The sequence below is a fragment of the Arthrobacter sp. 2MCAF15 genome (genome assembly GCF_052115605.1).
Classification (GTDB): Bacteria; Actinomycetota; Actinomycetes; order Actinomycetales; family Micrococcaceae; genus Arthrobacter.
The window spans coordinates 1-57,671 of record NZ_JBFRGZ010000015.1 but is presented as its reverse complement, the minus strand read 5'-3'; the positions used below and the strand labels follow the sequence as shown (position 1 = coordinate 57,671).

Annotated in this window: 49 protein-coding genes and 2 pseudogenes (1 of these 51 running past the window's edge); 36 read left to right on the top strand and 15 right to left on the bottom strand. The window is 67.0% G+C overall.

The features are described from left to right. Window positions 1-782, top strand: the 3' portion of a protein-coding gene (locus AB4089_RS16670) for a lysophospholipid acyltransferase family protein (RefSeq protein WP_441410383.1). 34 nt of this gene lie to the left of the window's left edge; the window shows 782 of its 816 coding nt (coding positions 35-816); its start codon lies off the left edge, out of view; it ends in the stop codon at window positions 780-782. A gap of 88 nt (window positions 783-870) precedes the next feature. Continuing rightward, window positions 871-2,262 carry a class II 3-deoxy-7-phosphoheptulonate synthase gene (locus AB4089_RS16665; RefSeq protein WP_441410382.1) on the top strand — a complete coding sequence of 464 codons (1,392 nt, stop codon included), beginning with the start codon at window positions 871-873 and terminating at the stop codon, window positions 2,260-2,262. A gap of 157 nt (window positions 2,263-2,419) precedes the next feature. Here AB4089_RS16665 and AB4089_RS16660 read toward each other — a convergent pair whose 3' ends face one another. Then, on the bottom strand, window positions 2,420-4,585 hold the full coding sequence (locus AB4089_RS16660) for a protein kinase domain-containing protein (RefSeq protein ID WP_441410381.1): 2,166 nt from the start codon (window positions 4,583-4,585) through the stop codon (window positions 2,420-2,422). Window positions 4,586-4,687: 102 nt separating this feature from the next. Continuing rightward, window positions 4,688-6,076 (bottom strand): LysM peptidoglycan-binding domain-containing protein, encoded by a 1,389-nt coding sequence (locus tag AB4089_RS16655; protein ID WP_441410380.1) that lies wholly within the window; start codon window positions 6,074-6,076, stop codon window positions 4,688-4,690. Between the two features lie 306 nt (window positions 6,077-6,382). On the opposite strand from AB4089_RS16655, the gene AB4089_RS16650 reads away from it, so the two are divergent. Continuing rightward, window positions 6,383-6,736: an Rv2175c family DNA-binding protein gene (locus AB4089_RS16650; protein ID WP_441410379.1), complete on the top strand. Its 354-nt coding sequence runs from the start codon at window positions 6,383-6,385 to the stop codon at window positions 6,734-6,736. Between the two features lie 155 nt (window positions 6,737-6,891). Here AB4089_RS16650 and AB4089_RS16645 read toward each other — a convergent pair whose 3' ends face one another. Together AB4089_RS16645 and AB4089_RS16640 are read right to left on the bottom strand one after the other, a co-directional pair. Continuing rightward, window positions 6,892-7,986 (bottom strand): polyprenyl synthetase family protein, encoded by a 1,095-nt coding sequence (locus AB4089_RS16645; RefSeq protein ID WP_441410378.1) that lies wholly within the window; start codon window positions 7,984-7,986, stop codon window positions 6,892-6,894. Beyond that, window positions 7,983-8,507 carry a hypothetical protein gene (locus AB4089_RS16640; protein ID WP_441410377.1) on the bottom strand — a complete coding sequence of 175 codons (525 nt, stop codon included), beginning with the start codon at window positions 8,505-8,507 and terminating at the stop codon, window positions 7,983-7,985. The genes AB4089_RS16645 and AB4089_RS16640 overlap by 4 nt, the downstream gene beginning before the upstream one ends. Window positions 8,508-8,810: 303 nt before the next feature. On the opposite strand from AB4089_RS16640, the gene dinB reads away from it, so the two are divergent. From dinB to dnaE, 23 genes and pseudogenes are all read left to right on the top strand, one after another. Next, window positions 8,811-9,980, top strand: a complete 1,170-nt coding sequence (gene dinB, locus AB4089_RS16635; protein WP_441410376.1) for a DNA polymerase IV — start codon at window positions 8,811-8,813, stop codon at window positions 9,978-9,980. A gap of 279 nt (window positions 9,981-10,259) precedes the next feature. Then, the gene (locus AB4089_RS16630) at window positions 10,260-10,631 is read left to right on the top strand and encodes a DUF3040 domain-containing protein (protein WP_441410375.1); all 372 of its coding nucleotides are present in this window, start codon (window positions 10,260-10,262) and stop codon (window positions 10,629-10,631) included. 415 nt (window positions 10,632-11,046) lie between these two features. After that, window positions 11,047-11,475, top strand: a complete 429-nt coding sequence (gene mraZ / locus AB4089_RS16625; RefSeq protein ID WP_090956633.1) for a division/cell wall cluster transcriptional repressor MraZ — start codon at window positions 11,047-11,049, stop codon at window positions 11,473-11,475. Window positions 11,476-11,684: 209 nt separating this feature from the next. After that, the gene (gene rsmH, locus AB4089_RS16620; RefSeq protein ID WP_091564374.1) at window positions 11,685-12,683 is read left to right on the top strand and encodes a 16S rRNA (cytosine(1402)-N(4))-methyltransferase RsmH; all 999 of its coding nucleotides are present in this window, start codon (window positions 11,685-11,687) and stop codon (window positions 12,681-12,683) included. Then, on the top strand, window positions 12,680-13,345 hold the full coding sequence (locus AB4089_RS16615) for a hypothetical protein (RefSeq protein ID WP_441410374.1): 666 nt from the start codon (window positions 12,680-12,682) through the stop codon (window positions 13,343-13,345). Before rsmH ends, AB4089_RS16615 begins: the two co-directional genes overlap by 4 nt. A gap of 41 nt (window positions 13,346-13,386) precedes the next feature. After that, entirely contained in the window at window positions 13,387-15,189 is a 1,803-nt protein-coding gene (locus AB4089_RS16610) for a peptidoglycan D,D-transpeptidase FtsI family protein (protein ID WP_441410373.1), read from the top strand. A 128-nt stretch (window positions 15,190-15,317) separates the two neighbouring features. Continuing rightward, window positions 15,318-16,979, top strand: coding sequence for a UDP-N-acetylmuramoyl-L-alanyl-D-glutamate--2,6-diaminopimelate ligase (locus tag AB4089_RS16605; protein ID WP_441410372.1), 1,662 nt, complete (start codon window positions 15,318-15,320; stop codon window positions 16,977-16,979). A gap of 6 nt (window positions 16,980-16,985) precedes the next feature. Then, complete coding sequence (locus AB4089_RS16600) at window positions 16,986-18,551, top strand: UDP-N-acetylmuramoyl-tripeptide--D-alanyl-D-alanine ligase (RefSeq protein WP_441410371.1); 1,566 nt, start codon at window positions 16,986-16,988, stop codon at window positions 18,549-18,551. Then, window positions 18,548-19,657, top strand: coding sequence for a phospho-N-acetylmuramoyl-pentapeptide-transferase (gene mraY / locus AB4089_RS16595; protein ID WP_441410370.1), 1,110 nt, complete (start codon window positions 18,548-18,550; stop codon window positions 19,655-19,657). Before AB4089_RS16600 ends, mraY begins: the two co-directional genes overlap by 4 nt. Continuing rightward, window positions 19,639-21,240 (top strand): UDP-N-acetylmuramoyl-L-alanine--D-glutamate ligase, encoded by a 1,602-nt coding sequence (gene murD / locus AB4089_RS16590; RefSeq protein WP_441410369.1) that lies wholly within the window; start codon window positions 19,639-19,641, stop codon window positions 21,238-21,240. Before mraY ends, murD begins: the two co-directional genes overlap by 19 nt. Before the next feature lie 2 nt (window positions 21,241-21,242). Further along, on the top strand, window positions 21,243-22,817 hold the full coding sequence (ftsW, locus tag AB4089_RS16585) for a putative lipid II flippase FtsW (protein ID WP_441410368.1): 1,575 nt from the start codon (window positions 21,243-21,245) through the stop codon (window positions 22,815-22,817). Window positions 22,818-22,827: 10 nt separating this feature from the next. Beyond that, window positions 22,828-23,925: pseudogene (gene murG / locus AB4089_RS16580) on the top strand (undecaprenyldiphospho-muramoylpentapeptide beta-N-acetylglucosaminyltransferase); the annotation flags it as partial. A gap of 57 nt (window positions 23,926-23,982) precedes the next feature. Further along, window positions 23,983-25,383: a UDP-N-acetylmuramate--L-alanine ligase gene (gene murC, locus AB4089_RS16575; protein ID WP_441410426.1), complete on the top strand. Its 1,401-nt coding sequence runs from the start codon at window positions 23,983-23,985 to the stop codon at window positions 25,381-25,383. Further along, window positions 25,376-26,317: a cell division protein FtsQ/DivIB gene (locus AB4089_RS16570; RefSeq protein WP_441410367.1), complete on the top strand. Its 942-nt coding sequence runs from the start codon at window positions 25,376-25,378 to the stop codon at window positions 26,315-26,317. Before murC ends, AB4089_RS16570 begins: the two co-directional genes overlap by 8 nt. Window positions 26,318-26,535: 218 nt before the next feature. Continuing rightward, window positions 26,536-27,753: a cell division protein FtsZ gene (gene ftsZ / locus AB4089_RS16565; protein WP_441410366.1), complete on the top strand. Its 1,218-nt coding sequence runs from the start codon at window positions 26,536-26,538 to the stop codon at window positions 27,751-27,753. Window positions 27,754-27,868: 115 nt separating this feature from the next. After that, window positions 27,869-28,681 carry a laccase domain-containing protein gene (locus AB4089_RS16560; RefSeq protein WP_441410365.1) on the top strand — a complete coding sequence of 271 codons (813 nt, stop codon included), beginning with the start codon at window positions 27,869-27,871 and terminating at the stop codon, window positions 28,679-28,681. After that, complete coding sequence (locus tag AB4089_RS16555) at window positions 28,674-29,435, top strand: YggS family pyridoxal phosphate-dependent enzyme (RefSeq protein ID WP_441410425.1); 762 nt, start codon at window positions 28,674-28,676, stop codon at window positions 29,433-29,435. The genes AB4089_RS16560 and AB4089_RS16555 overlap by 8 nt, the downstream gene beginning before the upstream one ends. Before the next feature lie 87 nt (window positions 29,436-29,522). Beyond that, on the top strand, window positions 29,523-30,053 hold the full coding sequence (locus AB4089_RS16550; RefSeq protein WP_441410364.1) for a cell division protein SepF: 531 nt from the start codon (window positions 29,523-29,525) through the stop codon (window positions 30,051-30,053). 137 nt (window positions 30,054-30,190) lie between these two features. Further along, complete coding sequence (locus tag AB4089_RS16545; protein WP_390202917.1) at window positions 30,191-30,499, top strand: YggT family protein; 309 nt, start codon at window positions 30,191-30,193, stop codon at window positions 30,497-30,499. 160 nt (window positions 30,500-30,659) lie between these two features. Next, on the top strand, window positions 30,660-31,364 hold the full coding sequence (locus AB4089_RS16540; RefSeq protein WP_390202918.1) for a DivIVA domain-containing protein: 705 nt from the start codon (window positions 30,660-30,662) through the stop codon (window positions 31,362-31,364). Between the two features lie 168 nt (window positions 31,365-31,532). Continuing rightward, the gene (lspA, locus tag AB4089_RS16535) at window positions 31,533-32,111 is read left to right on the top strand and encodes a signal peptidase II (protein WP_441410363.1); all 579 of its coding nucleotides are present in this window, start codon (window positions 31,533-31,535) and stop codon (window positions 32,109-32,111) included. After that, on the top strand, window positions 32,104-33,078 hold the full coding sequence (locus tag AB4089_RS16530; protein ID WP_441410362.1) for an RluA family pseudouridine synthase: 975 nt from the start codon (window positions 32,104-32,106) through the stop codon (window positions 33,076-33,078). The genes lspA and AB4089_RS16530 overlap by 8 nt, the downstream gene beginning before the upstream one ends. Before the next feature lie 43 nt (window positions 33,079-33,121). After that, window positions 33,122-36,679, top strand: coding sequence for a DNA polymerase III subunit alpha (gene dnaE / locus AB4089_RS16525; protein WP_441410361.1), 3,558 nt, complete (start codon window positions 33,122-33,124; stop codon window positions 36,677-36,679). A gap of 45 nt (window positions 36,680-36,724) precedes the next feature. Here dnaE and AB4089_RS16520 read toward each other — a convergent pair whose 3' ends face one another. Beyond that, window positions 36,725-37,183, bottom strand: a complete 459-nt coding sequence (locus tag AB4089_RS16520) for a flavin reductase family protein (RefSeq protein WP_441410424.1) — start codon at window positions 37,181-37,183, stop codon at window positions 36,725-36,727. 196 nt (window positions 37,184-37,379) lie between these two features. Here AB4089_RS16520 and AB4089_RS16515 point away from each other — a divergent pair, with 196 nt between their 5' ends. The 3 genes from AB4089_RS16515 to nrdR all read left to right on the top strand — a co-directional run bounded on the left by AB4089_RS16515 (window position 37,380) and on the right by nrdR (window position 40,137). Further along, a complete protein-coding gene (locus AB4089_RS16515) occupies window positions 37,380-37,943 on the top strand; it encodes a hypothetical protein (RefSeq protein ID WP_441410360.1) in 564 nt (187 codons plus the stop codon). Between the two features lie 150 nt (window positions 37,944-38,093). After that, on the top strand, window positions 38,094-39,440 hold the full coding sequence (gene hisD / locus AB4089_RS16510; protein WP_441410423.1) for a histidinol dehydrogenase: 1,347 nt from the start codon (window positions 38,094-38,096) through the stop codon (window positions 39,438-39,440). Window positions 39,441-39,633: 193 nt separating this feature from the next. After that, window positions 39,634-40,137, top strand: a complete 504-nt coding sequence (gene nrdR / locus AB4089_RS16505; RefSeq protein ID WP_441410359.1) for a transcriptional regulator NrdR — start codon at window positions 39,634-39,636, stop codon at window positions 40,135-40,137. Window positions 40,138-40,277: 140 nt separating this feature from the next. Here nrdR and AB4089_RS16500 read toward each other — a convergent pair whose 3' ends face one another. The 3 genes from AB4089_RS16500 to map all read right to left on the bottom strand — a co-directional run bounded on the left by AB4089_RS16500 (window position 40,278) and on the right by map (window position 42,820). Then, window positions 40,278-41,036 carry an SDR family oxidoreductase gene (locus AB4089_RS16500; RefSeq protein ID WP_441410358.1) on the bottom strand — a complete coding sequence of 253 codons (759 nt, stop codon included), beginning with the start codon at window positions 41,034-41,036 and terminating at the stop codon, window positions 40,278-40,280. Window positions 41,037-41,040: 4 nt separating this feature from the next. After that, window positions 41,041-41,844: a polyphosphate--glucose phosphotransferase gene (gene ppgK / locus AB4089_RS16495; RefSeq protein ID WP_441410357.1), complete on the bottom strand. Its 804-nt coding sequence runs from the start codon at window positions 41,842-41,844 to the stop codon at window positions 41,041-41,043. 97 nt (window positions 41,845-41,941) lie between these two features. Continuing rightward, on the bottom strand, window positions 41,942-42,820 hold the full coding sequence (gene map, locus AB4089_RS16490) for a type I methionyl aminopeptidase (RefSeq protein ID WP_441410356.1): 879 nt from the start codon (window positions 42,818-42,820) through the stop codon (window positions 41,942-41,944). 150 nt (window positions 42,821-42,970) lie between these two features. Here map and AB4089_RS16485 point away from each other — a divergent pair, with 150 nt between their 5' ends. Together AB4089_RS16485 and AB4089_RS16480 are read left to right on the top strand one after the other, a co-directional pair. Then, complete coding sequence (locus AB4089_RS16485) at window positions 42,971-43,135, top strand: SPOR domain-containing protein (protein ID WP_018772367.1); 165 nt, start codon at window positions 42,971-42,973, stop codon at window positions 43,133-43,135. 131 nt (window positions 43,136-43,266) lie between these two features. Next, window positions 43,267-45,405 (top strand): alkaline phosphatase family protein, encoded by a 2,139-nt coding sequence (locus AB4089_RS16480; protein WP_441410355.1) that lies wholly within the window; start codon window positions 43,267-43,269, stop codon window positions 45,403-45,405. Between the two features lie 82 nt (window positions 45,406-45,487). On the opposite strand, the gene AB4089_RS16475 is transcribed toward AB4089_RS16480, so the two are convergent. The 3 genes from AB4089_RS16475 to panB all read right to left on the bottom strand — a co-directional run bounded on the left by AB4089_RS16475 (window position 45,488) and on the right by panB (window position 47,960). Continuing rightward, window positions 45,488-46,258 carry an MBL fold metallo-hydrolase gene (locus tag AB4089_RS16475; RefSeq protein WP_441410354.1) on the bottom strand — a complete coding sequence of 257 codons (771 nt, stop codon included), beginning with the start codon at window positions 46,256-46,258 and terminating at the stop codon, window positions 45,488-45,490. Between the two features lie 102 nt (window positions 46,259-46,360). Next, the gene (locus AB4089_RS16470) at window positions 46,361-46,750 is read right to left on the bottom strand and encodes an SHOCT domain-containing protein (RefSeq protein WP_441410353.1); all 390 of its coding nucleotides are present in this window, start codon (window positions 46,748-46,750) and stop codon (window positions 46,361-46,363) included. A 235-nt stretch (window positions 46,751-46,985) separates the two neighbouring features. Continuing rightward, window positions 46,986-47,960 (bottom strand): 3-methyl-2-oxobutanoate hydroxymethyltransferase, encoded by a 975-nt coding sequence (panB, locus tag AB4089_RS16465; RefSeq protein WP_441410352.1) that lies wholly within the window; start codon window positions 47,958-47,960, stop codon window positions 46,986-46,988. A gap of 267 nt (window positions 47,961-48,227) precedes the next feature. On the opposite strand from panB, the gene glnA (AB4089_RS16460) reads away from it, so the two are divergent. The 4 genes from glnA (AB4089_RS16460) (at window position 48,228) to AB4089_RS16445 (ending at window position 53,654) form a co-directional block, all read left to right on the top strand. Further along, complete coding sequence (glnA, locus tag AB4089_RS16460) at window positions 48,228-49,568, top strand: type I glutamate--ammonia ligase (RefSeq protein ID WP_120954845.1); 1,341 nt, start codon at window positions 48,228-48,230, stop codon at window positions 49,566-49,568. Window positions 49,569-49,577: 9 nt separating this feature from the next. Then, window positions 49,578-52,589, top strand: a complete 3,012-nt coding sequence (locus tag AB4089_RS16455) for a bifunctional [glutamine synthetase] adenylyltransferase/[glutamine synthetase]-adenylyl-L-tyrosine phosphorylase (protein WP_441410351.1) — start codon at window positions 49,578-49,580, stop codon at window positions 52,587-52,589. A 75-nt stretch (window positions 52,590-52,664) separates the two neighbouring features. Next, window positions 52,665-53,081 (top strand): VOC family protein, encoded by a 417-nt coding sequence (locus AB4089_RS16450; RefSeq protein ID WP_441410350.1) that lies wholly within the window; start codon window positions 52,665-52,667, stop codon window positions 53,079-53,081. Window positions 53,082-53,138: 57 nt separating this feature from the next. Continuing rightward, a complete protein-coding gene (locus AB4089_RS16445; protein WP_441410349.1) occupies window positions 53,139-53,654 on the top strand; it encodes a GNAT family N-acetyltransferase in 516 nt (171 codons plus the stop codon). A 147-nt stretch (window positions 53,655-53,801) separates the two neighbouring features. Here the strand turns inward: AB4089_RS16445 and glnA (AB4089_RS16440) are convergent, their stop codons facing one another. Next, window positions 53,802-55,226, bottom strand: coding sequence for a type I glutamate--ammonia ligase (gene glnA / locus AB4089_RS16440; protein WP_441410348.1), 1,425 nt, complete (start codon window positions 55,224-55,226; stop codon window positions 53,802-53,804). 284 nt (window positions 55,227-55,510) lie between these two features. Here glnA (AB4089_RS16440) and AB4089_RS16435 point away from each other — a divergent pair, with 284 nt between their 5' ends. Next, window positions 55,511-55,948 (top strand): RDD family protein, encoded by a 438-nt coding sequence (locus AB4089_RS16435; protein WP_441410347.1) that lies wholly within the window; start codon window positions 55,511-55,513, stop codon window positions 55,946-55,948. 147 nt (window positions 55,949-56,095) lie between these two features. Here AB4089_RS16435 and AB4089_RS16430 read toward each other — a convergent pair whose 3' ends face one another. The 3 genes and pseudogenes from AB4089_RS16430 to AB4089_RS16420 form a co-directional block, all read right to left on the bottom strand. Next, window positions 56,096-56,494 (bottom strand): DUF3817 domain-containing protein, encoded by a 399-nt coding sequence (locus tag AB4089_RS16430; RefSeq protein ID WP_441410346.1) that lies wholly within the window; start codon window positions 56,492-56,494, stop codon window positions 56,096-56,098. Between the two features lie 166 nt (window positions 56,495-56,660). Continuing rightward, window positions 56,661-57,422 carry a DUF4191 domain-containing protein gene (locus AB4089_RS16425; RefSeq protein ID WP_441410345.1) on the bottom strand — a complete coding sequence of 254 codons (762 nt, stop codon included), beginning with the start codon at window positions 57,420-57,422 and terminating at the stop codon, window positions 56,661-56,663. Window positions 57,423-57,512: 90 nt separating this feature from the next. Beyond that, window positions 57,513-57,671 (bottom strand): annotated as a pseudogene (locus tag AB4089_RS16420) (lipoyl synthase); the annotation flags it as partial.

The window sequence follows — 57,671 nt, the reverse complement described above, 5'->3', positions numbered from 1 at the left end:
GACCAGTGCTGAAGCTGCTGTTCCGGCCCTGGGTCAAGGGCCTGGACAACGTCCCGGCCCAGGGTGCCGCGATCCTGGCCTCGAACCACCTCTCCTTTTCGGATTCCATCTTCATGCCGGTCATGGTGCCGCGGCCGGTGGTCTTCCTGGCGAAATCCGAATATTTCACCGGCACGGGGATCAAGGGCAGGCTGACCGCTGCCTTCTTCCGGCTCACCAACCAGCTCCCCATGGACAGGTCCGGGGGAGCCGCGTCCGCGCAGTCCCTGAACGCCGGCATGGAGGTGCTTAAGAACGGCTCGCTCATGGGCATCTATCCCGAGGGGACACGCAGCCCCGACGCGCGCCTCTACCGCGGCAAGGTGGGCGTTGCCCGCCTTGCGCTGCAGGCCCGGGTACCGGTCATCCCGGTGGCAATGATCGGAACGGACAAAGTCCAGCCGATCGGCAAGCGAGTGCCCAACATCCGCCGCATCGGCATGATCTTCGGCGAACCACTCGACTTCAGCCGCTACTACGGGATGGAGGATGACCGGATGGTCCAGCGTTCGGTGACGGACGAGATCATGTATGAACTGATGCGGCTCTCCAGCCAGGAATACGTGGACGAGTACGCCGCCGTCGTGAAGCTCCGCATGGCCGGCAAGGCGCAGGACGCCGCCCCGGACACGGCCCCCGCTGGCCCCGATGCTGCGCAGGAATCAGCTCCCGACACAACGCCCGACACAAGGCCCGACACAAGGCCCGGCGAGGACAGCCCGGAGGTTCCCGGGACCGCGTGAGGGGCGCCACAGCTTCCATATGACGGCAACGGAGCTGTCAATGACAGGCCGGGCCGCTGAACTTCCGCGGGGCAACTATCCTTAGAAGGTGACCGAGCTATCTGAGAAACCAGTTTCCCCGCTGACCAGCACCGCCCAGAGCGGAGCCGCCAACTATCCCGGACTGGACAACTGGCGGGAACTCCAGGCCTCGCAGCAGCCCACATGGACGGACCCGGCAGTGTTCGAGGCCTCCGTCAAGGAACTTTCCGTCCTCCCGCCCCTCGTGTTCGCCGGCGAAGTGGACATCCTGCGCGAACGGCTGGCCGCCGCCGCGCAGGGCAAGGCGTTCCTGCTCCAGGGCGGCGACTGCGCCGAGACCTTCGAGGCCGCGACGGCGGACAAGATCAGCGCCCGCGTCCGAACCATCCTGCAGATGGCCGTCGTCCTCACCTACGGTGCGGCCATGCCCGTCATCAAGATGGGCCGCATGGCCGGCCAGTTCGCCAAGCCACGGTCCTCCAACGATGAAACGCGCGACGGCGTCACCCTGCCGGCCTACCGCGGCGACATCGTCAACGGCTACGACTTCACCCCCGAATCCCGCGCCCACGACGCCGGCCGGATGCTGAAGGCGTACCACACCTCCGCCTCGACCCTGAACCTGATCCGCGCCTTCACGCAGGGCGGCTTCGCTGACCTGCGCCTCGTACACCAGTGGAACAAGGGCTTCACCGAGAACCCGGCCCACGCCCGCTACGAGTCCCTGGCCCGGGACATCGACCGCGCCATCAAGTTCATGTCCTCCTGCGGCGCCGACTTCGAGGCACTCAAGCGCGTCGAGTTCTACGCGAGCCACGAAGCCCTGCTGCTCGACTACGAGCGCGCGCTGACCCGCATCGACTCGCGCACCGGGCTGCCCTACGACACCTCGGCGCACTTCCTGTGGATCGGGGAGCGCACCCGCGAACTGGACCACGCACACGTTGATTTCCTTTCCCGCGTCCGCAACCCGATCGGCGTGAAGCTCGGCCCCTCGACCAGCGGCGACGACGCCCTGCGCCTGATCGACAAGCTGGATCCGGAGCGGGAACCGGGCCGGCTCACCTTCATCACCCGCATGGGCGCCAGCAACATCCGCGAGAAGCTGCCCGCGATCGTCGAGCGCGTCACCGCCTCCGGGGCACAGGTCCTGTGGGTCACCGACCCCATGCACGGCAACACGGTCACCTCGCCCAACGGCTACAAGACCCGCAACTTCGACGACGTCATCGACGAGGTCCGCGGATTCTTCGAAGTCCACCACGCGCTGGGGACCGTTCCCGGCGGCCTGCACGTGGAGATGACGGGCGACGACGTCGCCGAGTGCCTCGGCGGGGCAGACCCGATCGACCAGGAAGCCTTCCTGGACCGCTACGAGTCGGTCTGCGATCCACGCCTGAACCACATGCAGTCGCTCGAAATGGCGTTCCTTGTGGCCGGCGCCCTCGCCAAGCGCTAGGGAACAGCACCCCGGCAACGTAAAAAGCTCCGCCCGGCTGGATCCAGCCGGGCGGAGCTTTTCTGTGTGGTGGACTTGTGTGGTGGGCCTGTGCGGTCGGGTTGGCCAGATCGGGTTGGCCTGCTCGGGGCAGGCTGTCGACGGCTGGCGCCTCCGGTCAGACGACAGTCAGCGTGATCAGTGAGCCTTCCGGCACGCTCGTGTTGACCGGATCCTGGGCGCGGACTGTTCCGAAGAATCCGCCCAGAATCTCATCGATCTTGACCTCGAAGCCGAGCTGTTCGAGGGCTTGCTTGGCTTCCTTGGCCTGTTTCCCGATGAAACTGGGTACCTCGACGAGCTTGGGGCCCTTCGAGATGGTCAGCGTGACTGCACCGCCCTTGGTCAGGTTGCCGGAGGCCGGGTCCTGTGCCAGCACGGCTCCCTTGGGCACGTTCTTGTCGTTGACGGGCTCGGGGGCCACCACGGCCTTCAGCCCGGCAGCCTCGAGGGCCTTGACGGCGGCACCCTGCTCCTGGCCCCGGACGTCCGGAACCGGAATGGGCTGCGGGCCCTTGGAGACCGTGAGGCCCACGGGCGTCCCGTGCTTGACCGGGTTGCCGCTGCGCGGCGCCTGGGCCAGGACGGTGCCGGCAGGTGCCGATTCATCGAACGTCTCGGTAACCGGTCCCAGCGCCATCTGGGCGCCGTTGAGGGCTGTCTTGGCCTCGTCCAGGGTCTTGCCGGTGAGCTCCGGGAGCGGGAACAGCTCTGGCCCCTTGGATACGGCAAGGGACACCGGCTGGAACTTGCGGATGACTTCGCCGGCGTTCGGTTCCGAGCCGACCACCAGGCCCGGCGAGACGTCGTCGTCGTAGACATCCTTGACGGTGGATTGGAATCCGGCGGTGCGGAGCAAATCCTGGGCCTCGGCAACGGTCTTGTTGGCTACCGGGGGAATCGTGCCGGGCGAGCCCGGACCCATGCCAAAGAACCAGCCGGCGACGGCGGCGAGCAGCGCCGCGACGACCAGCAGGACAATCCACAGCAGTCCGCGGCGCCGCGGGTTCCCCTCGTGCAGGGTCTTGGTGGGCGTGGCCGCAGCGCGCTGGCGGGCCTTCTCCTCGTCGCGGTCCAGCTTGCGCTGGGTGCGCTTGCTGGGCGGAACTGCGACTTCCGCCGGATCCTCATACCCGGCGGCGCCGTCGTAGGCCGCCTCGTCCGGGGTGGACAAGGGCCCGTACGCCGGCCGCCGCGGGGCATTGGACATCACGGTGGTCGGGTTGCCGCCGGCGCGGGAGATCATCTCCGTGGGCTGGGCGAAGCTGCCGTACATCTCGGTGGGCATTTCCGTGGGCGGCTGCACATAGGCAGTGTCCTGGGCAGTGTCCTGCGCGTCCGACGCCGGGACGGCAACGCCGGGCGTACGGTCCGGCGGGGCTGCCGCCACCGCGGGCAGCGGGCTGCGGACAGCTGCCGGAGGCTGGAGGTCGAGTTCGGCGTCGCTGAGGTTGGTCCTGATGTGCCGAAGCTCGGATAGCAGGGCGCTTCCGTCCACGGGGCGCTTGTCCGGGTCCCTGTCAGTGCACCACTGGACAAGTTCGTCGATCTCCGCGGCCAGCCCGGGTACGGCAACGGAGGGAGCCTCCACGGTGCCATTGACGTGCTGGTAGGCCACCTGGATGGGCACCTCGCCGTCGAACGGCTGCCGGCCGGTGATCATTTCGTAGAGCATGATGCCCACCGAATAGATGTCGCTACGGGCGTCCGCCTGCTTGCCCAGGACCAGTTCGGGGGAGAGGTAGGCGACAGTCCCGATCAAGGCTCCGGTGCTTGTGGACGTCGAGATGGCGCGGGCCAGGCCGAAGTCGCCGAGCTTGATCCGCCCGTCGTCGGCGATCAGGACGTTCTCCGGTTTGATGTCGCGGTGGATCATGCCGGCGGCGTGTGCGGCGCCCAGTCCTTCGACCACCGGATCGATCAGCGCCAGGGCCAGCCGCGGCGACAGGGCACCCTTGTCATTGAGGACGTCCCGGAGCGTGTGGCCCTTGATGAATTCCATGACCAGATAGGCGAGCCGGCCGTCCTCGCCCTGGTCCAGGACACCCACCACATGGGGGTGGGAGAGGCGGGCGGCAGCTTTGGCCTCGCGCCCCAGCCGGTCGAGGAACTGCGGGTCGTCGGCCAGGTGGGGATGGAGCACCTTCAGCGCGACATCGCGCTCAAGGCGCTGGTCCGTGGCAAGGTACACGGTGGACATCCCACCGCGGGCGAGCCTGGATTGAACCCGGTAGCGGTTGTCCACCAGGTTCCCGACGAGAGCGTCCGACACGTATTCTTGCACCTTACAATCGTAGTCGCTGAACGGAACGGGCCCGGATCACCATGCGATCCGGGCCCGAAGCGTCACGCTCCGACCTGCTGGAGCGTGGGGTGGCTATGCAATTTAGCGGAACAGCGTCCGGTTGGCATTGATGGCAGCGACATAGCCCTTGGTGTCCTCAAACATGCCATTCTGGCTGACCGAGTACTGGCCCTGGTAGTAGCCGGCGATCGCCGAATCCAGGTCGGGGCTGGTGCGGACCAGTTGGCGGATGATCGCGATGCCTGCCGTGGCGTTGTCGTACGGGTCCAGCAGATTCAGCTTGCGGCCAACGAGGTCCGAGGCCCACTCGCCGGAGGACGGGATGACCTGCATGGTGCCGATCGCATTGGCCGGCGACACCGCGCGCTGGTCGAAGCCGGACTCCTGGAAGGCAAATGCCAGCGCGAGGCTGGCGTCCACGCCCATGCGGCGCGCCGTGTCCGCCACGATCGACTTCATCTGTTGGCGGCTGGGGACCGGAGAGGCGTTGAGCAGCGCCTTGTTCTGGTTGGCCGAGCTGACCACCGCGGCCGGGTAGCTGAACCCGAGGAACGTGCTGGGCACCAGGGGTGCGGTTGCAGTCGGGGTGCTCGACGCCGGTGCGATCGTCGACGCGCCGGGAATGGCAAGCTTCTGGCCCGGGTAGATGATGCTCGACATCGTCAGCCGGTTGGCCGAGAGCACATCCGAGAGCCTGACGTTGTTGCGGGCCGCGATGCCGGAGAGGGTGTCGCCCGCCTTGATCGTGTACGAGGCAGAGCTTGCCGGCTTGGGCGCCGACGTCGCCGGTGCTGTCGCAACCGGAGCGGAGGGCGCCGGGGCGCTGGAACCGCCGCCGACCTTGACCTTCTGGCCGGGATAGATCACCGAACCCATGCCAAGCCCGTTCCACTTGAAGACCTCGGACAGCCCGACGCCGTGGCGGGCGGCGATGCCGCTCAGCGTGTCGCCCGGCTTCACGACGTAGACCGTGCCGCCACCGGAGGCGGCCGTAACGGGGGCGGACGTGGCCGGGGCGGCCGGAGTGACTGCCGGCGCCGGTGCCGAACCCGTGAGCCTGATGTTCTGCCCCGGGTAGATGATGGTGTTCGCCTGCAGATTGTTCAGCTTCAGCACGGCAAAGGTGTCCAGGCCGTAGCGGCCGGCGACAGCACTGATGGTGTCGCCGCGGGCAATCGTGTACACGGCGGGAACGGCAGACTGAGCGGGCCGCATGGCGCTTGGCAGTGTTGCCGGGACGGAGGCCGCGGGGATCACCGCCGCCTTCAGGGCCGTTGCCGTGTCTGCCTTCGCCTGGGCACGCATGGCGGCCGCGAGGGTGGCCGGCACCGTACGAATGCGCGATTCGGCCGCGGCAGGCTGGGCGATCGCCAGGGAGGAAAGCACGACGGCGGGAAGCGCCGCCGTCGTCGCCGCGATCAGCGGCAGGCTGCGCCCCGGACGGAGCTGTGGCGAACGTGAGGTTGTCATTGGAAAGATCCTCTTCTCAGCGGCAACGCTGCGGTCAGGCCGGTAGAACTGGTGTTACCAGTGTGACAAAAGTTATTTCTGTTACAAATGTGATCTATGTGAATCTCTCATGAATTGGCAATTAGCACAAGAACCCTTTGACATTCCGTAAACCAGCCTCCGGCGGAGTGTCGGCAAAAAGACGGCCCGCGGAGTCCCGTTTGGACCCGGGCGGCATTCCAGCAGGCGGGGTGAAGCACGGCCGCGGCCATCATTACCGCGGCTGCCGACTAGGCGGCGGGGCACCGGCCGTGGCAATCTTTATCCGTGAGTAATGTAGAAAGCCTCGTGGGCGAATGGCTGCCCCTGCCCGATGTCGCACAGCTTATGAATGTATCTATTACCAAAGTCCATGCACTTCTGGACGAGCGTGCGCTGGCGGCTGTGAGAATCGGCGACCGGCGCATCCGGTCCGTGCCTGCGGCTTTCATCCAGGACGGGCACGCAGTGGAAAGCCTGAAGGGCACCATCGTTGTCCTCTCGGACGCCGGATACTCGGACGAAGAACTGATCAGTTGGCTCTTTACCCCGGACGAGTCCCTCCGCGGCCGGCCGATTGACGCCCTCCGGGAAGGGCGCAAGACCGAAATCCGCCGCAGGGCGCAGTCACTGGCCTGGTAGGGGCAGGCCGGCGCCTTCAATAAACCGGCAGCATCCCTGCAGGGTGCCATTGCGGGCCGTGTACAGCTCATATCGCTGTGCACGGCCCGCTGCGTTTTAAGCTGGTGTTTGGCCGGTTTCGTCCCTGGTTTTTTGTCCTGGTTTTTTGCCCTGGGCTAGGCGGCGCGGCTCACCGTTGCCTCGGCCAGCCTGCGGAGCGCGGTCTTGGGCAGCTCCTCCAGTGGCAGGAGGTCCAGGGCGGCGAAGGCCGCCTTGCCGAACTCCTCGATCAGTACTTCCGTGGCGTTGAGCGCGCCGCAGTCCACGATGATCCGCCGGATCTCCTCGATGTCCGCATCGCTGAGATCGGGGCTGCCCAGCTTGGCGTCGATGAATTCCGATTCGTCCGCCGAGGCCTGGTCCAGGGCGAAGGCCACCAGGACGGTGCGCTTGCCCTCACGGAGATCGTCACCGGCAGGCTTGCCGGTAGTGACAGGATCGCCGAACACGCCAAGGACATCGTCCCGCAGCTGGAACGCCTCGCCGAGCGGCAGCGCAAAGGCGGAATAGCCGCGCAGCAGTTCGTCGCCGGCGCCGGCCAGGGCGCCGCCCAGTGCGAGTGGATGCTCGGTGGAGTACTTGGCCGACTTGAACCGGATGATGGACTGGGCCCGGCTGACCGCACCCGCACGGTCCCGCCTGGGCCCGGCGACCTCTTCCAGGATGTCCAGGTACTGCCCGGCCATCACTTCGGCGCGCATGAGGTTGAAGATGAGCCGGGCCGGGCTGCCGGAGGCGGCGCGGTGTCCGATCTCGGTGAAGGATTCCTCGCTGAAGGACAGGCACAGATCGCCGGTCAGGATAGCCGCCGCATGCCCGAACCGCTCGCTGTCCAGCGCCCAGCCCTGGGCCTCGTGCAGTTCGATGAACCGGCGGTGGACGCTGGGGCCGCCCCGCCGGGTATCCGAGCGGTCAATGATGTCATCGTGGATCAGGGCCGCGGCCTGGAACAGCTCCAGGGCCGAGCCTGCCGTGACCACCTCAGCCGCGCCGGCCTCGCCGCCGGCGCCACGCCAGCCCCAATAGCACATGAGTGCCCGCAGGCGCTTTCCGCCCGTGACCAGGTTTGAGATCGAGCCCATGAGCGGATCAATGTCCTGGGAGATCGAGGACATGACGGCCTGGCGGCTGGTCAGGAAATCCGTGAGCTTGCCGGCGACGGCGGCCACGAACTCCGCCTGCTCGAGCCGCAGCTGTTCAGCGAGACTCACTTGACGGACTCGGCAGCCACGTTCGCGCCAATGGTGAAGGTGGACACACCCGATTTCTCCATGACGGAGATGTTCACGGTCTCGTTGTCCCCGCGAAGGAAGTCCTTGGAGGGCACCGCGCCTACGGATTCACCGGGCACCGCCTTGAATCCCTGTGCCTCCAGCCCCTTGGTATAGAAGGCCAGGACGTCGGCGGCAGGGGCCGTGATGCTGCCGACCAGTGCCACGGTTGCCGGCACAGTGGTCTTGTCAAAGCTGCTGGACACCACCTTGGCTCCGGGCATGAGCGGCAGGAGCGCCTGCGGGAAGCCGGGAACCAGGGCGCCGACCGTGGCCGAGGTGCCGGGCTCCGCGGAGGGGCTGGGAGGAGCCGTGGTGGAGGACTGCGGAGATGCGGAGGAGCCCGACGCCGACGTCGCCGGGCTCCCGCTGCCGGCTGGCGTGCATGCCGCCAAGGCCAATAACGTGCCCGCCGCCGCGAGGGCCGCTGCGGCACGTTTGCGCTGTCCAAATACCTTCACAGGGATTTTCCTCCTGGTGTTGACACGGTGTTGACGCGGAATCAGCCTCCAGTTTAGTCAGTCCCCGGGCATAGGATTGAAGACGTGGGGCCGGACGCAGACAATCAGCAGGGAGCGCAGGGGAATGTGCGCCACTATCCGTCGTCGAATCCGGTGCCGAATCCGCAGTCGAATCCGGTGTCGAAGCCAGTGTCGGCAGCGTCGAATTCGAAGCCACGGATCCAGCTCAAAGATCAGCAAGCTGTCCAGCCGGCTGCGCGCCTCAGCGGGGAATCCCTGCTCGAACTCCGGCGCAGCAGCATCATGCACGTTGACATGGACGCCTTCTTTGTCTCGGTGGAGTTGCGCAGCCGTCCCGAGCTGAAGGGCAGGCCGGTGATTGTGGGCTATCCCGCGGACCGCTCTGTAGTGCTCTCCGCCTCCTACGAGGCCCGGGCCTTTGGCGTCAGATCGGCCATGCCCATGGTGGTTGCGGCACGCATGTGCCCACAGGCGGTCATCATCGAGCCCCGGCACAAGCTCTACTACGAAGTGTCCGGCCAGATCATGGAAATCTTTGGTTCCATCACCGATCTCGTCGAGCCGCTCAGCGTGGACGAGGCGTTCCTGGACGTCGGGGGAGCCATCCGCCGGCTCGGTCCGCCCCGTGAGATCGGCGAACTCATCCGGGCCCGCGTCGTCCGGGAATTGGGAATCACGGCGTCGGTGGGCATTGCCGCCAGCAAGTTTGTGGCCAAGATCGCCTCCACCCGGTGCAAGCCGGACGGGCTGCTGCTGATCACGCCAGAGGAAACTGTTCCGTACCTGCACAGCCTCCCCGTCAGTGCGCTGTGGGGAGTGGGCGGCAAGACCGTGGAAGTGCTCGCCCGGCGGGGCATCCGGACGGTGGCGGACGTCGCCGCCTCGCCGCTGCCCTCGCTGCGGAAACTGCTGGGTGCCTCGGGAGAGCACGTATACCGGCTCTCGTGGGGCATCGATCCGCGCCCGGTGACGCCGGCCCGGCTGGAAAAGAGCATTGGAGCCGAGGAGACATTCGCCACTGACACCGCGGATGACACCCTGCTGCACCGTGAACTGCTTCGCCTTTCACACCGGACGGCGGAACGCCTCCGCAGCGCCGGCCTGCATGCCCGCACCGTGGCGCTCAAGCTGCGCTACGCCGATTTTTCCACCATCACCCGCAGCCGCACCGTGAGCACACCGATCGACAGCGCCCAGCTCCTCTACGCGGTGGCCGTCCAGCTCCTGGAATCGGTGGGCGACCGGCCCATGACGGTCCGGCTCGTGGGCATCCGGGCCGAACAGCTCGAAGAGGCTGCCGACGCCCCTCTTCAGCTCAGTCTGGACCGCCGCGACGACAACTGGCGCGCCGCCGAACAGGCCCTCGACGCGGTCACCCGGAAATTCGGCAATAAGTCGGTTCTCCCGGCCCGGCTCCTGGATCCGGGGTCGCCCACGGACGAGCCCGGATAAGGATTTGGTGCGTCCGTCACGCCGCGGTCATCCGCGCACGCGACAGGGCCTTAAGACTGTCTTTCAGAACAGGCCGCGACAATCTATCCTTATTAATACCTAGGTTTAGGACAGCTGGGTCGTGCGGACGGCCCAGCCAGCTGAGGACCGGCACGGAACTTTTGAATTGCCCCTTTCACCAACGGCGGTGAATGGGAACCACTTCGGAAGCCCGGGCGTTAGGGGATTAGGGCAATGGCCACGTCACGCCCGGACGTTGGCGGATATGAGGAGGTCGTGATGCCGCTCTCGGAGCACGAACAGAAGTTGCTGGAGCAACTAGAGAAGCAGCTGCATGAGGACGACCCGAAGTTTGCAAACTCGATGGGATCGGTCCCAGGGCGATCTTGGTCCACCCGCCACCTCGTCATCGGTGTGCTCGCGACACTTGCGGGCGTGCTGTTGTTGTTAATCGGGGTTTCGATGCAAAACATCTTCGTTGGAGTCCTCGGCTTTGTGGTGATGGGCGCTGGTGTCTATTTCGCTACAATGCGCAGTTCCGCCGTCGGCAAGGCCAGGGCAGCTGGCGGCCGCAAGCAGGGCAAACCCCGGAGCTCGTTCATGAGCAACCTGGAGCAGCGCTGGGACGAGCGGCACGGGGGCGAATCCTGAACCGCTCCGTCACGGCCCCGTAGGCCCTCCACTTCCCGCCACCGGTTCGCCGGGGGACGGCGAAAGACCCGCTTCGGCGGGTCTTTCGCCATTTAAGGCGGCATTTTCCGGATGGTCGGGACCACCAAACAGCACAAAACGGGACACGCCGCCAAATTCCATCACGCCGGCGCCGGCCCCGCGGCGTCGATCGGCGACGGCGGCCGAGGCAAGCAGGCAAAATCGCTCCACTTTCCCCCACCAATCCCGTTTGCCTGCAAATGCAGGGAAGAAAGGGGATAAACATCCGCAGATTTGTCTAAACTTCCCGGGCGTGTCGTTGACTGTGGAGCGATGTGGAGTAATGTGGAGGGCGTAAGAGGGTAGTGGCAACACAGGGGACGTTGGGCTAACTAGAACAGACAGGCGGTGGGCCGTGTTTCTCGGCACACATTCGCCACGTCTGGACGAAAAAGGTCGAATTATCCTCCCCGCAAAGTTCCGCGAGGAACTTGCCAGCGGGCTGGTTCTCACAAGGGGCCAGGAACGTTGCATCTATGTCTTCAGTGAGGCGGAATTCGGCCGGGTTCACGAGCAGATGCGGGAGGCTCCAATTTCCTCCAAGCAAGCACGTGACTACATCCGTGTTTTCCTCTCTGGGGCCTCTGACGAGGTACCTGACAAGCAGGGGCGCGTGACGATTCCGCCGGCGCTCCGGGAATATGCAGGTCTTGGCCGGGAACTCGCCGTCATTGGCGCAGGATCCCGCGCGGAGATCTGGGACGCCCAGGCTTGGAGTGAGTACCTGGCCGAAAAGGAAACCGCCTTCTCGGAAACCGACGACGCCATCCCGGGGATTCTCTGAACCCCCACTGAACCACCAGCACACAACGTTCCTTGATCGAGATCTCCAGCCGCCCATCCGGTTGCTGTCCTGGCTCACTTCCCCGGAGTCAGGCCGGCGCAGGATAGGCGCGGATGGGGATCTGGACCAAGGAACGTTGCTTAAGAGCCACAACCAGCAACGCGGAACCAGCAAAGCGCAATGAACACGGTCAACGAAAGGACGAAGGCATGACGGATCCCGACCAGGCGAAGCCTACGTCCGAACGCCATGTACCGGTCCTCAAGGACCGGTGCATCAATTTGTTGGCCCCTGGATTCGAGGCAGCCCGGAGCCGCGGCGAAACCCCCGTGGTGATCGACGCGACCCTTGGCATGGGCGGCCACTCCGAGGCCCTCCTCCAGCGCTTTCCCGACCTTCACCTCATCGGCATCGACCGCGACGAGGAAGCCCTGGCTCTGGCGGGGGCGCGACTGGCTCCCTTCGCCAACCGGACCGACCTCGTTCACGCCGTCTACGACGAAATCCCGGACGTGCTCGCGGACCTGGGCTTCACCGAAGTCCACGGCGTGCTCATGGACCTCGGCGTTTCCTCCCTCCAGTTGGACGAACGGGAACGCGGCTTCGCGTACTCCTTCGACGCACCACTGGACATGCGGATGGACACCAGCCGCGGCCAGACGGCCGCCGACGTCGTCAATAACTACAGCGAAGAAGAACTCGTCCGGATTATCCGGAAATGGGGCGAAGAGAAATTCGCCGGGCGCATCGCGAACAGGATCGTGGCAGCGCGTGCCGAAAAGCCCTTCACGACCACCGGCGAGCTCGTCGAACAGATCCGCTCCGTGGTACCCGCCGGCGCCGCCAAATCCGGCGGCCACCCCGCCAAGCGCACCTTCCAGGCCCTCCGGATTGAGGTCAACGAGGAACTGGACGTCCTGGAGCGGGCCATCCCGGCAGCCATCGAGGCCATCGCCCTCGGCGGCCGCGTGGTGGTCATGTCCTACCACTCCCTGGAAGACAAGATCGTCAAGGGCTTCTTCCAGGCCGGATCGAAGTCCTCGGCCCCGCTCGGCTTCCCGGTCGAGCTCGAAGAGCACAAAGCCGAACTCAAAACCCTGACGAAGGGCACCGAGGTACCCACCGCCGCTGAAATCGCCGAAAACCCCCGCGCAGCTTCCGCCCGGCTGCGCGCCGTCGAACGCATCAAAGCCAGGAGAGCAGCATGAGCACCGCAGCCGTCAACAGCTACCCCGTTGCCCAGGGCGCCACTGCCCGTGCCCTGCCAGGCGGCCGCCCGGGAATTGAGCAGACCCGGAAGGCACGCACTCCGCTGTCCGTGGTCCGCTCGGTGCCCCGCAAGCGCCGCGCACCGTTCGTGGTCCTCTGCTTCGGCCTCCTGGCCATTGCCCTCATGGCTGTCCTGGTCCTGAACATCTCCGTTTCCTCCGCCCAGTACCAGCTGGTCCAGCTCCGCAGTGAACAGACCACCCTGACCAAGCAGAACCAGGACCTCACCCAGCAGGTCCAAAATTTCGACGCCCCGCAGAACCTCGCGGCCAGGGCCACGGAGTTAGGCATGGTGGCTTCCCTCGCCAAGGGCCAGATCGACCTTTCGACCCTCAGCGTCACCGGAAAGGCCAAGCCGGCGGTCAAGGGCGACGCGCCCGGTGCCGTTATCGCCGCGCCGGCCCTCGCCGGGGCGCTCAACGTCGTCCCGCCGGCCACGGAAAATGAACCGCTCGCCCAGCGCAAACCGGCAGAAACGGACACCGCGCCTGCGGCCGCAAAGCCCGCACCCGCGCCGGCCGCGGCGGCCCCCAAGACCCCTGCGGTGGAGCTCCACGGCGGATCGGTTCCGGCCCCAGCGCAGAAGACCCCCGGGCAGTAACGTTCACTGACCACCAGCAAGGCAAGCAGCAAGGACTCACCGTGGCGAAGAACTCCGGCAAGGCAAGCAAGGCGAAAGCCCCAAGCGCCACCCGGCGGCTCCGCTGGGGACTCGGCATCATGTTGACCCTCCTGCTGGTGGTCGGCGGCAAGCTGTTCATGGTCCAGGGGCTGGACGTTGGGGGCATGGCGGAAGCCGCGCTCAACAACCGGCTCACGCCCATAGTGCTGCCCGCCGAGCGCGGCAGCATCCTCGATTCGTCCGGCACGGTCCTGGCCAGCAGCGTCATCCGCTACAACGTGGTGGTGGACCAGACCGTGAACACCAAGACGGACACCTTCCGCCGGCTCGAAACCATCGACGGCAAGGAAGAGCTCGTCAAGGTCACCCGGGACCAGGGCATCTCCGAACTGGCCGGCGTGCTCGGCATGGACCGCGACGCCCTGCGCCAGGCCCTGACCGGAACCCAGCGGTACTACATCGTGGCCAAGGACCTGAAGCCCGACGTCGAGGACCGCGTCTCCAAGCTGCAGATTCCGGGCATTGTCACCGAAGGCACCAGCAAGCGCGTCTACCCCAACGGGTCGGTGGCCGGCGGAATTGTCGGGTTCCTCAAGGACGGCACTACCGGGCAGGCGGGGCTCGAGCAGACCCAGGACGAGATCCTCAAGGGAACGCCGGGCAAGCGCGTGTTCGAGATCGGCGCGGACGGGCTGCGGATCCCGGTCGGCGTGGACGAGCTGACGCCGGCGATCAACGGCAAGGACATCAAGCTCACGCTGAACTCGGACCTGCAATATTTTTCCCAGCAGGCCATCCAAAGCCAGAAGGACAAGCTCGGCGCCGAATGGGGCGTGATCGTCGTCTCTGACGTCAAGACCGGCAACATCATCGCGATGGCGGACACCGACGCCCCGGATCCCAATGATCCCGGCAAGGTTCCCGCCGAGGACCGCGGAGTCCGGGCCGTTACCGCCTCCTACGAGCCAGGGTCCGTGGAGAAAATGATCACCGCCGCTGCCGCGATCCAGGAGGGCAAGTCCAGCCCGCTGGATACCTTCACCATTCCACCGACATACACCGTGGACGGGCAGACCTTCAGCGACGCGTTCGAGCACGGCACCGAGCAACGGACACTGGCCGGAATCGTCGGCTACTCCATGAATACCGGCACGGTCATGGTGGGGCAACGCCTGAGCAAGGACCAGCGCTACAACTGGCTGCGGAAATTCGGCATCGGCGAGGCCCCCGACATCGGACTCCCGGCCGAATCCAAGGGCATCCTGACCCCCGCCGACCAATGGGACGGCCGCCAGCAATACACCGTCCTCTTCGGCCAGGGCGTCGCCCAGTCCACCCTCCAGACCGTCCGCGCCTACCAGAGCATCGCCAACGACGGCGTGATGCTCCAGCCGCGGCTGATCGACAGCTACATCAGCCCGGACGGAACCGAGGAGAAAGTCCCGGCCAAGGACCCGCAGCAGGTCGTTTCCAAGGAGACCGCCAAGCAGGTCCGCGACATCCTCGAGAGCGCCGTCACCGAGGGCGAGATCAAGGAAGCGGCGATCGACGGATACAGGGTAGGCGCCAAGACAGGCACGTCCGAGTCCCCATGCGATGACGGCAAATCCGGATTTTGCGGCTACACCGCTTCGATCATCGGAATGGCGCCCATGGACGATCCGCGGTTTATTGTTGAGGTGGTCCTGCAACGGCCCAAGGGAAGCATCTACGGAATCACCAACGGACCGGTGTTCCGTTCGGTGATGAGCCAGACGCTGCGCACTTTCAACGTCCAGCCCTCCACCGGCGAACCCGCCCGGTTGCCGCAGTACGCGAAATAGCGCCTGATCCATCCGGCGCCCGGCAGTCACCAGCCGGCGCCACCCCAAGTGCCTTTGCACCCGAGCACGCCTTCGTACGTGCCCCCATTGCATGGGCCCGATCCACTAGCACCACAACGGAGATCCACTTGTCAGAGCTCACCGACCCCGATGCTTCCGTGCCGTCCGGCCACGATTCCACGCCGGGCTTCCGGCCCACTGCGGTTGCCGCGGTGCCGCTGGCCGCCATCGGCGAGGCAATCGGCGTCGCCGTTCCCGGGGCATCCAGCACTGTCACGGTCACCGGGATCTCCCTGAACTCGCGCTCAGTCCGCCCGGGAGACCTTTACGTGGCCCTGCCCGGCGCCACCAGGCACGGTGCCGACTTTGCCTCCCAGGCCATCGATGCGGGCGCCGTAGCCGTCCTGACAGACGACGCCGGGGCGCGCCTGCTGGCCTTGGCCAATGACATCCCCGTCCCCGTCCTGTTGGCCGAGGAGCCGCGCAGCGTCGTCGGCCGGCTCTCCGCACTGATCTACCAGAGCCGGCCCGACGGCGCCGGGGCGCCCGCGCTCTTCGGGGTCACAGGCACCAACGGCAAGACCACCACCACCTACTTCATCAACGCCCTTCTGCAGGCGCTCGGCAAACGGACCGGGCTGATCGGGACCATCGAGATCCTTGCTGGCGCCGAGCCGATCCCGAGCCTGCTGACCACCCCGGAATCCACCGACGTGCACGCCCTGCTCGCGCTCATGCGCGAACGCGGGCTCGATGCCGCCTCCATGGAGGTCTCCTCCCACGCCGTGTCCTTCCACCGCGTGGACGCCGTGGTGTTCGACGTCGCCGGGTTCACGAACCTCACCCAGGACCACCTGGACCTGCACGGGACCATGGAGGAATACTTCCAGACCAAGGCCCGGCTGTTCACGCCCGAACGCGCCCGTGCCGCCGTGGTGACCGTCGATGATGCCTGGGGCCGGAAGCTCGCGGCCGCCGCCGAAATCCCGGTCACAACGCTCGCCACGGCCGGGCAGCCCGGCACCGGGACCGGAGACGCCGGTCAGGCCGCCGACTGGATCGTGGCCACAACAACCCCGCGGGGACTCGGCTCGGACTTCGTGCTCCGGCACCGCGACGGCGCCGAGCTGCGCGTCCACACCGGCCTGCCGGGAAGCTTCAATGTGGCCAACGCCGCGCTGGCCACGGTGATGGTGCTTGCCGGAGGCCATGAGCCTGCCGCCGTGCAGGCCGCCCTCGACGCCGCAGACCCCTTCACCGTCGCCGTGCCCGGCCGCATGCAGCTGGTTTCCACGGCCCCGGCGGCCGTGGTGGACTTCGCGCACAACCCCGACGCCCTGGAACGCGCCCTCGAGGCTGTCCGGTCACCGGAACCCGGGTCCAAGGTGATCGTCGTTTTCGGCGCCACCGGGCAGCGTGACCAGGGCAAGCGCCCCGCTATGGGGGCCATCGCCGCCCGGCTCGCGGACACCGTGATCATCAGCGACGACGACCCCCACGACGAGGACGCGGCAGCCATCCGCGCCGACGTCCTTGCCGGGGCCCTGGCGGCCAGGGACGAGGAAGGCCTGGACTGCACGGTCCTGGAGGTTTTCCCGCGCGACGCCGCCATCCTGAAGGCCGTTGAGCTCGCCGGAGCAGCGGACACCATCCTGGTGGCCGGGCGGGGCCACGAGGTGTGGCAGGAGGTCAAGGGAGTCAACCTGGCACTGGATGACCGGGTGGAACTCCGGAACGCCTTGACAGCACGGGGATTCACCGTTCTCGAAGACCACCGGATAGAGTCCTAAACCGAGATGATTGCACTTACAGCGGCGGAAATCGCCGACATAACCAACGGCCGGCTTGCCGCGGAACCGGGAATTACGCCCGCCTCCGTGGTGACCGACTCCCGCGAGGCCACGGCGGGTTCCCTCTATGTGGCCAAACCGGGGGAGAACGCCGACGGCCACGACTTCGTGGGCGCCGCCTTTGACCGGGGAGCCGTCCTGGCACTCGTGGAGCGCGAGGTGGCCGACGCCGCCGGAACGAACTACCCCGCCGTCGTCGTTGAGGACGCTGTCCTCGCCATGGGCGCGCTGGCCGCCGAAGCCGTCCGCCGGATCCGGGCACACCGCGAGGCTGCCGGCGCCGCGTTCACGGTGATCGGCATTACCGGCTCCGCCGGCAAGACCACCACGAAGGACCTTCTGGCCGGCATCTTCGCTGCCGCCGACACCGAAGGCTCCACGGTAGCGCCCCAGGGGTCCTACAACGGGGAGATCGGCGTCCCGCTCACCGTCTTCAAAGCCGACTTCGACACCCGCTACCTCGTCATCGAGATGGGCGCCACGGGCATTGGCCACATCCGGTACCTTGCGGACATGGTGAAGCCGGAGATCGGCGTCGTCCTCGGCGTCGGCACCGCCCATGCCGGAGAATTCGGCGGCGTCGAGAACATCGCCGTCGCCAAGGGCGAACTTGTGGAGGCCCTCCCGGCCTCCGGCACCGCCGTGCTCAACCTGGACGACGCCCGCGTCGCCGCGATGGCCACCAGGACCGGCGCCCGCGTGCTCGGCTACACCTCCCGCCCGGCCGTCAACGGCCAGGACAGCAACGCCCGGACCGACCTGGTCCGCGCCGTTGACGTGGACCTGAACGCCGAGGGCCACCCTGAATTTGAGCTTCACCTGCCCGGCGGCGAGACCGTTCACGGGACCGCCACCCGGGGGACAACACAGCATCACGTCGCCGCCAAGCTGATCGGCGCCCATCACATCGCCAACCTCCTCGCGGCGGCGGCGGCGGCACATGCTGCCGGCATCCCCGGCGCGCAGATCGCGGCCTCGCTCAGCGCGCAGACCGCCGCCAGCCGCTGGCGGATGGAGCGCACGGAGCGTCCCGACGGCGTGACGGTCATCAACGATGCCTACAATGCCAACCCGGAATCCATGCGGGCCGCACTGCGGACGCTGGCCGAGCTGGGCCGCGGCCGCCGGACCTGGGCCGTCCTGGGCGCCATGCTGGAGCTTGGTCCGGATTCGATCCGTGAGCACATGGCCGTCGGTACCCAGGTGGTCCGGCTCAACATCTCCCGCCTCGTGGTGGTGGGCCGGGAAGCCCGGTCCCTGTATGTCTCCGCCGTCAATGAGGGCTCCTGGGGCGACGAATGTGTTTTCGCCGAGACCGCGGACGAGGCCTTCGAGCTGCTCCAGGCCGAGCTCCAGCCCGGCGACCTGGTCCTGTTCAAGTCATCGAACGGCATCGGGCTGCGCCATCTGGGGGATCGGATAGCATTACCCCCACAAGCCCCCCAAGACTCTCCCGAGCGACCTGCTGAGGGAATTGCCGCAACAGCCACCGAAGGGAGTGCACAGCTGTGATTGCACTACTGATGGGCGCTGGAATGGCCCTGTTCCTCGCGTTCGTGGGCACGCCACTTTTCATCCGGTTCCTGGTCCGCAAGGGCTACGGACAATTCATCCGCGATGACGGACCCACCTCGCACCACACCAAGCGCGGCACGCCCACCATGGGCGGCACCGTGGTGGTCCTGGCGGTCCTTGTCAGCTACGGGCTCACGCACCTGATTATGTGGATGATGAATCCGCATTCCCCGGGACCGAGCGCCTCCGGACTCCTCCTGCTGTTCCTCATGGTGGGTATGGGGCTGGTGGGATTCCTGGACGACTTCATCAAGATCTCCAAGCAGCGCAGCCTGGGCCTGGATGCCAAGGCAAAACTGGTTCTCCAGGGCGCCGTCGGCATCATTTTCGCCGTGCTGGCGCTCAACTTCCCCAACGCCGCCGGCCTGACGCCCGCGTCCACCCAGATCTCGCTGGTGCGCGATATCCCGTGGCTCAACCTGGCCTTCGCCGGAACCGTGCTCGGCGCGATCCTGTTCGTGCTGTGGTCCAACCTGATCGTCACGGCCGCGACCAACGGCGTGAACCTCACTGACGGCCTCGACGGCCTCGCGGCCGGCGCCTCCGTCATGGTCTTCGGGGCCTACACGCTCATGGGCATCTGGCAGAGCAACCAGGCCTGCGGGTCCCCGCGGCAGGCCGGCAGCGGCTGCTACTCGGTCCGCGACCCCCTGGACCTGGCCCTGCTGGCAGCCATCCTGAGCGCGGCGATGGTCGGGTTCCTGTGGTGGAATACCTCGCCCGCGAAGATCTTCATGGGCGACACGGGATCGCTGGCCATCGGCGGCGCCGTCGCCGCCTTCGCCATCCTGTCCCGCACCGAACTGCTGCTGGCCTTCATCGGCGGCCTCTTCGTGCTCATCACGCTTTCCGTCATCATCCAGGTGGGCTACTTCAAACTCACCAAGGGCAAGCGGTTCTTCAAGATGGCACCGCTGCAGCACCACTTCGAACTCAAGGGCTGGGCCGAAGTCACGGTGGTGGTCCGGTTCTGGATCCTGTGCGGATTGTTCGTCGCCGCCGGCCTGGGCGTCTTCTACGCCGAATGGGTGGTGCTCCTGTGACCGGACCTATCCCCTCCCCGCTCTCCACCTCGCCCCGGCTGCAGGACCTCACCACATGGGACTCCGACTGGTCCGGCCTGCGCGTCGTGGTCACCGGCATCGGCGTCTCTGGCTTCGCCGCCGCCGACACCCTCATTGAACTCGGTGCCCGCGTGGTGGTGGTTGACGCCGCCACCAGCGCCAAGGCACTCGCCCAGGCGGACACGCTCCGGATCGTCGGCGCGGCGGACGTCCTGCTGGGCGAAGAAGCAGTGGAGTCCGTTCCGAAGGTCGACGGCCACAAGCCAGACCTGGTGGTAACGTCCCCCGGCTGGCGGCCGGACCAGGCCTTGCTCGCCGCAGCCGCGCGGGCCCACATTCCTGTGTGGGGCGACGTCGAGCTCGCCTGGCGGGTGCGCGAACGCAAGGGCCGCAAGACCGCCGACTGGCTGACCATTACCGGCACCAACGGCAAGACCACCACGGTGGGCCTGACCGAATCCATGCTGCAGGCCGCCGGGCTCAAAGCCATCGCGGTCGGCAACGTCGGGACCCCGATCCTGGACGCCCTCCGCGACCCCGTGGAGTACGACGCCTTCGCGGTGGAACTCTCGAGTTTCCAGCTGCACTGGAGCCACACGGTCTCACCGGTGGCCAGCGTGTGCCTGAACGTCGCTGAGGACCACGTGGACTGGCATGGTTCCTACGCCTCCTACCTGGCCGACAAGGCCAAGGTCTACGCGAACACGCAGAAGGCCTGCATCTATAACGCGGAGCAGATCGAGACCGAACGCATGGTCGAGGACGCGGACGTCGTGGAAGGCTGCCGGGCCGTGGGCTTCACCACGCTGACGCCGGCCATCAGCATGCTCGGCGTCGTGGAAGGACTGCTCGTGGACCGCGCGTTCATCGCCGAACGCAAGAACAGCGCGGCCGAACTCGCCTCGATTGCCGACCTTGGGTCGGCGGCTCCGCGCCACATGGTGGCGAACGCGCTGGCTGCGGCCGCCCTGGTCCGGGCCTACGGCCTGGAGGCGTCGGCAGTCCGCCAGGGCCTGCTGAACTACCTCCCGGGAGACCATCGGATCCAGCCCGTGGCCCGGCACGAGGGTGTCCTCTGGGTCAACGATTCCAAGGCGACCAACCCGCATGCCGCCGCCGCCTCTCTGTCGGCGTTCCAGAACGTGGTGTGGATCGCCGGCGGCCTGTCCAAGGGTGTGAATTACGACTCCCTGATCCGGGAACAGGGCAGCCGGCTCAAGGCCGTGGTGCTGATCGGCACGGACTCCAGTGACCTGCAGGCCGCGCTGAAGCGACACGCGCCGGATGTCCCCGTGATCGGGGCGGCCAAGGGCGAGACTGAAGACGTGCAGACTGCCGGAACGGCCAAAGCCGCCGCAGGCCCCTCGCCAATTTTCGGCGAGACTGTGATGGCCCAGGCCGTTGCCTCGGCGGCGCAGGTGGCCGCCTCCGGGGACACTGTGCTGCTGGCTCCGGCGGCTGCTTCCATGGATCAGTTCTCTTCCTATGCTCACCGTGGCGACGCCTTCATCGAAGCTGTCCGCGAGCTCGTGGAAGGGCAGGCTCAGACCAGCGAGGAGTAACAATGGTCAGCACGCCCACACGTACGACGGCGGTCCGCGCCGGAGGCGGGGCCACCAGTGGCGGTGCCGCCGGCGCCAAGTCCGCCGGGGGCAGAACACCGCCGTCGGCGCGCCGGCCCACTGTGACGCCCGCGGCACGGGTGCGTGCCTGGATGCGGGGATTCTGGTCCGCGCTGGAAGGCACCGGCAAGTCCCGCAACGGATCCACGTACTACCTGATCCTTGGCTCCACCCTGGCCCTGACGGCGATCGGCATCATGATGGTCCTCTCCGCCTCCAGCGTGGAAGCCATCGCCGCGGGGGAGTCGCCCTACTCCGCGGCCCTCAAACAGGGTGGCTTTGCCGCGCTCGGCGTCTTCGCCATGTTTGTCCTCTCCCGCGTCAACGTCGTCTGGCTCAGGCGCTTCGCCTGGCCCATCATTTTCCTGGCCGTTGCGCTGCTGGGCCTGGTCCTCCTTGTCGGGCGCAGCGCCCTGGGCAACCAGAACTGGATCGACGTCGGCCCCTTCACCTTCCAGCCCTCCGAGGCCGCCAAACTTGCCCTCGCACTGTGGATGGCCACGGTGCTGGACCGCAAGGCGAAGCTACTCCAGGAGTGGCGCCACGCGCTGATTCCGGTCGTGTTCCCTGGAGCCGCCGCCGTCCTGGGCCTCATCCTCGCCGGAAACGACCTCGGCACGGCCATGATTGTGATGATCATCGTGGCCGCCGGACTGTTCTTCGCCGGCGTCCGGCTCTCCTTCTTCGGCATATCCGGGGCGATACTGGCCATTGGCGCGACCGTCCTCGCCGTCACGAGCCCGAACCGGATGTGCCGCATCCTGTCCTGGACCGGCCAGACCTGTGCCGATGGCTCCGACCTGAACTACCAGTCCACCAACGGCCTTTATGGCCTGGCGTCCGGCGGCTGGTTTGGCGTGGGACTGGGCCAGAGCCGGCAAAAGTACAGCTGGATCCCCGAAGCCCACAACGACTTCATCTTCGCGATCATCGGTGAAGAACTCGGACTGGTCGGGACGCTGGTCGTCCTGATCCTCTTCGCTATCCTCGGCACCGCCATCTACCGCGTTGTCGTGGCGCAGCACGATGTCTTCCACCGCGTCCTGGCCGGCGCCATCATGGTCTGGCTCCTGGGCCAGGCAAGCGTCAACATGGCCGTGGTGACCGGGCTGGCACCGGTGATCGGCGTCCCGTTGCCCTTCATCTCCTACGGCGGCTCGGCCCTGCTGATGTCGCTGTGCGCGATCGGCGTGGTCTTGTCCCTGGCCCGGGCCCAGATGGACCCGGCGATGCAGCCGAAGAAGATGTTCCGGTTCGGGCCCGCCGCGTTCRCGAATTCCGTGCGGAGGACCCGCGCTGCCCGGGCGGCCGCCAAGGCATCCAGCCAGTCCGCCGACCGCGCCGCACCGAAGGGATCAGCTTCGAAGGGTGCCGCCCCAAAGGCAACCGGCAAGGGCGCTGCCCCGAACCCGGCCCGGAACCCCGCCGGCAATCCGTCCAAAAACGCACCAGCCAAAAGCACACCAAGCAAAAACCCCGCACAAAAAAACCCCGCCAAGAGCCGTACGAAAGCGTAAACAGCCCTTCATGAACACCGAATCGCCTTTGTCCGTGGTCCTTGCCGGTGGCGGAACCGCCGGTCATATCAGCCCGCTGCTGGCCATTGCCGGCGCCCTTCGCCAGTCCCTCCCCGCAGTGCAGCTCCTGGCTGTCGGGACCCCCGGGGGGATGGAAGCGCGCCTGGTTCCGGCGGCCGGCCTGGAGCTGGCCACCATCAGCCGGGTGCCGCTCCCGCGCAAGCCCTCCACGGACCTGCTCCGGCTTCCCGGCCGGATGGTCGGTGCGGTGAAGCAGGCAGGGTCCATCCTGGATGCGGCAGGAGCCGACGTCCTTGTCGGAGTGGGCGGCTACGTATGCACGCCGATGTACCTCGCGGCCCGGCGCCGGAAAATCCCGATCGTGGTCCACGAGGCCAACACCCGCCCCGGCCTGGCCAACCGCGTAGGCGCCCGGCTCGGCGCGCACGTGGCCGTCGCCTTCGCCGCGACCAAACTTGGACGCGCCCGGCACGTGGGCATGCCGATGCGCCCCGAGATTTCCGGCCTTGACCGCGCGGCCGCCCGCGCCGGCGCACGGCAGGCGCTCGGACTGGACCCGGACAAGCCAACGCTGATTGTCACCGGCGGATCCTCTGGCGCCCAGAGCATCAACCGGTCCCTCGCCGCGGCCGTAGGAGCCCTCGCCGAGGCGGGCGTGCAGACGCTGCACATCACCGGCCGCGGCAAGTCCGTGCACGACGCCGCCGGCAAGCCCCTCGCCGCGCCAGGCTACCGGCAGGTGGAGTACGTGGACGGCATGGAGACCGTCTACGCCGCAGCGGACCTGCTGCTGGCCCGGGCCGGTGCCGCCACCGTCTGCGAGGTGGCCGCCGTCGGCGTGCCCGCCGTCTTTGTCCCCCTCCCCATCGGCAACGGCGAGCAGGCGCTGAACGCCGCCGGACTTGTCGACGCAGGCGGGGCCCTGATCATCGACGACAAGGCCTTCTCCGCCGACTGGATCCGCGGGAACATCATTCCGCTCCTGCTGGACACGGACAGGCTGGCCCGGATGGCGGCCAGCTCCGAACAGCTCGGCATCCGCAACGCGGACCGGCGCATGGCCGATCTCATCCTCGAAGTCGCGGCCCCGAAGCAACACCGACACAGCAGCGCCCCACCCAGGACGGCAGGAAGCAGTAGAGCCATGACCCAGCCCCAACACGGCACGCGATCCCTGGAGTCCCTGGGCCGCATTCACTTCATCGGCATCGGCGGCGTCGGCATGTCCGCCGTCGCCCGCATCATGGTGGCCCGCGGCATCCCGGTCAGCGGCTCCGACGCCAAGGACCTGCCCGTCATGGCGGACCTCGCAGCCGCCGGCGCCCGGATCGCCGTGGGCTATGGACCGGACAACCTGGGCGACGCCCAGACCGTGGTCGCCGGCTCCGCCATCCGGCCCGACAACCCCGAGCTCGCAGCAGCACGCGCCGCTGGGCTCCCGGTGCTGCACCGCTCCGAGGCGCTGGCCGCCACGATGGCGGAGGACACGGTGGTGGCAGTCGCCGGAACCCACGGCAAGTCCACCACGACGTCGATGATCACCGTGTTACTCCAGGGCGCCGGACTGGACCCGTCCTTCGCCATCGGAGCGAACGTCCCGGCCCTGGGCGTCAACGCGGCGCACGGCGCGTCCGGGATCTTCATCGCGGAGGCTGACGAGTCCGACGGCTCCTTCCTGAACTACCGCCCCTCGATCGCCGTCGTGACCAACGTCGAGCCGGACCACCTGGACTTCTACGGCACCGCCGACGCCGTCTACGCCTCCTTCGACAGCTTCACGGCACTGCTCCCGGCGGACGGTGTCCTGGTGGCCTGCGCAGACGACCCCGGAGCGAGGGCCCTCGCCGAACGCACACGCGCCCGCGGCAACACCCGCGTGGTCCTCTACGGGACGGCGGCCGACGCCGACATCCGGCTGCACGACGCCGGACCCGGCCAGCTGGGGATCTCGACGGCGGCGGGCACGTTCGGCGTCGAACTCCAGGTTCCCGGCCGGCACAACGCGCTCAATGCCGCCGCGGCCTTCGCGGTGGCGCTCGAACTCGGCGTCGCGCCGGACACCGCTGCGGGGGCACTGGCCCACTTCTCCGGCGCCTCGCGCCGATTCGAGTTCAAGGGGGAGGGGCGCGGCGTCCGCGTCTATGACGACTATGCGCACCACCCCACGGAAGTCCGCGCTGCCTTGTCCGCGGCCCGGGCGGTCGCCGGGCAGCACAAGGTGCACGTACTCTTCCAGCCCCACCTGTTCTCCCGGACCCGCGAATTCGCCCGCGAGTTCGCCGAGGCCCTCAACACGGCGGACACGGCACTGGTCCTGGATATCTACCCTGCCCGGGAAGATCCCATCCCCGGCGTCACCAGCGGGCTGATCGCCGAACACCTGGGCTCCGGCGGCAGCCTCGTCGGACCCGGCGGGGAAGCCGTACAGGCGCTGCTGGCGGCCGCCGGACCGGGGGACATCGTGCTCACCGCCGGCGCCGGCGACGTCACCGCCTACGGGCCGCTGATCGTCGACGCCCTGACGGTCGAGGCCGCCGGTGCCTAGCACCCGGCGCCCCACTTACCGGGGCGGCGCCAACGCCTCCGGCTCCAACGCCCCTGGTTCCAACGCCTCTGGGGGAGGTTCCCGGCCGCCGTCCGGCGGAACAGGCACGGACGTCATTTCGGCGTCCAAGAACGCCGCAGACCCGGCGGGCGGCACCGCGCAGCATCCGCAGCACCCACACAGCACGCCGAGCCCTCTGGAGAACGTCGCCGGCAAGGTGCTGACCTTCCCCGAGCCCAAGGGCAAGCGCCGCAGACGCATCGTGCTCAGCACCATAGGCATTGTGGCCGTGCTGATGGCGGGGATCGTCGCGGCTGCCGTCTACTCGCCCGTGCTGGCCCTGCGAACCGTCTCCGTGGCCGGCACCAAGCTGCTCAACCCGGATCAGGTGCAGGCCGCCCTCGCGCCCCTTCAGGGAAAACCCCTCCCGCAGGTCAGCGAGGAGGAGGTCACGGCCCTGCTGAAGCCGCTGGTCCAGGTCAAGGACGTCACCGTGACGGCGCTGCCGCCCTCCACCCTGCAGGTGCGCGTCACCGAGCGTATTCCGGTGGCGCTGGTCAAGCAGGGCCAAACGTTCCAGCTCGTGGACGTCGACGGCGTCCAGCTCAGCACCACCACGGATGCCGCCGCGGTCGCGCTTCCGGTCATCGACGGCGGCAGCGGGACGCTTCCGAAGGACTTGTTCCAGGCCATCACCGCGGTGCTGGGAGCGCTGCCTGCGGATGTGCTGGCGCGGCTCTCCAATGCCTCCGCCGCCTCCGCCGACGCCGTCGAGCTCAAACTCGTCGACGGGCAGACGATCGTCTGGGGCAACGCGGGGGAGAAGGAGCTCAAGGCGCGCGTCCTTTCGGCCCTCCTGAAGGTCCCGGCCGACCCCAAGAACCCCGTGAAGGTCTACGATGTCAGCGTGCCCCGGCACCCTGTCACGCGTTAGCCGGCCTTCAGCGGCCCAAGGCGCTACTTACAGGGGCTATTTGCCGGTATTCGCGCGACACGCCCCGCCGGTTATTGAATGTCCCCGGCATAGGAAATACCGTCACAGACATGAGTTACTTGACATAACTATAACCTTCAAGTCGAAGGTTAAGGTTTCCAGCTTCAAGCAGGACTCGATATGTTTTCGCATTAGTACACGAACAAGGGACACGTAACGTGGCAGCTCCGCAGAATTACTTGGCCGTCATCAAGGTCGTCGGCATCGGCGGCGGTGGCGTGAACGCAGTCAAYCGCATGATCGAGGTCGGTCTTCGCGGCGTCGAATTCATCGCCATCAACACCGACGCCCAGGCGTTGCTGATGAGCGATGCCGACGTCAAACTCGACGTCGGGCGTGAGCTGACCCGTGGTCTCGGTGCTGGCGCGAACCCCGAGGTCGGCAGGCAGGCTGCGGAAGACCACGCCGATGAAATCGAAGAGGTTATCCGGGGCGCAGACATGGTCTTCGTCACCGCCGGTGAAGGTGGCGGAACCGGTACCGGCGGCGCCCCCGTCGTGGCCCGCATTGCCCGTTCCCTTGGCGCCCTGACCATCGGCGTCGTAACGCGTCCGTTCACCTTCGAAGGCCGCCGCCGGGCCGGCTCCGCCGAGGCAGGCATCGACGCCCTGCGCGACGAAGTCGACACCCTGATCGTGATCCCGAACGACCGCCTGCTCTCCATCAGCGACCGCAACGTCTCGGTCCTGGACGCGTTCCGCTCCGCCGACCAGGTCCTGCTCTCCGGCGTCCAGGGCATCACGGACCTCATCACGACCCCCGGCCTGATCAACCTGGACTTCGCCGACGTCAAGTCCGTCATGCAGGGTGCTGGTTCCGCGCTGATGGGCATCGGTTCTGCCCGCGGCGAGGACCGTGCCGTCAAGGCTGCGGAGCTGGCCATTGCCTCCCCGCTGCTGGAAGCATCGATCGACGGCGCCCACGGCGTCCTGCTGTCCATCCAGGGCGGCTCGGACCTGGGCCTGTTCGAAATCAACGAGGCAGCCCGCCTTGTCCAGGAAGTCGCCCACCCGGAGGCGAACATCATCTTCGGCGCCGTGATCGATGACGCCCTTGGTGACGAGGCCCGCGTCACCGTTATCGCCGCCGGCTTCGACGACGTCAAGGCCACCTCGCCGTCCATGGACCAGTCCCTGCCGGCCGYGCCGCAGCGCCCTGCGACTGCAGCTCCCGCTCCGGCGCAGGCTCCCGCCTCCGCCCCCGTCCAGCCGCTGCACGCCACGGTCGGTGCCGCCGGCTACGGCGGCTGGGGCCAGCAGCGCCCGTCCGCAGTACCGGCCGACTCTGGCTTCGACGTCGACCTGCCTGCCGTCGTGGAGCCGGACCTCTCCGGCCGGCACTCCGATGACCTGGATGTCCCGGACTTCCTCAAGTAAACCGTTCCGCTTCAGCATGGCACCGCCGTCCGGCGGTGCCATGCTGCTTTGCGGCGGGTTACGGTGGATTGTATGAACGAAAGAATTCCCGGACATGTTGATGGCGGTGTTGTGATTGTTTTGCTGGCGGGCTGAAGTCCGGCCGGGCGTGTGGGTGGCTTTCACCGACACCCGAGCCGGGAACCTTGCACTGCATGTTGGCGACGACCCCGCGGCTGTCCACCAACGCCGTGCGGAACTCGAAGCGGCCGCCGGTCTTGGCGGACGGAGGTTCCGCTACATGAACCAGGTCCACGGCAACGATGTCGCCACCGTCGGCAGCTCGACGGCGACGTTGGACCCTGCAACCTTGGAAACGGTGCCTCTGGACTCGGCGCCTCTGGACTTGACGGCCCTGGACACGGCGGGTGCGGCTCCGGCTGCCCCCACGGCCGATGCCATGGTCACCCGGACCGAGCCGCTGGCCGTCCTGGTGGCGGACTGTGTGCCGGTGGTGCTGGTCGGTGAGGACCTTGCCGGGGACCCTGTCCTCGGCGTCGTGCACGCCGGACGGCCCGGTGTGGCCAACGCAGTGGTGCCGGCCGCGGTCGCCCGCCTGCGGGAGCTTGGCGCGGACCGCATCAGCGCCTGGGTGGGGCCCTCAGTCTGCGGCCGATGCTACGAGGTCCCCGAAGGGCTGCGCGCCGACGTCGCCGCGGCCGTGCCCGCAGCGTGGTGCACGACCTCCACCGGCACCCCCGGGCTGGACCTGCCGGCAGGGGTCCGGAGCCAGTTGGAAGCAGCGGGCGTCGAAGTCGAATACTCCGGGGGCTGCACCCTCGAGGACGAGACCCTGTTCTCCTACCGCCGCAACAGCCACACCGGCCGCTTCGCCGGGTTGGCGTGGACGGACCCGACGCACGCGGATCTGGCGCATGGCGATGACTGAGCCGGTAACGGGACCAGGCCACCGGCAGGATGCACTGGAAGGCCCCCGGCTGACCCAGCTGGAGGCGAACCTCGCGGCCGTCCGGCGCAGGATCGACGCCGCGGTGGCCGCCGCCGGCCGGCAGGGGCCACCGCCACGCCTGATTGTCGTCACCAAATTTCACCCTGCGAAGGACATCCGGCGGCTGGCGTCGCTGGGCGTCGCCGACGTCGGGGAAAACCGGGACCAGGAGGCGGCGGAGAAAGCAGCCCAGCTCGAGGACCTCGGCCTGAGCTGGCACTTCATCGGCCAGCTCCAAAGCAAGAAGGCCAAGTCCGTGGTGAAGTACGCGCAGTCCGTGCATTCGGTGGACCGCGCTGCACTGGCTGTCGCACTCGCCAAGGCGATGGAGGCCGAAACGGAACGCACCGGGCGCCCGCCCCTGGATTGCTTCATCCAGGTCAGCCTGGACGAGGACGCCGGGGCGCACCGCGGAGGCGCGGCTCCCGGCGAGGTTCCCGCGCTGGCCGAAGAGCTGGCAGCGGCCCCCGGCTTGCGGCTCGCGGGCGTCATGGCCGTTGCCCCCCTCGGCGCGGATCCGGCGGCCGCCTTCGAGAAGCTGGCCGCCATTTCCGGGCGGCTTACAGAACAGTTTCCGCACGCCACGGGGATATCCGCCGGTATGAGCCAGGACCTCGAAGAGGCCGTCCGGTTCGGGGCGACACACCTGCGCATTGGCTCCGATATTCTCGGTCCGCGTCCGGCGCTGCGGTAAGTTCAAAGTATTGGAAGGTAATGGCGGGGATTCCAAGGCTGTCTAGTCATTAAGCGGCCCGCTTACGGACAAGATTAGGAGTCGACCATGGCTGGCGCTCTGCGCAAGACAATGATCTATCTTGGGCTCGCCGACGGCGACGAACATTACGAGTCTGAGCACCCCACACCGCACAAGGATGAGGACGAATCCATGGAGCACGACCGCGAGGAACGACGTGCGCCGGCGCCCGTCCGCGAGGTCCCCCGGGAAGAGCCTCAAGCCGCTGAAGAGGAATATCGCGCACCTGTGACACCCATCAAGCGTGCGGCATCGAGCCGCGAAGAGACCACCGGACTGCGGCAGATCACCACCATCCACCCGCGGTCCTACAACGACGCCAAACTCATCGGCGAAAGCTTCCGCGACGGCATCCCCGTCATTATGAACGTCACCGACATGGGCGAGGCTGACGCCAAGCGCCTCGTGGACTTCTCCGCCGGACTTGTTTTCGGGCTCCGCGGCAGCATCGAACGGGTGACGAACAAGGTGTTCCTGCTCTCGCCGTCGTACATCGAGGTCATTGGCGATGACAAGAAGGCCAGCGAGACACAGGCAAGTTTCTTCAACCAAAGCTAGGCCCGAATATTCGGTACGGATGCCAGGCAGGGAGACCTGCCTGGCATCAGTGCGGAATTATCCGTGTTGAAATAGAAGTGACACTTTCCTTAGGACACTTCGGTATCCGGAATGAACATGGAGATATGAGTTAGCTCATGGGAATTGTTTTCGGGCTCGTCTATATCGCTCTGTTGCTTTTTTTCGTGGCATTGATCATCCGCCTGGTCTTCGACTGGGTGCAGATGTTTGCCCGAAGCTGGCGGCCGCGCGGGATGGCACTCGTGGCCGCCCATGCTGTGTATTCGGTCACGGACAAGCCCCTCAAGCTGCTCCGCCGGCTCATCCCGCCGCTGCGTCTCGGCGGAATCTCATTGGACATCGGCTTCCTGCTGCTGTTCGTGGCCGTCAGCGTGGCGATGTGGATCGTCAAGGGCCTGGTGTACGCCCAGCCGATCGCAGCATAAGCCGCCGCCGCACAGCAGTCGACCTGGGCCGACGCCCAAACTGCTAGAAAACTCCGGTTTGACACTGCGGTGTTGAATTAGAGGAACCAGACCATATTTAGGTACCGTAGTTTTGACGGCCGGAAGGCCTACTGACTAACTAGACCAACGAGGTGACCAGATGGCTTTGACGCCAGAAGACGTTGTCAACAAGCGCTTTCAGCCGACCAAGTTCCGCGAAGGCTACGACCAGGACGAGGTTGACGACTTCCTGGACGAGATCGTCGTCGAACTTCGGCGCCTGAACCAGGAGAACGACGAGCTGCGCAAGAAGCTCGCCGAATCCGGCGCCGGCACGCCTGCCAGTTCCGCAGCCGCCGCACCCGTGGTGGAAAAGGTCCCGGCGCCCGTCAAGGCCGAGAAGGAAGACACCGCCAAGGCAGAAGCCGAGGCCAAGGCAAAGGCGGCGGCAGAAGCCGCCAAGAAGAAGGAAGCCGAGCAGGCCGCCAAGGCTGCCCAGGCTGCCCAGGCAGTCGAACCGGCACGCAACGCTGCCACCCCGGCCTCCGAGTCCGCCGCAGGCCTGCTCGCCATGGCGCAGCAGATGCACGACAAGCACGTCGCCGACGGCGAGCAGCAGCGCGACAAGATCATCGCCGAAGCCCAGATCGAGGCCAGCAGCCTGGTCAACGATGCGCAGGAGAAGTCCCGCAAGATCCTCGGTGCCCTCGAGCAGCAGCGCTCCGTCCTGGAACGCAAGGTCGAGCAGCTGCGCGGCTTCGAACGTGACTACCGCTCGCGCCTGAAGGCTTACATCGAAGGCCAGCTCCGTGACCTGGATGCCCGCGGCTCCGTCGCGGCCCCCGAGGTTGGCGAAGCCAGCTAGGGCAAAAACCAAGTATTCTGAAAGCCGGTGGCTGGGGACTCCTCTGCCGCCGGCTTTTCATTTTCCCGCATCTTGTTGTTCCCCCACTGCGCCGCCACCGGGTCCGCCGGCCGGCACCAGCCGGGCACCCCACCCCAGTCTCAGCACTGGCTCCCGAACGAAAGCCCTATGACTGACGCACCATCACCAGAGCCCATGCTGCCCGTCGAGGCGGCACAGCCTGTGCACACCCGGCCGCGCCGGGCAAAGCTGTTTGTCCTGTTCGCCGGCTTCGCCGTGTTCGCCTACGTGTTCGACCAGCTGACCAAGCTCTGGGTCACAAGCACCATGACCGAGGGTGAACGGATTCCCGTCTTTCCGCCGCTGCTGCACTGGTTCTACATCCGCAACTCCGGCGCCGCGTTCTCGATCGGCGAGAACGTCACGTGGGTGTTCACAATCATCATGGCGGCCGTGTCCGTCGCGATCCTGCTGCAGCTGCGCAAGCTTGGCTCGCTCTGGTGGGCGCTGGCGCTCGGGCTGCTGCTCGGCGGCGCACTCGGCAACCTGACGGACCGTCTCTTCCGCGAGCCGGCCTTCGCGATGGGCCACGTGGTGGACTTCATCCAGTTTCCGAACTTCGCGATCTTCAACATCGCCGACTCGGCGGTGGTCTCCGCCGTCGTGATCATCTGCCTGCTCACGCTCCGCGGAATCTCCCTGGACGGCTCGCGCCACACGAAGGATACGGTGGCCAAAGATGTCTGAACCTGCAGATCTCGCCGGGGAGCCCGGCGCCGCACCTGCCGGACCCCGGCGCTTCACCGTCCCGGAAGACCTGGCGGGCGCCCGCGTGGACGCGGGCCTGGCCAGGCTGATGGACATCTCCCGCTCCCAGGCAGCCACCCTGATCGCCGAGGGCAACGTCACCAGCAATGCCAAGCCGGTGGGCAAATCGCTCAAGCTCGCCCCCGGCACCGTGCTCGACGTCGTTGTGCCGGACCGCAGGGACCCCCTGGAAATCGTGGAGGAAGTAGTGGACGACCTGTTGATCCTGCTGGACGATGACGAATTTGTCGTCATCGACAAACCGGTCGGCGTGGCAGCCCATCCCTCACCCGGCTGGGTGGGCCCCACCGTGGTCGGCGGCCTCGCCGGTCTCGGTTACCGGATCTCGACCTCGGGCGCCCCCGAGCGCGCCGGCATCGTCCACCGGCTCGACGTCGGAACCTCCGGCGTCATGGTGGTCGCCAAGACCGAAAACGCCTACACCGTGCTGAAGCGGGCCTTCAAGGAACGCACCGTGGACAAGGTCTACCACGCCGTCGTCCAGGGCCTTCCCGATCCGCTGGCGGGCACCATCGACGCGCCCATCGGCCGCCACCCGGGCCACGACTGGCGGTTCGCCGTGATCGAGGACGGCCGGGATTCGGTGACGCACTACGAGGTCCTGGAAGCCTTCGGGAAGGCCTCCCTGGTCGAGGTGCACCTCGAAACCGGCCGCACCCACCAGATCCGCGTGCACTTTTCCGCCCTCCGGCACCCCTGCGCCGGTGACCTGACCTACGGCGCGGACCCGCGGCTGGCCGCCACCCTGGGACTGACCCGGCAGTGGCTGCACGCCCGGGAACTGTCCTTCGACCACCCGCGGACGGGGGAGCGGGTGACCGTCACGAGCGAGTACCCGCAGGACCTGAAGTATGCGCTCGAGGTCCTGGAGTCAGGGAACGCCTGAGCCGTTGCACGCCGCCGTCGCGGCTCGGCACTAGAATGGTGCGGTGACTTCCAGCAACGACTCGTTTGTCCATCTCCACAACCACACCGAGTACTCGATGCTGGACGGTGCCGCCCGGCTCGGTGAGCTGTTCGACGAGACCCAGCGGCTCGGCATGCCGGCCCTCGCCACCACGGACCACGGTTACCTGTTCGGCGCCTTCGACTTTTGGAAGCGGGCCACCGACCAGGGCATCAGGCCCATCATCGGCGTCGAAGCCTATGTGACTCCCGGGACCGCCCGCACGGACAAGACCCGCGTGCGGTGGGGCGAGGAGCACCAGCGCAAGGATGACATCTCCGGCGGCGGCTCCTACACACACATGACGCTGCTCAGCTACAACAACGTGGGCATGCGGAACCTGTTCCGGGCCTCCTCGATTGCCTCGCTGGACTCGGTCTTCGGCAAATGGCCCCGGCTGGACCGGGAGCTGCTGAACACCTACTCGGAAGGGCTCATCGCCACCACCGGCTGCCCCTCCGGTGAGGTCCAGACCCGGCTGCGGCTCGGCCAGTACCGCGAAGCGGTCGAGGCCGCGGCCGAGTTCCGCGACATCTTCGGCGCGGAGAACTACTTCTGCGAACTCATGGACCACGGCCTGGACATCGAGCGGCGCGTCACCGGCGACCTCCTGCGCCTGGCCAAGGACCTGAACCTGCCCCTCGTGGCCACCAACGACCTGCACTACACGCACGAGCACGACGCGAAGGCGCACGAGGCCCTGCTGGCCATCCAGTCCGGTTCCACCCTCCTGGAGCCGACCTACGACAACGGCGGCTCGCGCTTCGCCTTCTCAGGCAGCGGCTACTACCTGAAGTCACCGCAGGAAATGCGCGAGCTCTTCCGCGACCACCCGGAGGCCTGCGACAACACGCTGCTGATCGCCGAGCGCTGCGAAGTCTCGTTCAACACCGGCGCCAACTACATGCCCCGGTTCCCCTGCCCGGAGGGCGAGGACGAAACGTCCTGGCTGGTCAAGGAGGTCGACAAGGGCCTGCGCTACCGCTATCCCCAGGGCATCCCGGACAAGGTCCGCAAGCAGGCCGACTATGAGCTGGAAGTCATCACCTCCATGGGCTTCCCGGGCTACTTCCTGGTGGTGGCCGACTTCATCAACTGGGCCAAGAACAACGGCATCCGGGTCGGTCCCGGACGTGGCTCCGGTGCAGGCTCCATGGTGGCGTACGCCATGCGCATCACCGACCTCGACCCGCTGCACCACGGCCTGATCTTCGAGCGCTTCCTCAACCCGGACCGCGTCTCCATGCCTGACTTCGACGTCGACTTCGATGACCGGCGCCGCTCCGAAGTGATCGACTACGTCACGCGTAAATACGGCGACGAGCGCGTGGCCATGATCGTCACCTACGGCACCATCAAAACCAAGCAGGCCCTCAAGGACTCCTCACGCGTGCTGGGCTACCCGTTCAGCATGGGCGAGACGCTGACCAAGGCACTGCCGCCGGCCGTGATGGCCAAGGACATTCCGCTCGCGGACATCCAGAACCCCCAGTCCAAGCGCTACGGCGAGGCCGGTGACTTCCGCCAGCTGATCAGCACGGACCCGGAGGCTGCCAAGGTCTTCGAAACGGCACTGGGCATCGAAGGCCTGAAGCGGCAATGGGGCGTGCACGCCGCCGGCGTCATCATGTCCTCGGACCCCATCATCGACGTGATTCCGATCATGCGCCGCTTCCAGGACGGCCAGGTCATCACCCAGTTCGACTATCCGACGTCCGAAGGCCTCGGCCTGATCAAGATGGACTTCCTCGGGCTGCGAAACCTGACGATCATTTCAGATGCCCTGGAAAACATCAAAATGAACCGCGGCGTCGACCTGGACCTCGAAACCCTCGAGCTGGACGACACGGCGTCCTACGAGCTGCTGGCCCGCGGAGACACGCTGGGCGTTTTCCAGCTCGACGGCGGGCCCATGCGCTCCCTGCTCAAGCTGATGAAGCCTGACAACTTCGAAGACATCTCCGCCGTGCTGGCCCTCTACCGGCCCGGACCCATGGGCGCCAACGCCCACACCGACTACGCGCTGCGCAAGAACAAGATCCAAGAAGTCATTCCGATCCACCCGGAGCTCGAGGAACCGCTCTCCGAAATCCTCGGCGGCACGTACGGGCTGATCGTGTACCAGGAGCAGGTCATGGCCGTGGCGCAGAAGCTCGCCGGCTATACCCTGGGCCAGGCCGACATCCTGCGCCGCGCCATGGGCAAGAAGAAGAAGTCCGAGCTGGACAAGCAGTTCGCCGGCTTCTCCCAGGGCATGCAGGACAACGGCTACTCCATGGCCGCGGTCAAGACCCTCTGGGACATCCTGCTGCCGTTCTCCGACTACGCCTTCAACAAGGCGCACTCGGCCGCGTACGGCGTGATCTCCTACTGGACCGCCTACCTGAAGGCGCACTACGCCCCGGAGTACATGGCGGCCCTGCTGACCAGCGTCGGCGACGACAAGGACAAGTCCGCGATCTACCTCAACGAATGCCGGCGCATGGGCATCACGGTGCTGCCGCCGGACGTCAATGAGTCAGCTCTGAACTTCACCCCGGTTGGCACCGACATCCGCTTCGGCATGGGCGCCATCCGCAACGTCGGCGTGAACGCCGTCGAAGCCATGGTGGCGGCGCGCGAAAAGGAAGGCGCCTACACGTCCTTCAAGGACTACCTCATGAAGGTCCCCGCGGTGGTCTGCAACAAGCGCACCATCGAATCCCTGATCAAGGCCGGCGCCTTCGACTCGCTCGGCCATCCCCGCCGTGCCCTGGCCATGATCCATGAAGAAGCGATCGACTCCGTCATCACCCTCAAGCGCAATGAGGCGATCGGCCAGTTCGACCTCTTCGCCGGCTTCGAGGACCAGGAGCCCGAGGCGTCGCTCAGCACGGAAATCCCGGACCTGCCGGAATGGGAGAAGAAGGACAAGCTGGCGTTCGAGCGCGACATGCTCGGCCTGTACGTCTCCGACCACCCGCTGCAAGGGCTGGAAGGGCTCCTGAGCCAGCACGCCGACCGGTCGATCACCTCCATCATCGCCGAAGACGGCCCGCCGGATGGCTCGATCGTGACCATCGCGGGCATGATCACCTCGCTCAGCCGAAGGATCGCCAAAGCCAGCGGCAACGCATACGCCCGCGCCGAAATCGAGGACCTCGCCGGTTCCATGGAGGTCATGTTCTTTGGCCAGGTCTACGGCCCCATCGCCTCGGTGCTGGCGGAGGACCTGATCGTGGTGGTCAAGGGCCGCCTGCAACGGCGCGACGACGGAGCCGTCACCTTGAACTGCATGGAACTGTCCGTACCGGACCTCAGTGACAGCCAGAACGGGCCCGTGGTCATCACCATGGCCACGCACAAGGCCACCGAGGCCGTCGTGACCGAGCTCGGCGACGTGTTGCGCACCCACCGCGGCAATTCCGAGGTCAGGTTGCACCTGCAGGGCGACACCCGGGTAGAGGTGATGGGGCTGCCGGTGCATCTGCGGGTCAACCCGAGCCCGTCACTGTTCGGCGACCTGAAGGTGCTGCTCGGCCCGACCTGCCTGGACAATTAGTCCGGGCGGGGAACCAGCGCGGCGGCGGCCCCTGGAGCCCGGCGCTCAGATTTCGTAGTCGAGCGGAACGGGCTGGCCGTACGCCCCGGAGTGGTAGAGCAGGGGAGCGCCGTCCTCGCCCACCTGGCCCTCCACTACCTCAACCACCACGACGGCGTTGTTCTCGAACGAGAGCCGCATCTGGACTTTGCCGATCAGCCAGCCGGCAACTCCCTTGAGCACAGGCACGTCGTGGGGTCCGTGTTCCCAGTGGTCGCCGTCGAACCGGTTGCCGGCCCGGGCGAAGCGGTCGGCGAGTTCCTGGTTGTCCAGCCCGAGCATGTGGACGCCAATGTAGGTGGTGTTCGCCACGGCCGGCCAGGAGCTGGAGGTCCTGGCCATGTTGAACGTGAAGCGCGGCGGCTTGGCGGACAGCGAGGCGACAGAGGTTGCCGTGAATCCGAACGGGACGTCGTTGAAGTTGGCGGTGATGATGGCCACGCCCGCCGCGTGCCGGCGGAACATTTCCTTGAACGTTCCTTCGAAAATTCCTTCATCTGTGGCCACTGCGATCCAACTCCCTGCTGCACGTGCGTGTCATGGTTCCTACTCTTCCAGCGTATTGCGCCGGTGATCCAGTAGGGCATTTTCTTTACTTCTGCCGTCATGTGCTGCCGGGAGGCGTCATGCGCCGGCGGAATTTCTTGTTACCGTTTGTTGCATGACACAGCCCGCAGTAGACGGCCCCGTCCACCACGACGGGGAGCCCGCGCAGCCGGTGCTGCCCGCGTATTCGGGGCAGCAGCCCGGACCCGGCGGGCGGCCCTTGCGGAAGGCCGCGATCATCGCGGCCGCCGGCGTGACCGTGGGCCTGCTCTGGTGGCTCTTGGCGCCGTCGGGGTTGAACCTCCTGACCGGAAACCCGGACCTCGCCGCCGGCACCAACACCGCAACCTGGCTGCCCAGGGACCTGGTGCTGGCGGGCCTGTGCCTGCTCGCCGGATGCGTCGCCGGCTCATTCGTCGCCGGTTCCAAGCACTATCAGCCCGGCCCCGGCACCGTCATCCTGGTGGTCCTCGCCGGCGTTGCCGGCGCGCTCATCGCCTGGGGAACCGGTGTGCTCAGCGCCCACTTGTGGGGAGCGCCGGCGGACACCTCGGCCAGCGCAAGCGTTGCCTTCTCCCTGCGCTCCTATGCCGTCCTCGCCATCTGGCCGGCGGCGATCGCGCTGGCCATTTTCCTGAACAGCCTCTTCCCGGGCTCCGGCGGCAAACCCCGCCGCTGACCCGCCGCTGACCCGCCGCTCCCCCCGGCACAGCGTCGGCTTCCCGCGGCGGGGCCGCGGGACAGCCTCGGGCCGCGTCACAGCTTCGGGCCGGAGCGGCGGGGCACGTAAAATGATCGGGTGAGCCTAACTCCTGACAGCCCCGCCCAGATGACCGCCGCCCTCAACTTCCGCACGGTGGACGTGCGCGGTGCGCACCTGTCCCTCGCCGGACTCCGCGCTGCCGTGCCCCGGGCACAGTCGGGCACCATGGCCGACGCCGAGGGCAAGGTCCTGGACATCATCTCCGCCGTCCGCGCGCGGGGCATCGGCGCCCTCCGGGAGCTGGCACTGGCCTTCGACGGCGTCGAACAGACGCACCCCCGCGTCCCGGCCGAGGCGCTGCGGGCGGCCCTTGAGGGCCTGGATCCCGCCGTGCGCGCCGCCCTCGAGGAATCCATCCGCCGGGCCCGCAGCTTCGCGGACGCGCAGCGCCCGGCGAACATCGACGTCGAACTCGGCGAGGGCGCCGTCGTCAGCCAGAACTGGGTGCCGGTGGCGCGCGTCGGACTCTACGTCCCCGGCGGCCTGGCCGTCTACCCGTCCTCGGTCATCATGAACGTGGTCCCCGCCCTGGCCGCCGGCGTCGAATCGATTGCACTGGCATCACCGCCGCAGAAGAACTTCGGCGGCCTCCCACACCCCACCATCCTGGCGGCGGCCTGCCTCCTGGGCATCGAGGAGGTCTACGCGATCGGCGGGGCGCAGGCCATCGCCGCCTTCGCATACGGCATCCCGGCCGATGCCTCCGGCAACCTCCCCGGGATCGACCCCGTGGATGTCGTCACGGGTCCGGGCAACATCTTCGTGGCCACCGCCAAGCGGCTGGTCAAGGGCGTCGTCGGGATCGACTCCGAGGCCGGCACCACCGAGATCGCCATCCTCGCCGACTCCACCGCCAGCCCCGCCCTCGTGGCAGCGGACCTCATCAGCCAGGCCGAGCACGACCCCAAGGCGGCTTCGGTTCTGTTCACCGACTCCGAGGCCCTGGCCGCCGAGGTCCGGGTAGAGCTGGAGCGGCAGGCCGCCGCCACGAAGCACTCCAGCCGCGTCCGGGAGGCCCTGTCCGGCCCACAGTCCGGCGTGGTGCTGGTCGAGGACCTGGAGCAGGGCATCGCCGCCTGCGACGCCTACGCCGCGGAACACCTTGAAATCATGACCGCCGATGCCGCCGGAGTGGCAGCCCGGATCCGCAGCGCCGGTGCGATCTTCGTGGGGGACTACAGCCCCGTGAGCCTGGGCGACTACTGCGCCGGGTCCAACCACGTGCTGCCGACCAGCGGCACGGCCGCTTTCTCCTCCGGACTGAACGTGACCACGTTCCTGCGGGCCATCCAGGTCATCAACTACAGCCGCTCCGCGCTGGAGCAGGTCAGCGGCCACATCGTCAGCCTCTCCGGTGCGGAGGATCTACCCGCGCACGGCGAGGCCGTCACGGTGCGGTTCGCCGCCCGGTAGCCGGCCCCCAACCACTACATGTAGTAATTACAGGCTTGTTATTCAGCTACATCTAGTCGTAAACTGGGTTCACAGGGCGGCACCGAAATCCGCGCTTTTAGGATCTGCGCCTTTCAAGGATTGGTGCCATTCAAGGATTGCCGCTTCTCACGGATTGCGGCTGCTCGAGGATTGCGACAGGGGAGGAAACGAGATGTATTGCCCGTTCTGCCGGAACCCTGATTCGCGCGTCGTGGACAGCCGGATCGCCGACGACGGCTCGGCCATTCGACGCCGTCGCCAGTGCCCCGAATGCGGCCGCCGCTTCACCACGGTGGAAACCACCAGCCTGACCGTCATCAAGCGTTCGGGCGTCGGCGAGCCGTTCAGCCGCAGCAAGGTCATCAACGGCGTCCGCAAGGCCTGCCAGGGCCGTCCTGTTACGGAGGACGACCTCGCCCTGTTGGCTCAGGAAGTCGAGGAGGCGATCCGGGGCTCCGGTGCCGCCGAAATCGAAGCCCACGAAGTAGGCCTGGCGATCCTGGAGCCGCTGCAGCGCCTCGACGAGGTCGCCTACCTGCGCTTCGCCAGCGTCTACCAGGCCTTCGAATCGCTGGAAGACTTCGAAGCGGCGATATCCCTGCTTCGCCATGAGGCGGAGACCAGGGGCCGGGACGGCAAGAACCCGGACAAGAGTCCGCTTCAGGCGCCGTCGTAAGATTTGTGTCCTAAGTCCCGGGGACTGTTTAGGTTTAACTGGGTCAAAGGGCACCACCACAGACTCCGGTGGTGGCAGCGGAGGGGAAGCCGCGGCCACCACCGGCTCCACCCCACCTGGCTCGCGGCGGGTCGTTGGATCTAGCGGCCGCCGGCGACCGGGAGCACCGCTCCGGTGATGTAGGAGGCCTCCCCGGACAGAAGCCACAGGACTGCTGCGGCAATCTCGTCGGGCTCCGCGCCACGGCCCATCGGGATCGTAGGATTGAGCCGCTCCACCCGGTCCGGCATGCCGGCGGCGGCGTGCAGTCCGGTGTTTGTGCTCCCCGGCGCCACGGCGTTCACCCGGATACCCTGCGCCGCGACTTCAGCCGCCAGCCCCACGGTGAGGACGTCGACGGCGCCCTTGGACGCCGCGTAGTGCGCCCACGTTCCGGGCGAACCGGCTTTTGTCGCCGTGGAGGAAATGTTGATGATGGAGCCGCCGTTGCCGCCGTAGTCGCGGCCCAACCTGCGTACCGCCTCCTGGCAGACAAAGATCAGGCCCGCGACGTTGACGTCGAGGACACGGCGGACGGTGTCCTCCGGCACGTCCGCCAAGGGGCCGATCAGGTTCCCGGTGATGCCTGCGTTGTTCACGACGGCGGCCAGCGGGCCCAGGCCCATGGCGGCGTCGAACAGTCCGGACACCGCGGCCGGATCGCTGACATCGGCGCGCACTGCCTGCGCAGTTCCCCCGCTCCCGGTGATGGCCTGTACCACCTCAGCGGCACCGGCGCCGTCGTTGGAGTAATTGACCACGACGGCGTAGCCGGCCGCCGCGGCACGCAGGGCGATCGCCGCCCCGATGCCGCGGCTGGCGCCGGTGACGATAACGACGCCAGAGCCCGGGCCGGTCATGGAGCTACTTGGCCAGCTTGTGCTTCAGCGCGATCTCGACGGCCGCGCCCACGATCCCCGCGTCGTTCTTCAGTTCGGCCGGGACGATCGGAGTGCGCAGCTTCATGTGCGGCAGGTACTCGTCGGCACGCTTGGAGATGCCGCCGCCCACGATGAAGAGCTCGGGGGAGAACAGGAATTCGACGTGGGAGAAGTAGCGCTGCAGCAGCACGCTGTACTGTTCCCAGCTGAGGCCGTCGCGCTCACGGGCCACGGCCGAGGCCTTGGTCTCGGCGTCGAAACCGTCGATCTCCAGGTGGCCGAGTTCGGCGTTGGGAACCAGCTTGCCGTCGAAGATGAAGGCCGAACCGATGCCGGTGCCCAAGGTGATCACCAGGACGGTGCCATCGACTCCTTCGCCGGCGCCGAAGCGGGCTTCGGCGAGGCCAGCGGCGTCGGCGTCGTTGATGACCTCCACGGGACGGCCGAGGCGTGCCGTGAGCATGCCGTCGATGTCGGCCTCCAGCCACGACTTGTCCACATTGGCGGCCGAGTGGACCACGCCGTGCTGGATGATGCCCGGGAAGGTGACGCCCACGGGGGAGTCGGCGTCGGGGGCGTCGGGACGGGCGGAGAGCTCGGCAGCGACCTGCGCCACGACTTCGGCCACGGATTCGGGTGTGGAGGGCTGGGGCGTGGGGATGCGCACGCGGTCGCCGATCAGCTTGCCCTTCTTCAGGTCCACGATTCCGCCCTTGATACCGGTGCCGCCGATGTCAATGCCGATCAGATGGGCGTTCTTCTTCGACTTCTCGTCCTTCTTGGCCAATGTCATTCCGTTCGTGGCAGGGGCGGGCGGTAGGAGCCGGACAAGGCCGGCGGGTGAAGAGCAGGGTGATGCAGTGAAATACCGGGTGTTGCGGGGGTCAGGGCAGCGTGAGGACCTCGGCGCCGGACTCCGTGACGAGCAGGGTGTGCTCGAACTGGGCTGTGCGCTTGTGGTCGCGGGTCACGACCGTCCAGTCATCGGCCCACATGTCCCAGTCAACGGTGCCCAGGGTCAGCATCGGCTCGATCGTGAACACCATACCGGTTTCCATGACGGTGTTGTATGCCGGCGCGGCGTCATAGTGCGGGATGATCAGCCCGGTGTGGAAGGCCTCGCCGACGCCGTGTCCGGTAAAGTCGCGGACCACGCCGTAGCCGAAACGCTTTGCGTAGGACTCGATGGCCCGGCCGATCACGTTGATCTCGCGTCCCGGCGCTACGGCCCGGATGGCGCGGTTCAGTGATTCCTTGGTGCGTTCGACGAGGAGGCGGGATTCCTCATCGACGTTGCCGACCAGGAACGTGTAGTTGGTGTCGCCATGCACGCCGCCGACGAAGGCCGTGATGTCGATGTTGAGGATGTCGCCGTCCTGGACCACGGTGCTGTCCGGGATCCCGTGGCAGATGACCTCATTGAGTGAGGAGCACAGCGACTTCGGAAAGCCCCGGTAGCCCAGGGTGGACGGGTACGCGTTGTGGTCCAGCAGGAATTCGTGGCCTACCCGGTCCAGGTGGTCCGTGGTGACACCGGGCTCGATGTGCTTGCCGACTTCCACGATGGCCTGGGCCGCGATCCTGGCGGCGATCCGGATCTTCTCGATGGTCTCTGCCGACTTGACCTCTGATCCCGTGAACTTCGCCGGACCGGGCTTGCCCACATATTCCGGTCGCGCGATGGACGGCGGCACAGCAAGCTGCGGGCTCACTGTGCCCGGGACAAGCGTGCCGATGGGTGCAGTTGAGGCTAGAGAAGGCATAGATTGATCATATAAGCAGGCGGGCGAAGCCCGTAAATACAGCCCGGAAAACAGAGCCGGAAAACAGAGCCGGAAAGACGGCCAGCAAAACAGCCGTAAGAACAGCTGCAAAAACAGCCTGAATCAGCGGAAATCAGCGAAGGAGCACCGATGCCCGAATACTGGTACAACGTCAACACTCACGAGATCGAGGAAGACGCGATGTCCGACTGGAGTCAGCTGATCGGACCGTACAAGACCCGTGAAGAAGCCGAGCACGCCCTGGAAAAGGTTAAGGCGCGCAATGAGGCGTGGGACAAGGATGAGGACGACTAACCCGTTCCGCTTAACCCGTTCCGCTTGTCCCGTTCTGCTTGTCCCGCCGGGCGCTGATACTACTTCGCGGTCCGTGATTCTCACCCGGTGAGGGTGAGTGCCGGCCGGCGACCTCCGGCCATACTGGGAAAATGCCGACGAGCGTTAACCGCACCCGCGGCGTCCGAGTCACCGACCTGGCGAGGCTGGCCGTTGCCTGGGCTGCCTCTACTGTTGCCCTCATTATTACCGGCGCGCTGCTCCCGGGGTTCTCGGCAACCAGCTGGTGGGCCTACGCCGCGGTGGCAGCGGCGGCCGGAGTCGCCGGGCTGGTCCTGCGCCCCGCACTGGTGGAGATCTCGGCCAGGGTGGGCTGGACCGGAGTCATTCTTACCGCCCTGATCGGCCAGGCCCTGATCATGTACGTCGCGATCCGCCTGGTGCCCGGCATCGAGTCGACAGTATGGACCGCCATTGCGGCAACCTGGGTCAGCGCCATTGTGGGCACGCTCATTTCGTGGGCCACCACCGCCGGCACTGATGACGGCCTGATTACCTCGTTGGCCGGACGGGCGCGGCGACCGGAAACGGTGAGTGATCCGGCGGTTGACGGCGTCCTGTTCGTCCAGCTCGACGGCGTCCCCTTCCCGGTGCTGCAGTGGGCGGTCCAGTCCGGGGCCGTACCGCACATCCGGCGCTGGCTGACATCGGGCGATTACAACATCCGCGAATGGACGCCCCAGCTGCCCTGCACGACGCCGGCCAGCCAGTTTGGCATTCTGCACGGCACCGTCGATGGGATCCCTGCGTTCCGGTGGTACGACCGTGAGCTCGGCCGGGTCCTGGTGGCAAACCGTCCGGCAGACGCCCGGGTGATAGAGGAAAGGCACAGCACCGGCCTAGGCCTGCTCTGCGATGACGGTGTTTCCATTTCGAACCTGTTTACCGGAGACGCGCCCCGATCGCTGCTGACCATGAGCCGGGTGGAAGTCGGCCGAGGCTCCACCCAAACCCGCCGCGCCTTCGCCTGGTTCTTCGCCTCGCCGAACGGATTCATGCGCAGCTTCACACGGACCGTCGGGGAGATCCTCAAGGAGCGTTGGCAGGCCCGACGGCAAGTCAAACGCAACCTCGACCCGCGTGTGCACCGGGACTGGACCTTTGCCCTCGTGCGGGCGGTCACGAACGCCCTCCTGCGGGACTTGAACACAGCCCTGGTGGCCGAGGAACTGCGCCGTGGCACGAAGTGTATCTATGTGGACTACGTCGACTACGACGAGATCGCCCACCACGCGGGTGTGTTCCGGCCCGAGTCGCTCGCCGCACTCGATGGCCTTGACCGCACGCTGGGATCCCTGGCCCAGCTGGCCGCGGCCGCTCCCCGCCGCTATCGGCTGGTGGTGCTCTCGGACCATGGCCAGTCCCAGGGCACCCCGTTCGCTGACCGATACGGCCAGTCGCTTGGCGATCTGTGTGAGGAACTCATTCACGAACGCGTTCAAAACGTGGACGCGTCCGTCGAAGGGCTCGGGCGCGCGGACTCCCTCGCCGGGGACATCGCGGCTGGCGGGATGACCGGGAAACTCGCCGCCCGTGCCGACGAGGTGCTGACCAGGGCACAGCAGACGCCTTCCCGGCAGACGCCTTCCCGGCAGACGCCGGCCCAGCCCAAGCCGGCCCAGCAGACGCCGGCCCAACAGACTCCGGCCCAGCCCAGTCCGGGCCAGCAGACTCCGCCGCCGGGCGGCACCGAGGAGGACCCGGTGGTGGTGCTGGGCTCGGGCAACCTGGGCCTGGTCTACGTGCGCGGTGACCGGCGCTGGACCCTCCAAGACCTCGAACGGGAGTGGCCGGCGCTGATTCCCGGACTGGCAGGCCATCCCGGCGTAGGGTTCGTCGCCGGCATCGATGAAGACGGCCAACAGTGGGCAATCGGGAGTGCGGGGCGCATCAACATCGCAAGCGGTGCCGTGGAGGGCACCGACCCGCTGGCCACCTTCGGGACCCACGCGGCACGGGTGCTCCGCCGCGCGCTGATGCTCCCCGAGGCGCCGGATCTCTACGTCAACAGCACCGTTGACCCGGTGACCGACGACGTCGCCGCGTTCGAAGGCCTCGTCGGATCCCACGGCGGCCTGGGCGGGTGGCAGGACCGCGCCGTGCTGCTTGGCCCGGCCGATCTCATGGCCGGTCTGCCCGAGCGGATAGAAGGTGCCGATGAGCTCCACCGCGTGCTCGTGGGGATGCTCGTGGCCAGTGGCCAGCGCACCGCGACAGCGTTCCGCGGATGATCGAACGCCGGTTCGTCCCCGCCGGCGGTCCGGTCCTGTTCCGGTGGATCCAGTGCTGTTCCGGTAGCTGCCGGCGGTCGGCTCAGGGCGGCAGCACCCAGGATTTGCCGGGTGCGAGGACCACCGCGGTGCAGCCCGGAGCCTCCTCCGCCACGGCCTCGGCAAAGCGGCGCCCGGGCTGTTCGAGCCAGGTCCGGGCGAAGAGTGTGACCAAAGGCGGGTGCAGCGTTCCCCAATGCACCGGCACGGCGAATCGGGCGCCGCTCATCGCCACAGCCCGGGCCGCGCTCTCCGGCGTCAGGTGTCCCGCCGAAAGCCTGGGTCCCCACCCCCAGACGGGCACCAGGGCCACATCGATGGGCCCGCCCGCCATGGCGGGGAGCGAGGCCATCTCCGGATACAGTCCCGTGTCGCCTGCGATCCACACGGTGCCCGACGGGCCACGTACCAGCTGTCCGTTGGCGTCGTTGGGGCGGTGTGGCATGGGGCGGCTACGGTGCTCGGCACGCACCTGGCGGATCTGGACCGCGGTCTGGGTTCCGGTGTCTACGGGAGTCCAGTCGTCGCCCAAGGCAACTGCGCGCAGCAGCAGCCGGCGCCCCAACCAGTCGACGTTCGCCGGAGCGCTCATCAGCGTCGATCCGTGCAGCATGCGCAGGGAGCGCAACTCCGCGTGGTCGTGGTGCAAGTGGGAGAGGAGTACAACGTCCGGCCGGCTCCACGCCGTCGGGTCCGGCCGCGGGGCCAGGCGTCGCAGCAGTCCCGCATGAGGACGAAGCAACGGATCGGTCAGGATCCGTGCCCCGTCGATGTCCAGGACCACTGTGGAGTGACCCAGCCAAGTGAGTCTCATGGCTTCCCTTGCCCCGCCCAGGCCGGTGGCCGCGAGGGCGGGGCGTAGGCCCGTTGACTGTGTCAGATGTCGGCGTCTGGTGTTTTACGTCAGGCGTCTGTGTCAGGCTAGGGCCTTTGTCTTGAGGGAATCAAACTCGGTCTGGTTGATGGCTCCGGAATCGAGCAGAGCCTTGGCATCGGCGATCTGGGCGGCCGGACTGGCCGACTTGCCTGCGACCTGCTGGATGTACTGCTGCTGGGCGGCCTGCTGCTCGGCAACGGCCTTCATCGAGCGTTCCGTCATGCTGCGGCCCCGGGCAATCAGGTAGATAAGGGCGCCGAGCCACGGCACGAAGACGAGCAGTATTACCCAGCCGGCCTTGGCCCAGCCGCTAAGCGTGTGGTCGCCGAACATGTCAATCAAGCAGCGGAACCACACCATCAGCGCGGCGATCCAGATGAAGAACCAGAAACTCCACAGGATGACGTTCCAGAAGTTACCCGTGTCCATCGCTACTCCTCTCTAAGTGTCCGCCGGTGTCTGGCCCATCGCATCGTTCACGAATTTGGGTCGGCGGAACAACTGCCCAGGTCCTGTTGCGGGCCTTTGATGTCAGCGTGCCCGGACTCCCGGCGCAACGCATCCTCCGAGAAGGATGAGGTATCGCCGCAGGTCACGCTGTGGACATCAGGAGCGAATGCCTTCTGGGCACTCGGATGGCTTGGAAAGAGGGCTCCGAGAAGGCTTAGAAGGAGTGCTCCGGGCCGGGGAACTGGCCGGAACGGACGTCCTCGCCGTAGGCCGTGGCGGCGTCACTGAGTGAGGTCCGCAGGTCAGCGTACTGCTTGACGAATTTCGCCATCTTTCCGCCGCGCAGGCCCGCCATGTCCTGCCACACCAGGACCTGTCCGGTGGTGGCGTTGCCGGCGCCGATGCCGACGGTGGGGACCGCGACGGCGGCATCTACTGCGGCCGCCGTCGTGGCCGGGACCATTTCCATCAGCACGCAGAACGCGCCGGCTTCGGCCAGCGCAACGGCGTCCTCGATCAGCCGCTCGGCGTCATCGCCGCGGCCCTGGACCCGGTAGCCGCCGAGGGCGTGCTCGCTCTGCGGGGTGAAGCCGATATGCGCCATGACGGGAATGCCGGCCTGGACCATGGCGCGGACCGTCTCGGCGTAGAACTTCCCGCCTTCGATCTTGACCGCGTGTGCCAGGCCCTCCTTGAGGAACCGGACGCCGGTGGCCACCGCCTGCTGGGCGGAGACCTCGTAGCTGCCGAAGGGCAGGTCCGCCACCACGAGGGCCCGCCGCGCGGAACGGGCGACGGCCCGGCACAGCGGGAGGAGCTCGTCAACCGTCACGGGAAGGCTGGTCTCGTTGCCGAAGACGTTGTTGGACGCCGAATCACCCACCAGCAGCACCTCGATGCCGGCCTGGTCAAAAATCTCGGCGGTGTACTGGTCATAGGCGGTCAGCATGGCGAAGCGCTCGCCGTTGACCTTGGCCTGGTGAAGATGGTGCGTGCGGATCCTGGCCGCCGGCTTCCGGGACGCATCGGCTGTCCCGCCAGCGGCACTACCACCGGCACCACCAGGGGCAATACCAGCGGCGCCACCGCCGGTTCCGCCGGCTCTAGCCGCCGAGGCCGCCGGGCCGGTGCCGTAGGGGGCCGCAAGTTCTGCGGGCGTGCTGGAATCAGAGCTGTTGCTTGTGGCCATGCCACGAGCGTAGTGCGATACCCGGCGTTGCAGCCACCCGGGGAACTGGCCCTGGCCAGTGAATCACGTCACTCGGGCGCCCCGCGCCGATGGCCAACGCCGCCCCGCGCCGCGAAAACATCCGCCTTTGTGTTAGTTAACGGTGTGTTACGCGGGGGTCCGGCTTCAGCAATCGGTGGCAATGATTAGTAAAGTGAATCGTGAGCAACCGCGGGGCCCATGAAACGCCGGGCCTGGGGCGGATGGAAGAACCGGAAAGAGGCCAGAATGGACCGCCAGCAAGAGTTTGTCCTGCGGACGATCGAAGAGCGCGATGTGCGGTTTGTGCGCCTTTGGTTCACCGACGTCGTGGGATCGCTCAAGTCCGTGGCCCTGGCCCCGGCCGAAGTGGAAGGCGCGTTCGAGGAAGGGCTCGGATTCGACGGGTCATCGATCGAAGGCCTGGCCCGCGTCTTTGAATCCGACATGCTGGCCCAGCCGGATCCGGCCACGTTCCAGATCCTGCCATGGCGCGGCGAGACAGAGGCGACCTCGCGGATGTTCTGCGACATCCTGACGCCCGACGGCGAACCGTCCGCAGCCGACCCGCGCAACGTCCTCAAGCGGACCCTGGCCAAAGCCGCGGACATGGGCTTCACCTGCTACACCCACCCCGAGATCGAGTTCTACCTGCTCAAGTCCCAGCAGCCGGGCCCGGACGGGTCGCCCGTCCCCGTGGACGAGGGCGGCTACTTTGACCACGTTCCTGGCGGCGTGGCCCAGGACTTCCGCCGCACCGCCGTGACCATGCTCGAATCCGTGGGCATCTCGGTGGAATTCAGCCACCACGAGGCCGGCCCGGGCCAGAACGAGATCGACCTGCGCTACGCGGACGCCCTGCAGACCGCGGACAACATCATGACCTTCCGGACGGTCATCAAGGAAGTCGCGCTGCAGCAGGGCACCTACGCCACCTTCATGCCCAAGCCCTTCACGGCCCACCCCGGTTCGGGCATGCACACGCACTTCTCGCTCTTCGAAGGTGACACCAACGCCTTCTACGAGGCCGGTGCAGAGTTCCAGCTGTCCGAGACGGCGCGTCAGTTCATCGCCGGCATCCTCAAGCACGCACCCGAATTCACAGCCGTCACCAACCAGTTCGTGAACTCCTACAAGCGGCTCTGGGGCGGGGGAGAGGCGCCGAGCTACCTGAGCTGGGGCCACAACAACCGCTCCGCGCTGGTCCGCGTCCCGCTGTACAAGCCCGGCAAGGGCCAGTCCGCACGGATCGAATACCGTGGCATCGACTCGGCCGCCAACCCCTACCTGGCCTACGCCGTGCTCCTCGGTGCCGGCCTCAAGGGCATCGAAGAGGGCTACCAGCTCCCCGCGGCGGCCGAGGACGACATCTGGTCGCTGAGCTCCGCGGAACGACGCGCCATGGGCCACGACCCGCTGCCGGCGAGCCTGCACGACGCCATCCGGACCATGGAGGATTCCGAACTCATGCCGCAGATCCTCGGCGAGCAGGTGTTCGAGCACTTCCTGCGCAACAAGCGTGCCGAATGGCAGGACTACCGCCTCCAGGTGACGCCCTACGAGCTGCAGCGCAACCTCGGCATTCTGTAGGCTGCCCCAGTGAGCCTGGCACGGCGCCTCATCGCGGCCGGCTTCAGTGATCTCGACAAGGGCGAGCGGTTCCTGGCTGCCCGGGAACTGGAGGGTCTCGACCAGGATGCCCTCTTTGCCGGGCTGCAGCTGGCGGCCAACCCGGACACGGCGCTGCAGTCCCTGGTCCGGCTGATCGAGAAGCACCCGGAGCTGCGCAAGCTTGCCGTCGCCGATTTGGAAAGCAGCGAAGCGCTGTACCGGGTCCTGGGTGCCTCCGAGGCGCTGGGGGAGTTCCTGATCCGCCACCCGGAGCACCTCGACGCGTTCGATGTCAGGGCCAGTCCGGAACCAAGGGCAGCAAATGCCGGGGATCTGCGGTCCCGGCTGCTTCAGTCGGTGCGAGCCGATCCCAAGTCCGCCCGGCCGGTGGCGGGCCTAAGCGGTCAGGAGGCCTATGCGGCCCTGCGGACCGCCTACCGTCGCGGACTGGTGGAACTCGCCATCAAGGACCTGTGCGCCGCCGATCCGCTGGATTTCATGCCGGCAGCCGGCGCCGAACTGGCCGACCTCGCCGGCGCCGCGCTTGAGGCGGCCCTCGCCGTGTCCCGGGCAGAGGCCGCGGAGAAGTTCGACGCCGCGGAAGTGTCCGACGTCGGCCTCGCCGTGATCGGCATGGGCAAATGCGGAGCCCGCGAACTGAACTACATTTCCGACGTTGACGTCATCTATGTGATCGATGCCGGGACGCTGGAGGACGCCCAGGCCATTACGATCGGCACGGTCCTGGCCTCCGGGATCTCGCGGGCGATCATGTCCACGAGCCGCGAACCGGGGCTGTGGGAAGTGGACGCGAACCTCCGGCCCGAGGGAAAGTCCGGGCCGCTGGTCCGGACCCTGGCCTCGCACGAAAGCTACTACGCCCGCTGGGCCGAGAGCTGGGAATTCCAGGCCCTCCTGAAGGCCCGGACCATCGCCGGCGACGCCGCCCTGGGGGCGCGCTACGAAGCAGCCGTGTCGCCCTTGATCTGGTCTTCGGCCGGCCGGGAAGGCTTTGTCGAATCCGTCCGCGCCATGCGCCGGCGGGTCACCGAGCACATTCCCGCCGATGAGGAACAGCGGCAGATCAAGCTGGGCCGCGGGGGCCTGCGCGACGTCGAGTTCACCGTCCAGCTGCTGCAGCTCGTGCACGGCAAGTCCGATGAATCGCTGCGCTGCCGGGACACCACCTCGGCCATCGCCGCGCTGTCGGCCGGCGGGTACATCGGCCGCTCGGACGCCGCGGAATTCGACCGCGACTACCGCTACCTGCGCCTGCTCGAACACCGGATCCAGCTGTTCCAGTTGCGGCGCACACACCTCATGCCGGTGAACGAAGCGTCGCTGCGCTCCCTCGCCAAGGCCGTTCTGGGGCCGTTCTCCGCCGAGCGGCCCAAGCCGGACGCCCTCGTGGCCGCCTGGCGCAAGACCAAGCGCTCGGTCCGGGAACTCCACGAGCGCATTTTCTACCGCCCACTGCTCAATTCCGTCGCCACCTTGAGCAGCGAGGAGGCACGTCTTACGCCAGAGGCCGCCCAAGGCCGTCTTGCCGCCCTGGGCTACCTCGATCCCCGCGGCGCCATGCGGCACATCGAGGCCCTCACCGCCGGCGTCAGCCGGCGCGCGGCCCTCCAGCGCCAGCTCCTGCCGATCCTGCTGGACTGGCTCGCCGACGGCGTGGACCCCGACGCCGGGCTTCTCGCCTTCCGGCGCGTCAGCGAGGCCCTCGGCACGACGCACTGGTACCTGGGCATGCTCCGGGATTCGACGGCCGCGGCCGAGCGGCTCTGCCACGTGCTCGCCAACTCCCGGCTGATCGCGGACCTGCTGGAGGTTTCGCCGGAGTCAGTGGCGTGGCTCGGCACGGACAAGGACCTGGTGCCGCTCAGCTTCGAATCCCAGTGGCTGGAGATCACCTCGAAGATGTCCCGGCACTCGGACCCCGAGAGCGCAATGCGGCTGATCCGGCTGATCCGGCGCCGGGAAATCCTCCGGATCGCCATTGCGGACAGTGAAGGGCTGCTCGACCAGGACCAGGTGGGTGTGGCCCTCGCCGATACCGACCGGGCAGCAGTCCTGGGCGCGCTGCGCGTGGCCGAGACGATCGTCACCGCCGAGGAACCGCTGAAGACGCACGTGTTGGTGGTCGCGATGGGCCGCCAGGGCGGCCGGGAGATCGGCTATGGCTCGGACGCCGACGTCATGTACGTCCACCGCGGACTCCCGGGCGTGCCGGACGAGGAGGCGCAGGCACAGGCCCTGCAGATCGTGGGCAAGCTCTCAAGCCTGCTGACCCAGCCGCTCAAACCGGCGATCCTGGCCGAACGGGTGCTGGCAGTGGACGCGGACCTGCGCCCCGAGGGCAAGAGCGGGCCCATGGTGCGGTCCCTGGAGTCCTATGCCGAGTACTACCGCCGGTGGTCCCTCGTCTGGGAGGCCCAGGCGCTGCTGCGGGCGCGCCCCATGGCCGGCGACGATGAGCTGGCAGAGGATTTTGTGGCGCTGATCGATACGATCCGGTACCCGGAGTCGTTGTCCGACCAGGACGCGCGGGAGGTCCGGAGGGTCAAGGCCAGGGTCGAGGCGGAGCGCCTGCCGCGCGGGGCCGATCCCGCCCGGCACCTGAAGCTTGGCCGCGGCGGCCTGAGCGACGTCGAATGGCTGGCGCAGCTGCTCCAGCTTCAGCACGCCGGCGACCACCCTGAGCTGCGGACCACATCCACCGTGGAGGCCCTCGAGGCGGCTGCGGCCCTGGACCTGATGGAYGCGGGGGACACCGTCATCCTTCTCCGGGCGTGGCGGCTGGCGAGCCGGATCCGTTCGGCCAACGTCATCTGGACCGGCCGGACCTCGGACCTGCTGCCCTCCTCCCGCCGCGACCTTGAGGCCATTGCCCGCTGGTGCGGCTACGGCCAGGGCAACGCCGCGGAGCTGGAAGAGGACTACCTGCGGCTGAGCCGGCGCGCCCGGGCAGTTTTCGAGCGCGTCTTCTACGGCCACTAGCGCCCGCCCGCGGCCCACCGATTACTGGCACCGGCCCTACAGACACGTGCTGCCGGGCGGTGCTACCTTGGGCGGATGGCCAGGCAACTGTTTGTGAACCTTCCCGTCCGGAATCTCGATACCACTGTTGAATTCTTCACAGCGCTGGGATTCACCTTCAACCCCGACTTCACCGATGAAAACGCCACGTGCATGATCGTCAACGACGGCGCCTACGTGATGCTGCTCGTCGAGTCCTACTTCAAGACCTTCACCTCGAAGTCAGTCGCCGCTACGGCGGACACCGCCGAGGCCATCATGTCCTTCTCGCTGGAGAGCCGGGAAGCCGTGGACCAGGTCATCCGCACCGCCCTCACCTCCGGGGGCACGGCCTCGGAAGAAGCCCAGGACTACGGCTTCATGTACACCCACAGCTTCCAGGACCCCGACGGCCACCTCTGGGAAGTCTTCTGGATGGATCCTGCCGGGCCGCCCAAGGACGCTGCGCTCTAGCCCCGTCCCGTTGACGGGAGGCGCTGCGGGCACCGTCCGCGCGGGTACGCTGGCTACATGTCTGGACATGTTTGGCTGCTGCCTCTGAAGAACCTCGACGACGACGCCCGGGACATCAAGCTGGGGGAGATCGCCCTGCTGGAACTCGGCGAGGGGCAGCAGAACTTCGTCGGCGAGCCGCTGCGGATGATGCTGATCGCGCTCGAAGAGGAGTCCCGGTTTCCATTCGCCGTGGATCAGAACGGCACCGCCGTCGGCGTGCTGACGCTCCAGGCCGGAGCGGCGACGCTTGCCGGCTGGCCCGACGACGACTCGGCCTGGCTCCTGCGTGGCTTCCTGATCGACCGGCGGCAGCAGGGCAAGGGCCTCGGCACCAATGCCGCGGACGCCGCAGTGCGGGAGGCTGCCAAACTGACGGCGGGCCTGGGCACTGGCCAGTCCGGCGTCGTCCTCTCCGTCAACGAACTGAACCCCGGCGGGCTGGCCGCCTACAGCAAGGCCGGTTTCGAGGACCGCGGCCGCTACGAAGGCGGCGACGCCGGCCCGCAACGCATCATGTACCGGGCATTCTGAACAGAGGTTAGTTTGGCGTCATCAGGGCCAGCCGTACTGGTTGGCCCTGATGACGAAAAGAGAGCCCGCACGGGCCGCCATTGCCGAAGCTCTGGCAGCCCGTGCGGGCTCTCTGCGGACTAAATCGGGTTTAGCCCAGTGATCTAACTAGACGCCGTAGTAGAGCTCGAACTCGTACGGGTTCGGGCGCAGCGAGAGCGGACGGATCTCGTTCTCGTACTTGTACTCGATCCAGGTGTCGATCAGGTCCTGGGTGAAGACGCCGCCGGCCTGCAGGAACTCGTTGTCCTCGGCCAGTGCCTCCAGGGCCTCCTCGAGGGTGCCCGGAGCCTTGGGGATGTCCTTGGCTTCTTCGGCCGGGAGCTCGTAGAGGTCCTTGTCGATCGGAGCCGGGGGTTCGATCCGGTTGCGGATGCCGTCAATGCCGGCCATCAGCTGGGCAGCGAACGCCAGGTACGGGTTGGAGGAGGGGTCCGGCGCGCGGAACTCGATGCGCTTGGCCTTCGGGTTGGAGCCCGTGATCGGGATACGGATACCGGCGGAGCGGTTGCCCTGCGAGTAGACCATGTTGACCGGGGCTTCGAAACCCTTGACCAGGCGGCGGTAGGAGTTCACCGTCGGGTTGGTGAATGCCAGGACGGCGGAGGAGTGCTTCAGCAGGCCACCGATGTACCAGCGGGCGGTGTCGGACAGGCCGGCGTAGCCCTTCTCGTCGTAGAACAGCGGCTCGCCACCGGTCCACAGCGACTGGTGGCAGTGCATGCCCGAGCCGTTGTCACCGAAGACCGGCTTCGGCATGAAGGTGACCGACTTGCCCCAGGCATCGGCGGTGTTCTTGATGACGTACTTGAACTTCTGCAGGTCATCAGCCGCGTGGGTCAGGGTGGTGAACTTGTAGTTGATTTCAGCCTGGCCGGCGGAGCCGACTTCGTGGTGGCTGCGCTCGACCTCAAGGCCGGCCTCGTCCAGGGCAACACACATGGCGTCGCGCAGGTCGGCCTGCTTGTCGGTGGGGGAGACCGGGAAGTAACCGCCCTTGATGGGGGTCTTGTAGCCGAGGTTTCCGCCCTCTTCCTCGCGGCCGGTGTTCCAGTGGGCTTCCTCAGAGTCGATCTTGTAGAAGCTGCCCTGCGGGGAGGACTGGTACTGGACGTTGTCGAAGACGAAGAACTCGGCCTCGGGGGCGAAGAACGCGGTGTCCGCGATGCCGGTGGAGGCGAGGTAAGCTTCGGCCTTCTCGGCCACGCCGCGGGGGTCGCGGTGGTACGGGTCGCCGGTGCGCGGGTTCACGATCGAGAAGTTCAGCGCAAGGGTCTTCTCCATGCGGAACGTGTCGATGAATGCCGTGGTCACGTCCGGGATGAGCTGCATGTCAGACTCGGCGATGCCCTGGAAGCCGCGGATCGAAGATCCGTCGAAGAGCTGGCCGTTGACGAAGAAGTCGGCGTCAACACTCTTGGCCGGCACGTTGAAGTGCTGCTGAACGCCAGGAAGATCGGTGAAGCGGATATCGACGAATTTGATGTCTTCGTCCTTGATGAACTTGAGGACTTCGTCCGCAGTCTTGAACATCTATGCTCCTTACGCATATGAAAAATCTGGCCGTCAGGCACATTGGTCCAGCGCAGTCCAACAGCGGAGAAGGCACAAAAGCTTCCCCGCTTCGCAGTCGCTAGCAACTGTTACCACCCTAAGGACGTGGGATTTCCCCGCAGTGTCCGTATTGTTTCGGGGAGGTTACAGAATGCCCTGACACGTAAACGCTAGTCGCCGGTCCACACTGTGACCTACATGGTCCACAGTGTGACACACTACCGCCCACACTGTGGACGGGCTAGAGCCGATAAGATTGAACTGTGGTTGATCGCAAAGACATCGGTTCATGGCTCACCGGGCCGGACACATCCGGCATATCCAGGTACCCGGGGGAGCGGCTGGGATTTCCCGAGGCCGGCCCCGGATCGATTGCCCGTGCCGGCCGGCGCATCCTGGCGATCTGCATTGACTGGGCCATCGCGCTGCTGATCAGCAATTTCGCCTTCGCCGGCGATTCCTGGGCCACCCTTGCCGTGTTTGCCATCGAGCAGATCCTGCTGATCGGCACCCTCGGCTACAGCATCGGGCACAGAATCGTGGGTATCCACGTGGTCAGGCTCGGCGGCGGTCCGGCGGGCCCCCTCGCCGCCCTGGTGCGCACAGTGCTGCTGTGCCTCGTGATCCCGGCCGTCATCTTCGATCCAGACCAGCGCGGCCTCCACGACAAGGCCATGGATACCGTGCTCGTCCGCATGTAGGACCTTCCCGCCGGAGGCGCGACGTCGGTCCTTGCCGGTGGGCGCCAGCCAGATCCGTTGGGTCAGGCCCGGCCAGTACCAACAGGGCCGGTCGGTACCAATCAGCGCAGGTCAGTACCAACCAGCGTCAGACCATACCAATCAGCGTCAGACCCGGGCGGATAGATCGTCGTCGCGCGTCACTTCTTTTTCCTGTGCCCCCGCAAATTCCTGTGCCCCTGCGGCCGCGCTGGCGGCATTGAGGTGGCCCCGGCGTCCGGCCCAGCGTTCAAACCAGATGGTTGCAAAGGGAAAGACGGCGGACAGGCCGGAGAGCAGGGCAACCCGGAACGGCCAGCGAAGCTTCGCCCACAGGCTCAGTGCCGCGACTGCGTAGCCGATGAAGAACGCGCCGTGGATCGGGCCGGCAATCTCCACGCCAAGTTCCGTCGTCCGGGTGACCCATTTGAGCACCATGCCCACCAGCAGCGCGGCCCAGCTGAACGCTTCGGCAATGGCCAGCCCCCGGAAAATGCGAATGATGGTTGCGGTCGGTGGAAATGTCATGCGTTTCTCCTGGTTCCTGGCGTCACTCGGGTCGGTCTTCAGCGCTCACGCAGTCGATCTGGGCCGGTAATGGAAACGCCCCGGCTGCGGCCTGGAGCGGCCGTGAACCGGGGCGATTCTGCGTAGCTGGCGGGGTGCGCTGGCTGGATGCGATTGGGGGCGGGGCCTAGCGGCCGCGGGCTGCCTTGCGGTCCGGGCGGGCCTTGTAGGGATCGATGCCCTTCGGGATGGGCAGGCGGCCACCGAGCGAGGAAATTCGCTTGGACACCGCGCTGACCTCGGTCTTGGTCAGTTCGCCCTTGAGCTTGTTCATCTTGCGGGCGATCTGGCTGAGCGGAACCTGGCCTTCGCCGCGGCCGCTCTCGATCACGTGGATGGTGACGTTGGGGAGGATGCGTGCAAGACGCTTGCGCTCGGCGTCAACCAGCGGCTTGACCCGGGTGCTGGGGCCTTCGCTGACGAGCACGACGCCGGGACGGCCGATGGCGCGGAAGACGGCGTCCTGCGTGCGGGGGTTCACGGCGACCGGCTGGTCCTCGGTGATCCAGCCGCGCTTGAGCGTGCCCAGTGCGGCACCCGAAGCGCCCGGCTGGTTCTCGATCTGCGCGAATGCAGCGCGTTCGGCGCGGCGGGACAGGATCAGCGTGGCGGCAAGGGCGCCCAGCGCGATGCCGATGATCAGGCCGGTGACCCAGTTTTCCAGCAGGAAGCCGACCAGGAGGCTGACGGCGACAACGCCCAGGAACGCCAGCAACATGAGCCACAGAACCATGGGGTCGTGGCGGCGCGTCATTTGGAAGACTTCGCCGATCTGCTTCAGCCGGCTCGGCTTCTTGGCCTTTGCTTCCTTGGGCTTACGGGAGAAAAGACCGCGCTTCGGAGCATCGGAAGCCGGGCTGGAGCTGCTGGGATCAGGGGAATTCGCCATAGTGCCTTAATTCTACGTGATTCACGGCCAAGGGCCGGCACCAGATGACTCCGGCGCCGGCCCTTGGCTGGAAGGGGGTTGCAGTTCGGTTCAGGAATGGGCCGCGAGCAGGGAGCTGGCTTCCTGGCGGGTGCTGCCGGAGCTTTCGATGTGCGCGAGTTCGGCGGGGATTTCCCAGCCCTTCTTGCGCATCGCGGTGGCCCAGAGCCGGCCGGCGCGGTAGGAGGAGCGCACCAGCGGCCCGGACAT

Excerpts from the sequence above, each read along its gene's own strand:
- AB4089_RS16470 (WP_441410353.1), bottom strand. The coding sequence starts at position 46,750 with ATGGACACGGGTAACTTCTGGAACGTCATCCTGTGGAGTTTCTGGTTC.
- AB4089_RS16615 (WP_441410374.1), top strand. The coding sequence starts at position 12,680 with ATGAGCACCGCAGCCGTCAACAGCTACCCCGTTGCCCAGGGCGCCACT.
- dinB (WP_441410376.1), top strand. The coding sequence starts at position 8,811 with ATGCACGTTGACATGGACGCCTTCTTTGTCTCGGTGGAGTTGCGCAGC.
- AB4089_RS16545 (WP_390202917.1), top strand. The coding sequence starts at position 30,191 with ATGGGAATTGTTTTCGGGCTCGTCTATATCGCTCTGTTGCTTTTTTTC.
- AB4089_RS16425 (WP_441410345.1), bottom strand. The coding sequence starts at position 57,422 with ATGGCGAATTCCCCTGATCCCAGCAGCTCCAGCCCGGCTTCCGATGCT.
- AB4089_RS16480 (WP_441410355.1), top strand. The coding sequence starts at position 43,267 with ATGCCGACGAGCGTTAACCGCACCCGCGGCGTCCGAGTCACCGACCTG.
- AB4089_RS16500 (WP_441410358.1), bottom strand. The coding sequence starts at position 41,036 with ATGACCGGCCCGGGCTCTGGCGTCGTTATCGTCACCGGCGCCAGCCGC.
- lspA (WP_441410363.1), top strand. The coding sequence starts at position 31,533 with ATGACTGACGCACCATCACCAGAGCCCATGCTGCCCGTCGAGGCGGCA.
- AB4089_RS16540 (WP_390202918.1), top strand. The coding sequence starts at position 30,660 with ATGGCTTTGACGCCAGAAGACGTTGTCAACAAGCGCTTTCAGCCGACC.
- AB4089_RS16445 (WP_441410349.1), top strand. The coding sequence starts at position 53,139 with ATGTCTGGACATGTTTGGCTGCTGCCTCTGAAGAACCTCGACGACGAC.
- AB4089_RS16450 (WP_441410350.1), top strand. The coding sequence starts at position 52,665 with ATGGCCAGGCAACTGTTTGTGAACCTTCCCGTCCGGAATCTCGATACC.
- AB4089_RS16555 (WP_441410425.1), top strand. The coding sequence starts at position 28,674 with ATGACTGAGCCGGTAACGGGACCAGGCCACCGGCAGGATGCACTGGAA.
- AB4089_RS16430 (WP_441410346.1), bottom strand. The coding sequence starts at position 56,494 with ATGACATTTCCACCGACCGCAACCATCATTCGCATTTTCCGGGGGCTG.
- rsmH (WP_091564374.1), top strand. The coding sequence starts at position 11,685 with ATGACGGATCCCGACCAGGCGAAGCCTACGTCCGAACGCCATGTACCG.
- murD (WP_441410369.1), top strand. The coding sequence starts at position 19,639 with ATGGGTGGTGCTCCTGTGACCGGACCTATCCCCTCCCCGCTCTCCACC.
- AB4089_RS16630 (WP_441410375.1), top strand. The coding sequence starts at position 10,260 with ATGCCGCTCTCGGAGCACGAACAGAAGTTGCTGGAGCAACTAGAGAAG.
- glnA (WP_120954845.1), top strand. The coding sequence starts at position 48,228 with ATGGACCGCCAGCAAGAGTTTGTCCTGCGGACGATCGAAGAGCGCGAT.
- murC (WP_441410426.1), top strand. The coding sequence starts at position 23,983 with ATGACCCAGCCCCAACACGGCACGCGATCCCTGGAGTCCCTGGGCCGC.
- glnA (WP_441410348.1), bottom strand. The coding sequence starts at position 55,226 with ATGTTCAAGACTGCGGACGAAGTCCTCAAGTTCATCAAGGACGAAGAC.
- panB (WP_441410352.1), bottom strand. The coding sequence starts at position 47,960 with ATGGCCACAAGCAACAGCTCTGATTCCAGCACGCCCGCAGAACTTGCG.
- AB4089_RS16475 (WP_441410354.1), bottom strand. The coding sequence starts at position 46,258 with ATGAGACTCACTTGGCTGGGTCACTCCACAGTGGTCCTGGACATCGAC.
- AB4089_RS16520 (WP_441410424.1), bottom strand. The coding sequence starts at position 37,183 with ATGTTCCGCCGGCACGCGGCGGGCGTGGCCATCATCACCGCCAACTTC.
- AB4089_RS16515 (WP_441410360.1), top strand. The coding sequence starts at position 37,380 with ATGACACAGCCCGCAGTAGACGGCCCCGTCCACCACGACGGGGAGCCC.
- AB4089_RS16485 (WP_018772367.1), top strand. The coding sequence starts at position 42,971 with ATGCCCGAATACTGGTACAACGTCAACACTCACGAGATCGAGGAAGAC.
- AB4089_RS16530 (WP_441410362.1), top strand. The coding sequence starts at position 32,104 with ATGTCTGAACCTGCAGATCTCGCCGGGGAGCCCGGCGCCGCACCTGCC.
- nrdR (WP_441410359.1), top strand. The coding sequence starts at position 39,634 with ATGTATTGCCCGTTCTGCCGGAACCCTGATTCGCGCGTCGTGGACAGC.
- map (WP_441410356.1), bottom strand. The coding sequence starts at position 42,820 with ATGCCTTCTCTAGCCTCAACTGCACCCATCGGCACGCTTGTCCCGGGC.
- AB4089_RS16600 (WP_441410371.1), top strand. The coding sequence starts at position 16,986 with ATGATTGCACTTACAGCGGCGGAAATCGCCGACATAACCAACGGCCGG.
- hisD (WP_441410423.1), top strand. The coding sequence starts at position 38,094 with ATGACCGCCGCCCTCAACTTCCGCACGGTGGACGTGCGCGGTGCGCAC.
- AB4089_RS16655 (WP_441410380.1), bottom strand. The coding sequence starts at position 6,076 with ATGACAACCTCACGTTCGCCACAGCTCCGTCCGGGGCGCAGCCTGCCG.
- AB4089_RS16550 (WP_441410364.1), top strand. The coding sequence starts at position 29,523 with ATGGCTGGCGCTCTGCGCAAGACAATGATCTATCTTGGGCTCGCCGAC.